Here is a 57,671-nt window from a genome sequence, read left to right on the forward strand (position 1 = left end):
AAGTGAGCGGACGTCCATCGGGACTAAACACAGTGCAAGCGACGCCTCGTCGTGGGAAAGTGCGAACTCCGGCATGTTGTGACTCCCACAATTTGATTGTTCCATCGCTACCAGCCGAAGCAATCTTTCCGCTGTCTGGGCTGAAGGCGACACAATTTACTGAATCTGTATGTCCCTTGAGAGTGCGCAGTGATGCACCGCTGTTCGCATCCCAGATCGTGATCGTTTTATCGTAGGAGGCGGACGCGAGACTATGCCCATCTGGACTGAAAGCAACACACCAGACCCCATCTGCATGCCCACGAAGTGTCTGCAATTCAGCGCCAGTATTTGCATCCCATAACTTAAGCGTCTCGTCATCGCTGGCGGACGCAAGACGTTGTCCGTCCGGGCTGAAGACGACACTATTGACGGCATCTGTGTGCCCCCGGAGTGTATGCAATTCAGCGCCAGTGTATGCATCCCAGATTTTGAGCGTCTCGTCGTAGGCGGCGGACGCAAGACGTTGGCCGTCTGGGCTGAAGACGACACACCAGACTTCATTTGCGTGTCTTCGAAGTGCGTGCAGTTCAGTGCCAGTATTTGCATCCCATATTCTGAGCGTGTCGTCGTCGCTCGCAGATGCGAGACGTTGTCCGTCTGGGCTGAAGACAACACTGTTAACACATTTTGTGTGGCCCCGGAGTGTAAGCAATTCAGCGCCAGTATTTGCATCCCATACTTTGAGCGTATCGTCTTCGCAAGCGGACGCGAGACGTTGTCCGTTTGGGCTGAAGACGACACACCAGACTGTTTTCATATGCCCCCGCAGTGTATGCAATTCAGCGCCGGTGTCCGCATCCCAGATCTTGATCGTCTTGTCTTGGCTGCCAGATGCGAGACGTCGTCCGTCCGGACTGAACGCCACACACCTGACTCTATTCGTATGCCCCCGGAACGTGCGAAGATCATCCTCACAAAGCCGACGCTGGTAATGCCATTCCCAACCACGTAAATCGCGCTCGCCGTCCTGCGGTATTTGCGCTTCGAGCAGTTGGTGAACCCGATCGATGCGATTTGCCTCCCACGCCAATTGGGCAGCGTTCGTAGTCGCGGCATACGCAAGCCGTCGCACCGCCTCCTTTTCGGCGAGTACTTCCTGCGCTTTCTCGTCCGCGCGTATCCGCTCGGCGTTCGCTTCTTGGGCGTTCTGTTCAGCTCTCGCGCGCTCGGCATTCGCTTCTCTCTCGCGTGATTCGGCCTCTTCCGCCTTGGCATCGGCGCGACGTCGTTCTTGCTGCGCTTTCAGTTCGCTCGATTGAGCGATCGTGGCCTGTTTTTCCGCCTGGCGTTCTGCCCTTTTGGCTCGTATCGCTTGCCAACTGCTGAAGAACGTGGCGAGCACGAGGATGCCCGCGAGCGTTACGGTCGTTGTCAGGAGCGAACGGTTCCGGCGGGCGAACTTTCGCACGCGATAGACGGTCGAGGGAGGCCCTGCTTCGACGGGCTGATCCGCGAGAAAACGCGCAATATCGGCCGCAAAGGCGTTGGCGGTCTCGTACCGTCGCGTGCGGTCCTTTTCCAGCGACTTCATCACGATCCAGTCCAGCTCACCTCGCACGAGTTGGCTCAGCCGGACGGCGTTCAACTGACGCTGCATCGCCACAGTCGTGCGCGTCTCGCCCAGCGTGCTGATGCGCGCGCTGGGGCGTGGTGGTTCTTGTTCGCGAATGATGCGCCGCACTTCGTCGTAGGCCGCTTTGCGCAGCGTCTCTCGATCGAACGGCGTCGTGCCGGTGAGCAGCTCGTACAGCAAGACCCCCAGCGAGTAGATGTCGCTGCGTGTGTCGACATCCAGCCCACTCATTTCGGCCTGCTCGGGGCTCATGTAGAGGGGGGTGCCTACCATCTGCGCGAAGTGCGTGAAGAGGGTCTTCTCCGTCAGTTGCTGATTGGTCGCCTTGGCCACGCCGAAGTCGATCACCTTCGGCACCGGCACGCCGTCGTGCAACGTGACCAGCACGTTCGACGGCTTGATGTCGCGATGGATGATCCCCTTCTGATGCGCGTGCTGCACGGCATGGCAGACCTGGCCGAACAGCTCCAACCGCGCGGGCACTGTGAGCTGGTTCGTGTCGCAGTAGTCGGTGATCGGCACGCCGCGCACCAACTCCATGACGAAGAAAGGACGCCCCGATGCGGTCGCGCCCGCGTCGATCACGCGCGCGATGTTCGGGTGGTCCATCATGGCCAGGGCCTGGCGTTCGGCTTCGAAGCGAGCCACCACCTGGCGCGTGTCGAGACCGGGCTTGACCACCTTGAGAGCGACGAGTCGCCGCAGCGGCGTCCTTTGCTCGGCCATGTAGACGACCCCCATCCCCCCTTCGCCGATCAATTCCAGCAGCTTGTAAGGCCCGATCGAGGTGCCGACCAGGCCGCGCGCCTCGCGATCGCTTTCGGCCGATGAGCGGTGGGACGCATGGTCGACGGTGGGGATGACCTCGGCCGCGGGCCGATCGAGGAATGCCCCTGCCACGGCGTCGGCCGCCAGCAGTCGCTCCAACTCGCGCCGCATCTCGGGCGAGTCGCCGCAGTTCTGCGCGAGAAAGGCGGCCCGATCCTCGGGCGTCTCGAGCTGGCGCGCGGCGTGGAATAGTTCCTCGAAGCGAGTCGATTCAGACATGCTGCCTGTCCCCCTGAGACGAGCGTCCGGCCGTTTATCCGGCCAGCGGAGAGTGGTCGCCGGCCGCCGCGTCGGCGTCTCGCAGTTCGGCATAGAGCCAACTGCGCGCGAAGGCCCAGTGGCGCTCGGCCGTGGCGATCGAGACGCCGAGCGTCTCGGCGCATTCCGGCATGGTAAGGCCCGCGAAGTAGCGGAGCTTTACCAGTTCTGCCTTGGCTGGCCATTTCGCCGCCAGCCGGTCGAGCGCCTCGTCCAAGATCAGCAGGTCGGCGGCGGCCTCGCGGCCGGCGACCGAAACGGCCAGGTCCAGGTCGACGCGCGTATGCCCACCACCGTGCTTGTGTGCCTGGTGGCGGCGAGCCCGGTCGACCAGGATGCGTCGCATCGCCTCGGCGGCGGCGGCGAAGAAATGGTTCCGCCCCTGCCATTGCCGCGGGTCGGCGCCCGAGGCCAGGCGGAGATAGGCCTCGTGAACCAGACCGGTGGCGTCGAGCGTTTGACCGGGCTTTTCGCGGGCCAGCTTGCTGGCGGCGAGCTGCCGCAGTTCGTCGTAAACGATCGGCAGAAGACTTTCGGCGGCGAGCCGGTCCCCCTGATCGATCCGCAGCAAGAGTTGCGTCAAATCAGCCATGCGTAATGCCGCCGCGGTTCCCTTTCGAGGCCCACTGTAACTGCTGCGCCAGCCGCGATCCAGCAGATGCCACGCAGCAACGTGAAGGGTGGCCGGCGACCGAGTGAACACGGTCCACCAAGAATAAAGGCGAGAAATCGTGGGAAACTCCCTCAGGAATTTTCGGATTTCTTCGGCGCGGCGCCTCGCGAACGGCGGGGTGCCAGTCGGCGCATAAAAAAAGCCCCCGGAAAGGCAGAGTCCCAGGGGGGCAAAGGACTCCAACCTTTTCCGGGAGCGATTGGACGATTGTGCCGCGGCCCGGACTGTGAACGGGCCTCGGTTTACCATCCGCTGTACGAAGCCGCCCCGCGAGCATCCTTGCCGGCGATTTGGCGGTTCGCGCGGCCAACGCTTCTTGCGAAGGAAAAGCCGCACCACGTGGCTCTCGTTGTCTCATGGCGAGCGGGAGGGCCGGGCCGTTGGGGGCGGCTCGCAGCTTCCCGCTCGCTTGTGTTTCGCGTGGCAATGTTTGCCACGTGAGGCGGGGAAAATACGGAATGACCGGCGAGGGGTCAAGGCCGCTTTCGAGTCTTCACGAATTACTTTTTCTAGTACGGCAAAAAAGCAAGACCCTGCTGGCAGAAGACGACTGCGGACTCTGATGGCGGCGTGCTAAACTCAACGGAGAGGCGGTTTTTGCCTCGATGGTCACACGCCGCGCCCCCGCCGCCGGCGCTGATAGCACCACCACGCACCCACCCTGCATCGCGAAAGTTTTTTCACCGCATGTGCGGCATCGCCGGAGCCATCTGGACTGCTGAGGCCGAGCCCGTCGATGCCGCAACCCTCGCGCGCATGACCGATTTGCTCGCGCATCGTGGGCCTGACGATGCGGGAGCCTATGCGTCGCGCGTCGCCCTCGCCGCCGCCGCCGGCATGTCGGTGGCGCTCGGACACCGGCGTTTGTCGATCATCGACCTTGCCGGCGGCCATCAACCCCTCGCGAACGAAGACGAGACCGTCTGGGTTACCTTCAACGGCGAGATCTACAACTTCGCCGAGCTGCGGCATCGGCTCGAAGGCGCGGGGCACAAGTTCCGCAGCGCCACCGATACCGAGGTCCTCGTGCATCTCTACGAGGACGAAGGGATCGACTTTCTGCGGCACCTGAACGGCATGTTCGCGCTCGCCCTCTGGGACGCGCGTCGCGGCGAATTGATCCTGGCCCGCGATCGCCTGGGCGAGAAACCGCTGTTCTATCGTCGCGAGCCGGGCCGGCTGACGTTTGCCAGCGAGTTGAAATCGTTGCTGGCCGTGCCCGGCGCTCCACGCCGTCTCGATCCGCACGCGCTCGATTGCTATCTCGCGCTGCACTATGTGCCCCATCCGCAGTCGATCTTCGAGGGCTACGCGAAGCTGCCACCGGGACATTGGGCGCGCTTCGGCCGCGAGCGCTTCGAGACCGGCAGCTATTGGCAGCCCGACTTTCAGCGCGAGGTGGTACGCCCCTGGGCCGACGACGTCGGCACGTTGCGCACCCTGCTCACCGAGGCGGTCGAAATGCGCCTGGTGAGCGACGTGCCGCTGGGTGCGTTTCTCTCCGGCGGCATCGACAGCTCGATCGTCGTGGCCCTGATGCAGCGGGCGCGCGGCGAGCCGATTCGCACCTTCTCGATCGGCTTTCCCGTGCCGGAGTACGACGAGACGCACCATGCGCGCGAGGTGGCCCGGCATCTGGGCACGCGGCACGAAGAATTCCACGTCACGCCCGATGCTGTGTCGATCCTGCCGAAGCTGGTCTGGCATTACGACGAGCCCTTCTCCGACAGTTCCGCGATTCCGACCTATTACGTCTCGCAACTGACACGCGCGCACGTGACGGTGGCGCTCACCGGCGATGGTGGCGATGAACTTTTTGCCGGCTATCCCCGCTATCGTGCGGTGGCGCTCGGCGCCATGTTCGATCGCTTGCCGGCTCCGCTGCGGAGCATCCTGGCGGCGGAATTCTGGCAGCGTTTGCCCGCGGGCACGTCGCAGAAATCGAGGCTGCGCCGCTTCAAGCGACTCACCGGCGCGCTCGCGCAGTCACCGGGCCGGCGCTATTTCGATTGGCTCTCGGTGTTCAACGAACAGGCGCGGGCCGAACTCTACACCGACGAGTATCTCGCCACGCTGCCCGATGCCGATCCCTACGATTTCATTGCCGAGGCGCTCGCTCGCAGTTCGCGTCGCGATCCCATCACGGCAGCCAGCCTGGCCGACGCCCTGACCTATCTGCCGTGCGACTTGATGATGAAGGTCGACATCGCGTCGATGGCCAACAGTCTCGAGTGCCGCGCGCCGTTTCTCGATCACCGGTTGGTGGAGTTCGCCGCGGCGCTGCCGATCGGGCGCAAGTACCGGCGTGGCCGGGGCAAGCGGATCCTGCTCGAGGCGTTCGGCGATCTGCTGCCGCCGTCGATTTTGCGGCGCGGCAAGATGGGTTTCGGGGTGCCACTGGATCACTGGTTCCGTCACGAACTGCGCGACTATGCCCGCGAGGTGCTGCTCGATCCGTCGACACTCGGCCGCGGCTACTTTCGACCCGAGGTCGTCACGCGCCTGGTCGAAGATCACCAGGCTGGCCGCTTCGACCATAGCTATCGTCTCTGGTCGCTCTTGTTCTTCGAGCTCTGGCAGCGCGAATGGGTGGATGACACCGTGGCTGGGTGAGGGCAGTTCGAAATTCTGCTGCCTACGTCATCCCAAGCGCGAAGCGTGAGCGAGGGGCTTCTTGGAACGACGCTGATCCCAAGAAGCCCCTCGCTCACGCTTCGGGTTACGATTGTTTGGCGCGTATCCTGAAAACGGAGCGATTGAATTCGGAACTGCGTTGTGCCGTCGTGGTAGCAATTGGACCACGACGGCCCGACGAAGTCGGGACCGCCGGTGCGGCCTCGAAATGCGGGTGCCAGACTCGCGAGCCCCGCCTGTTCGTCGGGGCGTGGTGGTTTAGAATGGCTCGTTTCCGCCGGTCTCGCAGCACTCCGCCATGCCCATTCGCGTCTCCAATATCCGTCTTGGTATCGACGAGCCCGAGTTGGCCCTGCCGGCGCGTGTGGCGGGGGCGCTCGATGTGCGTCCGGCGGAGATCTCCCGCTGGCGAATCCTGCGCAAGAGCCTCGATGCCCGCGACAAGAGTGCGTTGGCGTTCGTCTACTCGGTTGAAGTCGCCTTGCCTGCGGATGAGCAGCAACTGGTCGCCCGCGCCGCGCGGAAGAGATCCACGCTCGAGGTGGGGCTTTATTCGGAGCCGACGTTCGACGAGCCGCGGCCGGGAAGCGAACCGCTCGAACAGCAGCCGGTGGTGGTCGGCGCCGGTCCGGCCGGACTCTTTGCCGCCTTCTTTCTGGCGCAGTATGGCTATCGCCCGATCGTGCTCGAGCGTGGGCGTTCGGTGCGCGAGCGCGTGCGCGACGTACAGGCTTTCGATGAAGGGGGCCCGCACGATCCCGAGAGCAACTACCTGTTTGGCGAAGGGGGCGCCGGCACGTTCAGCGATGGCAAGCTCACCTGCCGAGCCAGCGGACCCGACGTACGCCGCGTGCTCGAGATCCTGGCCGAGTCGAAAGGCAAGCCGTCGATCGTCTACGATCATCGGCCCCATCTGGGCAGCAACCGGCTGCCCGCCGTGGTGAAGGCCCTGCGGCAGCGCATCGAACAGATGGGGGGCGAGTTCCGCTTCTCGTGCCGCGTGGAAGACCTGGATCTCGCCGACGGGCAGGTGCGCGGTCTGGCGACCTCCTCTGGGCACATGCCCACCTCGGTGGTCGTGCTCGCCATCGGTCACAGCGCGCGCGACACGTACGAGATGCTCGTGGCGCGCGGCGTGCCCCTCGAGCAGAAGCCGTTTCAGCTTGGCCTGCGCATCGAGCAGCCGCAGGAACACGTGAACCGCGCGCAGTACGGCGCTGCGCGGCTGGAAGAACGCCTCGGAGCCGCCGATTACTCGCTGGTGGCGCGCGGCGAGCACAACGTGTTCACCTTCTGCATGTGTGCCGGGGGCTATGTCATGCCGGCGGTCTCCGAGCCGGGCTGCTTCGCCACGAACGGCATGAGCCTCTCGAAGCGCAACTCGCGCTTTGCCAACAGTGGGCTCATGGTCACGCTCGAACCGGCGTTCTTCGGCTCGTCACACGTGTTGGCTGGGGTGCATTTGCAGCGGGTCTTCGAGCAGCGGGCTTACGAACTGGGGCGCGGCGAGTATCTCTGCCCGATCCAGCGAGTGGACGATTTTCTCGGCCGACGTCCGACCAAAGATCGTCCCGCGTCGAGTTATCTCCGCGGACTGATCCCCGGCGACGTTTCGCCACTGATGCCCGAGCTGGTGGCCCGCGCGATGTATCACGCGCTGCCGATTCTCGACCGGCGGTGGCGCGGGCGCTTCCTGGCCGAGGCGACGCTCGTGGGGCCCGAGTCTCGCGGCAGCTCGCCCGTCCGTTTTCCGCGCGATGCCGCGACCTATGAAAGCACGGGCGCTGCGGGGCTTTACCCGATCGGCGAGGGGGCCGGTTATGCCGGGGGGATCGTGAGCGCCGCGCTCGATGGCCTGCGGGCGGCCCGGGCCATTATCAATCGCTTTGCACCCATCGAGCCCTCTCGTGCGTAGTAATGTCAAGACCGCGTCCGGGCGCGTAGAATTGCCGCAAATAGAGGGAGAATCGTGCAGCGGCCGGCTGGATTTTTGTGCCTGCCCCGCCCCCAGGATTTTTTGAGCTATGTTTCTTTTGGCGGCCATTCCGTAGTGTGAGTGGTCGCTGGGCCGAAAGGCCTGGTATGTGGGTGTACGGCTCGGATCCGCGTTCGCGGTCATCCTTTCCAAAGCCGGCCGGCGCCATGCCATACCAGGCGACTGCGACCCAGGCTGCGGCGCGACCGCCGCCGCAGGTCTCGACCGAACGTTGATTCACATCTTCTGATTTCTGCACCCGTTTCGGAATCCACACGATGATCTGCCAGGATTTGGCTGCGCGCATCGAGCGCTTTCAGCCCGAGGCCGTCCCTCGCGATGTGGCACGACTGTGCCTGTTGTTGGCCAACCACGTCGACAATCTGTCGGAATTGGACGACGACGAGCGGCTGGCCCGCGCCTGGCAAGAGATGGGCATTCGCTTGCAAGCGGCCACCGATCAGCACGCCGCCATGACCGAAGAGCTGGAGCAACTGGCCGGCTCTAGTCCCGACAGCTTCACGATCGACCAGATCTGGGTACTGATTCGCGCCATCAAGGTGCAGAGCCAGGTGCTGCAGCTCTACGTGGGGCACCCCCACGTGCAGGCCTGAGTTGCGAGTGCCCCCATCCCCGGCGCCACGGCATGCGATGCCATGCCGCGTAGCCGGCTTGTCAGGCCGGCGCCTTCTGTGGTGAAATGCCCCTAGCGGCATTCGATTCTGCCCACGGAGGGAGGCACTCGTGATCGTCGGAACCCCTAAGGAGATCAAACGCGACGAGTACCGCGTGGCGCTCTTGCCCGTCGGCGTCGAAGAGCTCGTCCGCGCGGGACATCATGTGCTGATCGAACGTGGCGCGGGGCTCGGATCCGGCATTACCGACGAGAATTATCTCGAGCATGGCGCCGAGTTGGTCGACACGGCCGAGGAGCTTTACGGCCGCGCCGAGATGGTGGTCAAGGTCAAAGAGCCGCTCGAGCCGGAGTTCGCACTGCTGCGACCGCAGCAGGTCCTCTTCGCCTACTTTCATTTCGCTGCCGACCGCAAGTTGACCGAGGCCCTGCTCGCCAGCCGAGCCACGGCCGTCGCTTACGAGACCCTGCGCGACGAGCAGGGGCGGCTCCCCTTGCTCACGCCGATGAGCGAAGTCGCCGGGCGCATGAGCATCCAGGAGGGGGCCAAGTATCTCGAACGCCCGCAGATGGGGCGCGGCATTCTGCTCGGCGGCGTGCCGGGCGTGGCCCCGGCCAACATCACGATCATCGGCGCCGGCGTGGTCGGTGCGAATGCCGCCAAGGTGGCCGCCGGCTTCGGCGCGAATATCGGCTTGCTCGACGTGAACCTCGACCGCATGCGCTATCTCGACGACGTCATGCCGGCCAATGTCGACGTGCTGTTCAGCGACCGTCATACGATTCGCGAGCAACTTTCTCGCGCGGATCTGGTGATCGGCGCCGTGCTGATTCCCGGCGCCAAGGCGCCGCAGTTGATCGTGCGTAGCGACCTGCAGGTGATGAAGCCGGGCGCCGTGATTATCGACGTGGCCATCGACCAGGGAGGCTGCGTCGAGACGAGCCGCCCCACGACCCACAGCGAGCCGACCTACGTCGTTGACGGCGTGGTCCACTACTGCGTGACGAATATGCCCGGCGCCGTCGGCCGCACGAGCACCTACGCCTTGTGCAATGTGACGTTGCCCTGGGCACTGCGTATCGCGTCACGCGGCATCCTGGCGGCGGCGACCGAATCCGCGCCGATTGCCCGGGCGATCAACATCATGGATGGCGAAGTCACGAACCGACCCGTCGCCGATACGTTCAAGCTGCGCTACAACTCGCGCTTCGAGCGGTGAGGCGACATCGAGCAACATATGTTTCTCACGTGGACGTGGAGTCGCGGAGAGGGTTTGGGGGGGAAGTTATTCGCAGATGCACGCAGATAGAGTTGTTTAGCAATCCACATCTGCGTGCATCTGCGGATAGCTACTGACTGGCAAGAAGATGAATCGATCTACGGAAGGAAGCGCTGATGCCCGTCGATGAGAAGACGCAGTTTCGCACGTTGCATTGGGAGGGGGATGTCGACGGGCATCTGGTGATGATCGATCAGACGCGGCTGCCGGTCGAGCTGGTCGAGATCGATTGCCGCGACGTCGACGCCGTGTGGGAGGCGATTCGTGCGCTGCGTGTGCGGGGCGCCCCGGCCATCGGAATTGCCGCGGCGTACGGTGTGTGCGTCGGTGTGCAGGCGGCGGCCGATGCCGACGAGGTGGGCTTCTTCGCGCGGCTCGACGAAGCGGCCACGTTCCTGGCCAGCAGCCGGCCCACGGCGGTGAATCTCTTCTGGGCGCTCAACCGCATGCAGCGCGTAGCAAAGGCCGCCCGCGGCACCATGACCGTGAGCGAGCTGCGCGCGCGGCTGCTCGACGAAGCCCACACGATCTGCGATGAAGATCGCGACATGTGCCGCGCCATTGGACGTCACGGCGCCGCGTTGCTCGCCGATGGGCAAGGCGTGCTCACGCATTGCAACGCTGGCGGATTGGCTACTGCCGATTATGGCACGGCGCTGGCCCTCTTCTTCGCCGCACACGAGGCAGGCAAGCGCATTCACGTTTACGCCGACGAGACGCGGCCGCTCTTGCAAGGCGCGCGACTCACCGCTTGGGAGCTGCAACAACGCGGCATTCCGGTGACGCTGTTGTGCGATTCGATGGCGGCTCAGGTGATGCGCGAGGGGAAAGTGTCGGCCGTCGTAACGGGCGCCGATCGCATTGCGGCCAACGGTGACACGGCGAATAAGATCGGCACGTACGGTGTGGCCGTGCTCGCCGCGGCACACAACATTCCGTTCTACGTGGCCGCGCCGACGAGCACGTTCGATCTGACGCTGGCTGACGGCAGCGCCATCCCGATCGAAGAACGCGACGCCAGTGAAATCACGCACGGCTTCGGCCGCCAAACCGCCCCGGCGGGGATCAACGTCTACAACCCGGCGTTCGATGTGACGCCCGCGCGGCTCATCAAGGCGATCATCTGCGAGCGCGGGGTGATCGAGCCGGTGACGACGGAGCGGATTGCGCAGATGGTTACCTGACAAGAGAGACTAATGTGGGTGTCATGCCCTCACCGGTACCCCGGGGTGGGCATGCGATCGATGTTTGTTGACAGGGGCAGAGTCTTCGATGGACGAAAACCCTTACAGTGCGCCGATACCCGCATCCAAAGCGGACGGGCCTGTGGTCGATCGTCCCGTCGTCGGACTGCGAAGCGGAAAGGCGGGCGATCTCCTACGCGTGCTAAGACTGCAAAGATATGCAGCGGTCATGCTCAGCCTCTGGATCCCGGCAGGCATTCTCAACGTGCTCGGAATATTGATCGACCGCAATCAAAAGATCGTTTCTGAATTCGTGATATCTGTCCCGGAATACTTGGAAATTACTTTCGGCGTTTTGGTCATCGCTGGCTTTTTGTTCTATGCAATCGTTTGGTTCGCGACAGTCTTGTTGAACTCATTCCTCACCGCGCGTTTCTATCATCCGCTGGTCGCTTTGCTTGCTGGATTGATCTCCGCGTATCCTGGGGCTGGCTTTGTAGTAACGCTGCTGCTCAACTTCAAGGCCCGCCGCGTGATGCGAGCGAATGGGATTCCACTCGGTCCGCTTTGGGCCAAGCGCACCGCATCCTGACTTTCTCAGGTTAAACCATTCCTGATTTGCATGAACCACATGTCCGGCAGTTCTATTCCCGGCATCACGAAGACATCCGGTGTCTGTGGGTGGTGATGCTTGCGTAGCTGGCACTCGGATCGCGGTCTGGACGCTGGAGGCGATGCGACGCCTGGGGGTGAGTGACGCAGCAATTCTCGCTAACTATCCTGGCCTGAGCGCGAATGACTTGGCCCACGTCTGGAGCTATGTCGCACAGCACACGCAAGAGATCGAAGAACAAATCGTGGAAAATGAAAACGCGTGAGAATCCCTAACGTGCGATCCATCATGATTTCAACAACAATGACGGCACGCCTTCTGCTGGCACTCGCCTTCATCGTTCTTAGCTCGCTACTGACAATACCGGCGGCCGCCTCCGAGCCGCCCAACTTCATCGTCCTCATGGCCGATGATCTCGGCGCGAAGGAACTCGGCTGCTATGGCCACCAGACGCATCGCACGCCGCAGCTCGATCGGCTCGCGGACGAGGGGATGCGCTTTCGCACTTGCTATGCCACGCCCCTCTGTTCGCCCACGCGCGTCCTGCTGATGACGGGGCGCTATGCGTTTCGCACCGGCTGGTTCGATTTGATCGGCCGCCCCTTCGCACCCACGCCCGACGATCCCCTTTTCGATCTCGGCTCCGCGCAGGTCACCTTTGCCGACGTGCTCAAGGAGCGCGGCTACGCCACGGCGCTCGCCGGCAAGTGGCAGCTCTCGGGCGAGGGGGAAAAGCTCGTCCACGATTGCGGCTTCGACGAGTACCTGATCTGGGCTTACAAGCACAACCTGCCCCCCGGCGTCACGCACACGGGCGCTTGGGAAAATGAACGCAATCAGAAGACCGCCCGTTATTGGAACCCCTGCCTATTGGAGAACGGCAAGTACGTGCCGACCACGCCCCAGGACTACGGGCCCGACCGCTTCTGCGATTTTCTGATCGACTTCATGCGCAAGAATCGCGAGCGCCCCTTCCTGGTCTACTATCCCATGTGCCTCGTCCACAGGCCGTGGGATCCCACGCCCGACTTGAAACGTCCCGGCCAGAAGACAAAAGGAGGACTCGCTACCAACGTCGAGTATATGGATCACGAAGTGGGCCGTTTCATGGCGGCGATCGAGGATCTCGGCCTGGGCGAACGGACCTATCTCTTTTTCGTCGGCGACAACGGCACCGCCAAAGATGGCAAGGGAACGGTGACCGAGCGCGGCGTGCGCGTGCCACTGATCGTGCGTGGGCCGGACGTGACGAAGGGTGCGGTGAGTGATGAGCTGGCGAGTGTCGCCGATATCTTTCCGACGCTGACCGAACTGGCAGGAGCCAGGCTGCCCAGCGACCGCGAGATCGACGGGGTGAGCCTGGTGCCGACGTTGCACGATCCGGCGGCGCCGCACCGAGAGTGGATCTTCAGCTACCTGACCGATCGCCGCATGCTGCGCGACAAACGCTGGCTGTTGGAAGGCAACGGCCGCTTCTACGACTGCGGCGACCATCGCGACCACCAGGGGTATCGAGAAGTGACCGACTCGCAGGATCCAGAGGTCGTGGCGGCGCGCGAGCGATTGGAGAAGCTGCTCGAGGAGTTGCCCGGGCCAGAAATCGACGGTGATCGTACACGTCGGGTAGAGGAACGCCGACGGGCGAAGAACAAGAACAACGAATAGCACCAACGCAGGTTATTGCGACGGCCACATCTGGCCAAACGTGTAGACCGTCACATGCTCGCGTGGACTGCCCGGTTCGGCGGCCAGCTTCTTGAGCTCTTCCCACTCGCCGCGGATCGTGCCGTCGAAGAACGCGCGAACCCAGGCTCGCATATCGGCGACCGTCTGCAAGTTGCCGGGGCGCTTCTCGTCGGTCATCCGGCCATCCCAGAAGGGCTCGTCGGAGAAATCGATGTGCTCGATGCCGGGCCGATCGAGGTAGACGCGGAGCGCGCCCCCTTCGATGGCGCCGAGCTTCTTGTCCCACACGCCCAGGATGCGCGCGATCTCGGCCTCGTATTCGGCTCTCGTGCGACCGATGCGTTGCAGTTGCTCCTCGGTGGGGGGCGGTGGAAGCGATTTCTGAATCCACAGAAACGGCGCCCGTCCGCTCTCCTCTTCTCCCTTCACCGGTTGAAAGCCATACACTTCGGCCACGCCGTCGATGTTCACCCCGCCGCGGATGCGCTCGTCGAGAATGCGCACCGTACCGGCGGCCTGACCGCCGCGCGAGTGGCCGACCGCCCCTACTCCCCGCGCCAGATCGAGCCGTCCGGCGAAGCGGCTGTCATTCTTGTTGAGTACCGTAAGCTGATCGATCACGAAGCTCATGTCGCGCGACCAATGCTCGATGCGCTCCCGGTAAAAGCGGCGAAACTCTTCGGGACTTTTCGGTTCGGGCCACCCACGTTCTTCCGGTGTGAGCTTGCCCAGCACGCGGCCGTCGGGCAGACGCACCCCTCGAGCGTTGTAGGGAGGATCGATGGCCGCCACGATCCAGCCGTGGCTGGCGAGATCTTCGACGAGCGTGTTATAGGTCGTCCCCTTCATGCCGCCGCCGGGCGCGAAGATCACCACCGGGTACTTCTCGTTGCCTGTCGGTAGTGCTGCGTTCTCAAGACTGTGCGCGCGCATCGATTTGATGCGTTCGATCTGATCGGGCTTCCAGGGCCCTTGCATCTCGTCAGCGTCGGGGACATAAGGGGCACGTTCGCCGGTCGCCGCGGGATCGGCCGGATAGTAAAGATGCACCATCAGCTCGCGCTTATCGAGCGGTGCGGCCGTCTCTAGCTCGTCGCGTGCGTCATCCTGCCAGTGAAAGCTCGTGCGGCCTGGCTTGTGCGGGCCGGTGGGCGCAGGCAGAAGTTCGTCCGCGACGGCAGCAGCCTGCAAAAGAACCAGGCCGAGCAAGGCCAGGCGAATTGGCGGCATGAAAGAATCTCCGGAGAGCGAAGGGATGCGGCATCCTGAAACGCGTCCGGATTATAGGCCACGCGTTACCATGTGGTATCGTGATCGCGTGATGTTCGCTGGGTGTCACCGGCGGAGCCAGAGTTTACGCCCCAGGCGGACTTGGAGAACTCGCGCCACACGAAATTAAAAAAGGCACGAGCCCGATGGGATCGTGCCTCGATCGCGGAAACGGTTGCGCAATTTCGCGGGCAGGATTGGTTCCAGGCCGTTGCTATTCGGCGGCGGCGTTCTTCGAGTCGAGCTCGACGATGCGGAACGTGATCACCGAGTCGTCGCGGTGGCTGCCGGCGGCGATCTTGCCGTCGTCGTTGCGGAAGATGTCGTCTCCCGACGTGCCGCGTTGGCAGTTGCAGTTGTGCAGATAGACGACGTGGCCATCCTCGAACAGCACGTTCTGGCCATCGCCGCCGTGGTTCGAGCTTTGATGTTCGCCCCGCATCTGGCAGGGGGCATCGGAGACGATGGCGAACGTCTCGCGATGGAAGTTGCGCGGGCTGTGGTAGCCCGACTTGTCGGTGTAGCCGGCCGTCGCACAGTAGTTGCCCGCGATGCTGCGGCAAACACTACGCAGGTGGTCGAGTCCGTACTCGTCGATCTCCTCGGGCGTGGGCAAGCGCATGCAGCGTTGCTCGGCGGTGGCCGACGAGGGGCAGACGAACGGTTGCGAGCCTTCGACAAACCCGGTGCGGGACAGAAGCGAGGCGAAGGCGGCGGGCACGGCACGGCCGTTGCGTGCCGCGACTGCGGGGAAGTAGGAGCCGTGCGCCTGACTGTAGTTGGTCACGCCGGCGCCGATCATGCGCAGGTTGTTCTGGCACATGGCCAATTGCGCCTGGAAGCGGCTATGGCTGACGGCGGGGAAGAAGAGCATCGAGGCGGCGATCATGATGCCGGCGGCGACCATGAAGTCTTGCACGCTCCACCCCATGCGCGTGCTGACCGTTTCGACACGGGATTCGACCGTGACGCGGGCATGGATCTGGATCTGCTCGCAGGTGCGCAGCGCCAGCCCCGGCGGGGGCTCGTGGTGGTCTTCTTCTTCCGACAGCGGTGCGAGCGCTTCGCTCAGCACCTCGAGTTCGCGTTGGAGCTGCGGGTTGCGCCGCAGCTCCTCTTCTAGTCGTTCGACTTCGTCCGGCTCTAGCGACCCAAGCAGGTAGCCAAGTAGCTCGTCGCGCATGGCACCAATTCCCTTAATTTATTCTGGCGGGGCAGAAGCTCGCCCCGTCGGCAGGAGGCCGCGATCGTCGCGCGCCTCGTACGTGGCCATTACGGGTGGAATTCTCCCGAGGGCTGCGTGTTGTGCCAGGCCTCGTTGAGCTTCAAGATGGCGGTGTGCAACCGGCTCTTGACGGTCCCGACGGGCACGGCCAGCACTTCGGCCGCCTCGCGATACTTCATGCCTTGGTAGTAGATCAGGGTGATGGCCGCCCGCAAAGGCTCGGGCAGCGTGGCGATGGTCTGACGGACCCAATTGCGGCGCTCGGCCCCCTCGAGCTGCGCCACGGGTCCCGGCTCGCCACCGACCAACAGTTCGAGCAATGCCCCTACGTCGTCGTCCTTGCCTTGCCCGTTGCGGCGATCCAAGCTCACCATGCGGTGACGCTTGTTGCGCCGTTGGGCGTCGATAGCTTGATTCGTTGCGATCGTATAGAGCCACGGCCGGAACTTCCGATCGGTTTCGTACTTATCGCACTTCAGGTGGAGTTGCAGGAACGTGGATTGGAACACGTCTTCGGCCATCTCCGCGTCGTCCAGATAGCGACGCAGGTAGCTGTACAGCTCGCGTTCGTACCGGTGGACCAACTCGTCGAAGGCCGCGCGATCGCCGGTGTCCCGATAGCGCACGATCAGCGCTTCGTCGGTCTCATCCGCGAACGATCGTCGCCCAGGGGCGACTTGATTCGGTTTCGACATAGGCTTGATGGTCTTGTTCATGGTTCTTACGTGTCCGACCGGCTGATGGTTCGTGCGGCAAAGGATTCGATGAGATGTGAACCGCAAGTTCCCCCCGGCGGTCGTGACGTGTCGCCTCTCTACGACAAGAAGATGATGACGTGAAGGGTAGACAAACCGTTGTCTGAGTGGCCTCGGCTGGGCCGTTTGTTCCGTCTTTCCGTGCCAATTTGACAGTCTGACTCGATAGCTCGTAGACTCTGGACGGCATAATCCGCAACTCGCGTGCCAGAAGTCAGGAATCCGCTGTTGAACCGCTACCGCTGGGCCACTGCTGGCGACGTTAACGCCTTTTTTGGCTTGATGTTAGATAATACCGCGGCGCTGCTGCTCATGGTCGGGCTGCTGGGTGGCGCATTCGGATTCCCTGAAAGTTTTGCTCTTCGTTACATGATCCCGGGAACCGCGCTAGGCGTCCTCGTCGGCGACCTGCTCTTCACCTGGATGGCCTTCCGGCTGGCACGCCGCTCTGGTCGTAACGACATAACCGCCATGCCTTTAGGTATCGATACGCCAAGCACCTTTGGCATGGTGTTCTTCGTTCTCGGGCCTGCCTATCTTGCCGGAAAAGCCACCGGACTTGCCGAACAAGACGCTGCCATCTACGCCTGGCGAATCGGCATGTGCGCGATTATTACCAGCGGGGTCTTCAAACTGGCCTGCTCGCTAGCGGCCCATTGGATGCGGCAAGTCGTTCCCAGGGCAGGACTTCTGGGTTCGCTGGCCGCTATCGCCCTGGTGCTGATCAGCTTTTTACCGCTACTCGAGGTGGCCCGGGTTCCCGTGGTGGGATTCCTGTCGCTTGCCCTGATTTTGGCCACGCTGGTAAGTCGCTTGTCACTGCCCGGCCGGATACCCGGGGCCTTGGGGGCGGTTCTGGTGGGCACGACGGTCTACTACCTGATGACCTGGACCGGCACGCTGGGGGCCGCCTCCATCGATCAGACCATTCAGACCCAGATCGGGTTCGTGCTCCCCCTACCCACGCTCGAATGGTGGGAGGTGTTCCGCGATTCGCTGGTCTACCTGCCGATCGTGATCCCCTTTGCCCTGGCCACGGTTGTGGGAGGCATCGACTGCACGGAGAGCGCCGCCGCCGTGGGTGACGAGTACAACACGGGGCACGTCGTGGCGGTTGAGGCGGTGGCCACCCTGGTGGCCGGACTATGTGGCGGCGTGATTCAGACGACCCCCTACATCGGGCATCCGGCGTACAAGGCGATGGGGGGGCGCGCCGCCTATACGCTGGCCACCGCGCTCTTCATTGGCGGTGCGGGAATCTTTGGCTACTTCGCTTACCTGTACCTCTTTATCCCCAAGGCGGCGATTCTGCCGATCCTGGTCTTCATCGGGCTCGAAATCTCCTCGCAGAGCTTTCATGCCACGCCGACGCGCCACTATCCGGCGGTCGTCTTCGGCTGCGTGCCCGCCCTGGCTTACCTGGTGATGATCTACGCCGATCGGCTGCTCGGTATTCTCGCGCAGTCGGGGACGACGCTCGATACCCTCGAAGCGGGACTGGCCAGCGAGCTGCAAACGATGCGCATGCTCTCGGCCGGCTTCATCGTGACGAGCCTGCTCTGGGCCTCGACGCTGGTGGCGATGATCGATCGCCGTTTGAAACAGGCCGCGGCCTATCTGGCCGTCGCCGCCGTGGCAAGCCTGTTCGGCGTCATTCATTCGCCCCTGCCGGGTGGCTCGATGGTGCTACCCTGGGCGCTGCCCGAGTTGCCCAAAGCGGCCGCGGGGCAGACGCCGTTCTATCTGGCCGCGGCCTACGCGCTGACGGCGGCGATGCTCTTCGGCTGGGGCATGTGGCGACCCGAAGACGCCAACGGCAATGGCGATTCCGCCGATGAAGGACATCATCACGCCCCCCGTGCGGAGTCATCTGCGTGAATCTGCGTCCGTCTGCGGATCGAGTGCTGCGGCATTCGAGTTGATCCGCAGAGACACGCAGATAAACGCAGATGGGTAAATCGTCTGAATAGCACTTCACGTTGTGTCGTCGTGGTCGATCTCAAATGGTTTGCAACTACGACGGCACGACGGATCTGATCGAACACAGGTGCTCCGCCTACCCCAAGTGCTGCCGAAGATGCGCGACGGCTTAGCGGTCCGCTTTCGGCTTCTCTTCCACGGGGGGCGGATCCTGTCGCGGGGGCGTGCGGTGCTGCAAAAAGGGGAGGTTGATGCCCAGCTTGGCAAGCGAGGCCAGCAGCACGCCCGTGAAGAAGACCTCGTCGAGGTTACCGACGAAGGGGAGATTGTCCGGGATCTCGAAGAAGCCCATCGAGATGTTCGACAGGTAGACGAGCGAGACGATCACACCAAAAACGGCCAGGCCAATCGAACCGCAACCACGCTCTTCGGCCATCCAAGAGACTCCGACTGGGGATGTAACGATCCAATTGCTATTCGCAATTATACGACCGTTCTTGGTGCCGTAGGGGAGGAAGTCTCTCGACTGCATGGCACCGGTGAGCTTCATCGCACCCAGCCGGCTCGTTCCTTGGGCCACACGATCAGCCAGGCGCGGCCGATGATCCGCTCCGCCGGCACCGGGCCATTAAAGCGGCTGTCCTCCGAGTCTTTCAGGTCGTCTCCCAGCACGTAGTACCCGTCGCCACACGGCACCGGCTTGCCGTAGCGCAGGTACTTCTGATCGATCACGGGGGGCACTTCCACACGCTGGCCGTCGATCAAGAGTTCGCGGTCGGCCAGCATCTGCACCGACTCGCCCGGCAGCCCGACGACTCGCTTCATCCGCCGCTCGCCCGACTTGTCGCGAAAGGTGATCACCTCCCAGCGCCGTGGCGTGCAGAACCAGCCACTCAGCTTTTCGGTGAGGACGCGATCGCCGTCGTCGAGGCTCGTCCCTTCGAGCGTGGGGGACATCGACGGCGAGACGATCGCCGAGTAGTCGAACGACAACCAACTGACGAGCACGATGCCGCCAAAGGTGGCCAGCACGTGCTCGCACCAGCGCAGCGCGCAAAGGAACCAACGCGGGTCGCGCGCCGGCTGATGCGCATGGATGGAGTGTTCGCTCGCACGACGCAACATGGCTACGTTATTCGTGCGTGCGATCGGCGACTGCGGCTTCAGCGGCCGCGTCGATTTCGAGCAGACGTGCCTGCCGCTCGAGTTGCGCGGAGTGCGTCGCACCGTTCGTCGGACGACTGTTCGCCAAGAGCAGGAATGCCGCGCCGCCGGCCACGACACAACTCAAGGCCAGCAGCCCAAAATCACCCAGCCGCGATGGGCGCCGCTCGTCAAGCCGCAGTTGGGCCGGATCGACGGGCAGATCTTGCGAATCGTCGCGTGGTACTTCGGGAAGTTCATACTTGGCCATGCCTCGACCCTCTTTCTCTGAAAAAGTTCCGGACGGAGGTGCGTCTAGCCAGCGCGGATGTGTTCCGACACCGCGCAAGCACGGCAAGCGAAAGAATCGAACAGATAGTGACAGGTGCGCGAACGGCGAAGGGAGATGTGACGACTTCGATTATCCGCCGCGTGTGAAACCGCCGCAAGCTTTTGTTCCCGCGAATATTCGTTTGGTTGCAAACGATCTGTCGCGCCGCCACACTGCGGCGTCGATGGCCGCGCTACGCACGAACACGTTCTACGTTTGATGGACAGGTCGCTTCATGCTTGTTGCCCTCTCGCGCCCGCGCGTGCTGATCGTCGCCCTGCTGATGGCGTTCACCTTCTCGGGGCACTTCAATCGCGTGAGCATGTCGGTGGCGGGCACCGAGCGGCTGATGGACGAGTATCGGCTGAGTGAGACCCAGATGGGATCGGTCTACTCGGCCTATCTCGTGCTCTACACGCTGGCGATGATTCCCGGCGGATGGCTGATCGACCGTATCGGCGCCAAGCGGGCGTTGGGGGGCATGGCGGTCGCCTCGGCCCTGTTGATCGTGCTGACGGGCAGCATCGGCTGGTTGTCGCTCGGGGCGATGGTTCTGCCGGTGTTGTGGGTCGTGCGCGGCACGATGGGGCTGGTGAGCGCGCCGCTGCATCCCGGTTGCGCGCGGGCCGTGTCGCTGTGGATGCCACCGGAAAGCCGCGCGACGGCCAACGGTCTCGTCACGGCGGCGGCGCTCGTCGGCATCGCGGCGACCTACTACGTCTTCGGATCGATGATGGACGTGCTCGACTGGCCGGCGGCCTTCGTCGTGTGTGGCGTTTTGACGGGCGTGCTGGGTGTGGTGTGGCTGATGGTGGCCTCCGATGGTCCGTCCGCGCGCGAGGAAGCGCCATCGGTTGATACGTTGTCGGCCGCGGCACAGACGATCGCCGTGCCGCCGCTCGAGCCCTCGCCCGCCTGGTACGCGCTATTGCGCAACCGCAGCCTGCTCTTGCTCACCGGCAGTTACGCGGCGCTGGGATACTTTCAATATCTGTTCTTCTATTGGATGCAGTACTACTTCAAAGAGGTGCTGCACTACGACTCGCAAGAGAGCCGTCTCTACGCCACGATTCCGAACCTGGCGATGGCCGCGGCGATGTTCGTTGGAGGCGGACTGTCGGATCGGCTCTTGCCGCGCTTCGGGGTGCGCGTGTCGCGCGCCGCGGTGCCTGGCATGGGGCTGCTGGCGAGCGCCCTCCTGCTACTGTTGGGCACCGCGGCCGAGAGCTCGTTCTGGATCGTCACGTTCTTCGCCCTGGCGATGGGGGCAGCCGGACTGGGCGAAGGGGTTTTTTGGACCACGGCCATCGAACTCGGCGGCCGACGCGGCGGGACTTCGGCCGCCATCTTCAACACGGGAGGCAACGTCGGCGGATTGCTGGCGCCGGTGGTGACGCCGTGGTTCGCCTCGTACTTCGGTTGGCAGTGGGGACTGGCGCTGGCGAGTGCGATTTGTCTGATCGGCGCCACGCTGTGGATTTGGATCGATCCGCGGGAGCGCGGTTAGTTCTGCTCGGCGGCTCGGCGCTGGTTTTCGAGCATCTCTTCCATCGCAGCGGTGGCGCGGGCTTCGCCATCTTCCTGCCCCTGCTGCATGTACGCCTGCATTTCGCGGGCATTGGTGAGGGCCTTTTCGGCCGCGGCACAGACCTCGTCGAAGCGGGCCTTCACATGCGGGCGAATCGCCCACTGAGTGAGCTGCTTGTATTCGAGAATCCTGGTGTTCAGGATCGACTGCTCGGTGTCGTAGTTCAAACTGCCCGACTGCGCCTGACCATAATAGCTGTGCGAGCTGCTATCGATCGAATCGAGAATCCGCTCCGCGGCAGCCGTGTTCTTGTTGTAGATGGAGTTCAAGCCCACGTAGAGCACGACGAGCAACACGACCAATCCGGCACCGGCGATGAGCAGCTTCTTGAGCATGGCGATTTTCTCCTTGGTTGCAGATAGGATGCGTTTTGCCGGACAAAAGTTCCACCGACTGCCCGACTCGTTTCGACAATAATCCCGTCGCTCGACTCACCTCGTGCTACGACTCGGCACGCTTCCGCTTGGGCTTCCTGTTTTGCCGCGGCTCTTCGAGCTGTGCCACTCGCCCGCGCAGGTCCATGAGGAAGGCTCGCACGCGCAGCTTGATGTCGCGCTCTTTGGCCCAGGCGAGGATTTCTCGACGGAGTTGGTTGGCATATTTGCGATGACAGGCGAATTCTGCTTTCTCCTGCCCCTCGTCGAAGTCGCCGGCCTCTTGCAGGAAATCGCGATAGGCGCCGCAGTCGCGATGCTCGAGGATGTAGACGTCGTGGATGTGGTGCAGCTTGTAGGCTTTGTCGAGATGATCGAAGAAGGTGCATTTCCAGTGCTCATACTCGGGCAGGTTCGCGCCAAGCGCCCCCAGCGCCGCCCCCGCCATGATGACGTGGTCATAGCGGTTCACGAGCCCGTCGTGGTCCATGAAGGCCACGATCTCGTCGAGTAGCCGCAGGTCCATGCAGGTGAGCAGCAGCACCGGCCCACGCGCGGGGGGGTAAGAAGAATCGTGGGGCGGATGACGATGTCCTGGTGGCATGTTGAGTGGCCCCTGTTTCGTGGATCGTGCTAGAAGAGGGCATGTTATTGCTCGTGTACTCGAGATCGGCCTCGGCCCGTTCGAGGTAGGAGAGAAAGACAATCCAGAGGCCATCGGCCAGCGGCACCTCGCTCAGATAGCGATCGGCCTCTTGCCGGCTCATTTTCATGAGGTGCAGGTGCGTGTTGCCCGCTATATACCAACTCTTGAGCGCATCATGAAAGCTGGTTAGCGGAATTTCGAGCGTGGCTTCCGTCTTACCGGTCAGATCAAGGTGCTGGTGCGCCGCGCGTTCCGTCTCCAGCCCCGAGAACGCGTCGACCGAGATCTCCTTCGCCGGCACCGTGAGCACGGTTGGTCCCGCAAGCACCCACCAGTTGTGAATCGGCCCGATCTGTTCGATGCCCTGGCCGCGGTTCAACAGGTTCGGTAGCTCGACGAGTTTGTCGTCGTGATCGAGGACCTGCACGACGCCGGGCAGCGGCTCCCCCGATTTCGCGTCGATGAGCGAAAGCTTGAGCTGGCACGTCGGGCCGTCAGCCGTGCGCCGCGCGATGGTGTGCGTCGTAGAGGTCGGCTTGGGAGGCGGGTCGTGGGCATACAGCAACGTCGAAGAGTGCCACGCGCAGAACACCGCGGTTACCAATGTTCGCATTGCCTAAGGTCGTCGCATGGCACCAACTCGTCGTGTAACTTCGAGGCGATCTGCGGCCAGTTTACGCTCACTTGAGCGTCACTGCTATTTCGCCGCCACTCCAGGATCCCGATTCAACAGCAAGTGCGGTGCCCCAAATCCACTGAGCCGGGTAAGATATCGAGCGAAGAAGGGCTCATCTTGCAGCAAGGCAGCTTTCGGAGCGCACTCGATGATTCTGGCCGGTGATATCGGTGGCACGAAGACCAACCTGGGCTACTTTCGTGCCGAGGGAAAAAAACTCACTTCCGTCGTCGAGCAGAAGTATCCCAGCCGCGATCACGCCGGACTGGCCGAAATCGTGCTCGACTTCCTCAAGAACCACTGCCCCGGCGAAGAGGTGATAGTGGGCTGCTTCGGCATCGCCGGGCCCGTGCGCAACGGCCGTTGCGAGGCGACGAACCTCCCCTGGATCATCGATGCCAAGGAACTGGCGGCCAAGGCCAAACTGCCCACGGCGATCCTGATTAACGATCTCGAGGCGAACGCCTACGGCATCGCCTGTCTCGACGAGACGCAGCTTGCCACGCTCCATGCGGGCGCGCCCAACGCAAGCGGCAATGCGGCCATCATCGCGGCGGGCACGGGTTTGGGCGAGGCGGGGCTCTATTGGGATACGCACACGCATCGCCCCTTCGCTTGTGAAGGGGGCCACGGCGACTTCGCCCCGCTCAACGAATTGCAAGCCGAGCTATGGCACTACCTGCGCGGGCGCTGGGAACACGTCGCTTACGAACGTGTCCTCTCGGGGCCGGGCCTGGTAAACTTGTACGAGTTCCTCCGCGACACGAAGCGCGGCGAAGAACCCGCCTGGCTGGCGGAAGAATTGAAGGCCGGTGATCCGGCCGCCGCCATTTCAATCGCGGCGATGGCGGGCAAGTCGCCGCTGGCCGAGGCGGCACTCGATCTCTTCGTGCAAATCTACGGCGCCGAGGCGGGCAATCTCGCCCTCAAGATCATGTCGACCGGCGGGCTGTACATCGGAGGGGGGATCGCGCCGAAGATCCTCGACAAGCTCCGGTCGGGCTCGTTCGTCGAGAGCTTTCTGGCCAAGGGACGCATGCGCGATCTGCTCGCCGCGATGCCCGTGCAGGTGATCCTCGAGCCGAAGACGGCGCTTCTCGGTGCGGCACGCTGCGGGGCACTAGCGGCGCAGTTAATCTAGGCAGCGCGGTCGCTCGCGGAATCGCGCTGAAGCGTGAATTTTAAAGTTGTGCTGATCGAACAGCACCAAGAAACACGCCGCGGATAAGTAGTCGGGTAGCACCGATCACCTTGCGGAAAAAGCTCTCCCTTGGAAGCGAACCCGAGTCGCCAGATGGTCGGTGTCGCGCAGCGACCAGAGGAACTGCACGACGTGTGCGCCGCGAACGAGGGAGAGAAATGGACGGGCCCTCATCCTCTTGTCGCTGCGCGACACGGACGATTTTCCGACTCCGATTCATCCCGTTCCGCAGGCCACTCTGGAAAATCATCCGTGCCACCCGATCCATGCGCAACTTCAAAACTCACGTTTCGGGTTAAGTTCTGTCAGCCTCGTGGCGCCCGACCTACGCGCGGTGTTGCATTGCTTGCTTTTCTTCGGCGGCGCTCAGACGCAGATAGAGCGGCACGAGTTGGATGGGATCGTCGCGCTGGCCGGCGAGATACTTCTGCCACGCCACACGCGCCACGGCTGCGGCCGTCGGTGCGCGGTGGGCCGAATCGATCGGTGCCACGCCGGGCGGTAGTGGTGAGCCGAGCTTGTCGAGCAGCGGTCCGGTGACGGTGTCGCCGGGCTGCAGCGCCGCCAGCCATGCGGCCATGTCGACGATGTGCGACGGCACGACGGTCGTCGATGCCGCCGCGATACCCCGCGAGAACTGAGCCGCGAAGGCCTGGCTCCGTCCTGCGTCGAGAATGACGTGCAGTCGCCGATACTCGCCCGGTGCCTGCGAGGCGATGACTTCGAGCGTATCGACGGCCACGAGTTCGGCCCCCACCGCGTAGGCGAACGTCTTGGCCGTCGTCACGCCAATGCGCAGACCGGTGAAGGAGCCCGGCCCCGCCGTGACGGCGACCAATTGCACGTCGCGAGGCTGCCAGCCTTGCGCCGTCAACAGGTCGCGGAGCGCCGGGGCCAGCGACTGGGCACTGCGCTGTTTGCTCGTCAATTCCTGTGCGGCCAGAATGTGCTCGCCGTCGAAGGCGGCCACGCTGCCACGCAGTCCACTCGTTTCCAGGGCAATGCCACGCACGCGTTCTTGTCCCCCTCGTTGTCGATGCCCTGTGTTCCGGCCTGCCAGACCCCTGGTGGCGACGCGATGTCGTTCGACCGTCAGTCGTTGCGAGCGACGAACTCGAAATCACCTAGGACCAGCTTCGCCAACTGCTGGGCGAGTCTGGCTGGCACAGGCGTCGGGCGCACGTTGATCAGCACGACCACAGCCAGTTTTTCGTCGGGACAACGCAGAAACTGCGTGGTGGCGCCGGTGGCCCCTCCGGAGTGCCCCACCCAGCGGCGGCCTTGATCGTCGCGACGAATCTGCCAGCCCAGTCCATACATGCTCTCGCTGCCGTCGGCGAGTTTGGTCGGCGCGTACATCGCTTCCATCGTCTCGGGCTCGAGCAGCTTGCCCTCGCGCAGCGCGATATCGAAACGAGCCAGGTCTTCGGCCGAGGAAATCAAACCGCCCCCTGCCCATTTGATGCTCAGGTCGACGTAGGGCACGTTGCGCAAGGTATCGCCGGTAGCTCGTTCGTAATGGCGTGCGCGATGCGGGACGATCTCTTCCGCCCGTTCGCAGAATGTGGCCGTCATGCCGGCCGGCTCAAAAATGTGCTCCTGCAGGTAAGCATCGTAGGGCTGGCCCGCCGCCGACTCGACCACGCCAGCCAACAGGTTGTAGCCGTAGCTCGAGTAGCTGTACTTTTCGCCCGGCTTGAAGAGCAGCGGGTCGTCTTGGAAGATCTTGATGGCGTCGGCCAGCGTCTCGAAGCGATCGCGGGAATCGAACTCCCCCTCTTTGTAGTGACGCACGCCAGCCGTGTGCGTGAGCAGGTGCCGCACGGTCACGGTCCCCTGTTCTTTTTCAGGAAACGAGGGGACGTATTTCTGAATGGGATCGTCCAGCGAGACCTTGCCTTGCTCGACCAGTTGCATGACGGCCACCGCGGCCACCGGTTTCGAGATCGAGCCGATGCGATAGACCGACGTCGCGCGAGCGGGCACCTCGTTCTCGACATCGGCAAACCCCGCGCCACCGGACGTGGCGATCGTGTCTCCCCGTACAATCGCCACCGAGACACCGGGCAGCTTGTTGCGGCTCTGGGCACGCTCGACGGCGTGGGCCACCCCCTCGGCATCGACGGCAGGTTTTTCGAGGGTTGCCGGGGCGCTCGGTTCCGCGGCGCCAACGGCGGCCGGCGACGCGCCGTTGGCGACGAGCAAGACCAGGGCCAGCCAGAGGTGGTTCGCCACAGATGCCGATCGGTAGAGTCGTCGAAGCACGAGCATCGGAGCTCCTGGCACGAGATAAGGGTGAGCGCACGAGGAGGCTCGATAATAGCGCCACCCGCCGCGCTCGGCAAGGCGGCACGTGCCATGAGCACGAGATGCTCGTCGAGGGTAGGCAAGCAGACCATGCCCTGGCCATAATGGAGCCCCTCGCCCCTTCGAAGGGATGTCAAACGCTTGAAGTACGACCTGATTACCACCGACGAGCAACTGGTCGACTTCTGCGACGACATTGCCGGCGCCCCACGCATTGCGTTCGACACCGAGTTCGTCTCCGAACGGACGTATCGCCCGCAATTGTGCCTGGTGCAGGTGGCGGTCGGCGAGCGGCTGGCGGTCATCGATACGATCGAGGTGCGGAACCTCGTCCCCTTCTGGAAGTTGCTCGCCACGGGCGAGCACGAGACGATCGTCCACGCCGGTCGCGAAGAGGTCTGCTTCTGTCTCGAGGCTGTCGGCAAGCCACCGGCCGGGCTGTTCGACGTCCAGATTGCGGCGGGGCTCATCGGCCACGAGTACCCGGCCGGCTATGGCAACCTGCTGTCGAAGCTGCTCGGCATCAAGGCGGCGAAGAAGGAAACTCGCACCGACTGGAGCAAACGCCCCCTGTCCGACCGGCAGATGGAATACGCGCTCGACGACGTGCGCGACCTCGAGCGGTTGCGCGACAAGCTGCACGGGCGTCTCTCGCGGCACGAGCGTCTCTCGTGGCTCGATGCCGAGATGACCGCCTGGATCGAGCAGTTGATCGCCTCGCGCGAAGAGGAGCGTTGGCGCCGCGTATCAGGCATCGCCGGATTGGGCTCGCGGGAACTGGCCATCGTGCGCGAACTGTGGCGCTGGCGCGAGGGGGAGGCCCGGCGTCGAGATTGGCCACCGCGCCGTCTGCTGCGCGACGATCTCATTGTCGAAATGGCCAAGCGACATAGCGACGATCCGAAGCAGATCGGGGCCGTGCGCGGCATGGAACGTGGCGACCTGCAACGTCAGATCGGCGCTCTCTCGGCGGCAATTCGCAAGGCGCTCGAAATGCCGGACGAAGATCATCCGCCGATGGTCCGCGGAGAATCGGCCGTGGCGCTCTCGATGGTAACACAGTTTCTCGCTTCGGCCGTCTCGAGTATCTGCCGTGCGGCACACGTGGCACCCAGTATCGTGGGGACGGCCAGCGACGTGCGCGATCTGATCGCCTACCGCCTGGGAGGAAACTCGCGCGGTCGCGAACAGGAACTGCCGATGCTGATGCGAGGCTGGCGGGCCGAGGTCGTGGGCAACGTGCTCGACGATCTGCTGACCGGCCGTCTTTCGATCCGCATCGCGGAACCGACCTCCGATCATCCGCTACAGTTCTTGCCGGTGGACGGCGAAGTCTCCAAGAAGCGCCGCCACCGCACGTAGCGCGGCGCCCGCCAACGAGTGCCGCGCTAGCGCAGGATCGGTTGGCCGGGCGGAGGCAAGGCGCGATTCGGAAATTGCACGGGATTGCCGGGCGTGGGAGGCGGCACCGAGGGCAAACGGGTCACTTGGGCGGGGCTGTTGGCGTTACTCATCGTGGCGCTGGCCGGTACCGTTGCTGCCGGCGCGGCTGCGACGGGCGCCGCGGGCGATGGCATGGCGGGGACCGCATTGGCCGGCGGGGGGGGCGCTGCCGCGGGCGCGGTGGCCGAGGCGGTCGTCGCGGCCCCTTCGCCCGGTGCATCGTTCGATGCCTGGTCGCGGTGGACCTCTTTTTCGGCCAGAATCGGCACGCTTTCGGGGAAGATCGCTTCGGCCGTGACCGGAATATTCTCGTGCGTCGGTCCTTGTTGATCGGGGCCGGTGACGAGCGGAATGTCGAGCTGACCGCCGGCGAACTTCGTGCCGTCGTAAATGGTTCCCTTCTGGAACGGGCCGGCGCCGAGCACCCACTTCGCGTTCGCGTCGCTGCGAGCGCTGGCCACGCCCGACTGCCACACCGGCATGCCGGTGACCCGGTTGTAGGCGAACACCGCGACCTTGGAGACCGCCTTCTGATTCGTGTCCTTGGCGAGTGCGATTTCGGGCAAGGCCGAAGGCGTGCCGACCGGCATGCCGGGGAAGGCCGTCATCGGCAAATTAACGGCCGGGACACCGAACAGTAGCGAGTGACGATCGGTGCCGTTGGCGCCGACGCGCGCCTCGACGATGTACATCGCTTCCTCTTTCTTATCCTTGAGCACCACGCCGCTTGCCATGAGGTGTTGCCGCAGCGAACTCACGAGATAGTTCTCGTCGGTAGTGCCCTTGAGGTAGGTAGGATCGAAGAAGACTTCTTTGCCGGCCAGGATCTCGAAGTCGATCTGGCTGATGGCGCGGTCCATCGCGTCGGTGATGAGCAACTGTTCGGTCGCCGTGCGCGCCGTGTCGCTCCAGTTCGTGGTGCCGCATCCGCAGGCGAGCGCCAACATCGCGAGCAACAACGCACCGATGCCGCTGCGCGCGCAGACGGGGGGCGCAGGTCCACGACAGGGCGCGGACCCGCTTGGGGGGCGGCAGCGGCAACGGTCACAATCCGGCATGCGATCGAGGTCTGTTCCAGGTTCGTGACGAGTGGCGCGCCGCTACGCGCGCCTGCGCCGATGGCCAGACCGGACCACCGGCTCGAAGGGGGCGGGATTATAGGTCATCCCCCAGCAGGGCGCAAGGCGGATTCGCCGCGCCGCTAGCGTCGCTCGCTAGCAAAGAACCTGGAAGCCGGGCAACTTACGGCTGCGACGGAACTTCTGTCGCCAACGGAGCGGCGGGCGTCGGCTCGTCGCTGCTGGCATGCTGCTGCTCGTCGGCCGTTGTTGGCTCGGAGGCCGAGACCGATTCGGACATCGTCGCTTCGCCGGACGACTCGGCGGCCTGTTCGACCGCGGCCGATTCGTCGGCCGGCGTGACGGCCGCGGCCTGGCCGTGGCGGCGGTCGTAGAAGTGCGTCGATTCTTCCGCGGCGAGGTTCGTTTCCAACTCGGGGCAATGCAACTCGACGCGGAAGCCACGATTTCCGCTCACGCTCGCTGCGGCAAAAATCGTCAGCACGAGCTCCTGTCCGGCGTCGAGCTTGGCAATCTTGTCGAACAGCACCTGCCCCTCGGCGAGTCGATGCTCGGCGCCGGTGGCTTTGACCGGTTCGACGCCGGAGGCAAAGAAGGCCGCCACGTCGATATCGTGTGCGGCGCTCGTGCCGCGATTCTTAATGCGGACTTCGTAACGCGCCTCGCTCCCCACGGGCACGGGCCCGCGCGGATCGCGAATCTCGAGGCTGAGATCGGCCAGCGCCTCGACCTTGGTCTCCACGCCGTGCGAGGCGGTGAGATCATCGGCCGCCGTGCAGACCACCTGCGGGCGGAGTGAACCCGGTTCCATCAGCTTGCAGGTCAGTTCGAACTCGCGCTCTTCGCCCGCCGCCAGGCTGGCTAGTCCCCAGACGACGCGACCGCTGGCCAGCTCGACGCGCGAGGTCTCGGTGCTCTCGACGTGCTGGGCACCGGCCGGCAACAACGTGCGCACTTCGACGTTGCGTGCCGGGGCATTGCCCGTGTTCGTCAGACGCACGCGATAGGTTCCCTCGGTGCCGGCATATTGGAAGGCGGGGCCTTCCATGGCGACTTCGAGCGCGGCGCGGCGGACGAGCACTTCGGCAGCGACGCTCGTGTGCAGGCCACCCTGTCCGTCGGCCTCGGCCTTGATCCAGAAGGTACCCGAGCGCAGCGCCGACAGTTCGAGATCGATGGTCTTGGTCTCGCCGGCGGCCACGGTGCCGATCATCTGCTCGGTTGCTTCCTCGTCGGCGTTGGCGGGCAGCAAACGCACGACGACCTGTTCGGCGTCGCCATTGCCCGGGTTGCCCACCTGCAGGGTGAAGCGTTCCAACTCGCCGTAGTTCACTTCATCGGGACCATCGAGACGCATCTCGAGCTTCGGCTCTTGTACGACGACGCGCGTCTGCGACTTGACCGGGGCCAGGCTCCAACGCACGTCGAGTTCCAGCGGTTCGCTACGACGCGCGGTGATTTCGAGAGTCAACTGTTGCCGACCGGCCGATTCGACGCGCCCCACGCGCCATTCGACTCCGCGCGTGGCGTCTTGCGCGGCGCGGGCGGTGCCGGTCGAGGCATTGGCGCCGACCACGTCGGCCCACTCGGGCAACAAGACATGCACCGAGACCCCCTCCGCGGCCACCTTGCCCGCGTTCTCCACGACAACGCGGTAACGGGCGGGTATGCCGACCTTGATGTTGCGCGGGCCAATTGTTTCGACCGCCAGCACGGGGCTTTGCTTGGTCAAGAGAACGCTGTCACCCGTCGAGGCTTGCTCGCTCGGCGCCGCCGGCTCTTTTGTCTGACGGGCGGGGGTTGGCTCCAACAAAGGTGATTCTGCCTTGGCCACTTGAGGTACATTCGGGCGGGCCGGGGTCGGCTCATTTCGGACAGGGGCCGCATTTGCCGCTTCGATCGCGACCGCAGGTGTCGGTTCCCGCATCGACTCGATCGCGGCAAAATCGGTTTCTGCTGCTTCGAACTCGGTTTCCTCGGGCAGAGCGGGCGTCGGTTCCTGCACCGGCGGCGCGGCCGATGGCGGTTGTGTCACCTTGCGCGGAATGCCCACGAGCGGCTGCGATGCCTCGTCCGCGGGGAGCGCTTCGTTCAGCATGTTGGAAGTAGCAGCAGCGGGCATGGCCGGGCTAGTAACGACCTCGGCGGCGATCTCCTGCGCCTCGGGGGTGGGGGCCATGGGAGCTGCCGGATTCGAAGCTCGAGCCGACATCTTGGTCGACGGATCGCGCAGCGGGTGCTTGGGGGCCGAGAAGCTACGTGCCGCGGCAAGACGCTCGGCCAGCGTGCGACCTTCGGCGCCAAGATCGGTGGCCACCGCGTCGGGCACCATTTCTTCTTGCGGCTCGTCGATCGTCGGCGCTTCGGCCGGTATCGCCGCCAGATCGTTCGTGTCGGCCGTCGTTTCTATCTCAACGGTCAAATCGAATTGTGGCGGAGTGGCGACGGGAGACGCCCTGCGTGCGGCGACATGTGCGTCCTCGTTCGCTTCCGTGGGCATTTCGGCGGGCGCCTGCGAGCGTGCCAGGCGAGGAGTGCGCGGTTCCTCCATCGCGGGACGCGAAGCGGCGACCGAACCGGCTCGCGGCTGCTCGACGTGGCGGTTGCGTACGATCTTGGGGCCAGAGCCCTCTTCGCTACCGAATTGCGCGCGGCCGGCAATCGATTCCTGCGCGAGCGTCGGTTCACCCGTGACGCGGGCCGGAGTCGGTTCGTGTACGGCGCGCGGCTCCTCGTGATCCATCATCGGCGAGCGCGACGGCGCCTGCCCGCGCGCCAGGTGAGGCGCGTAACCGCGTCCCTGGTAGGCGCGCTTCTGCGTGACCTTGGGAGAAGAGCTGGCCATCGGTTCGGGCCGAGCGGGGGCTTGGGCGTAGCCGGGCTGCGGCTGTTGCTCATCGACGTAGCGCGACGGCGACGGAGACTCGTAGGTCCGGCGGCGCGTCGTGACTTGCGACGGCGATGTCTCGTGGGGTTGCTGCTCCTCGGCGGCAGCAAAGTTCGAGCGAGAATCGCGGCGTGGGATCGAGGCCGTCGAGGGCGGTTCTGACGCGAGCGTGGGCTCATTGCCCGGCCGGCGACGGCTGCTGCCCGCCGTGTCAAAGGTCGCGGGCGTTTTTGCCGTGGGCAGACTGCGGCTGGCAGCAGGCTGCGGTTGTCGTGGGACGAGTTGCCCCTTGGGCGTGCTGGGAGCCATGCGCTCGGCGTTCGACGCGACCCGCTCGGGCGCCCGTCGTGCCGGCGTCGGCATGCGGCGCTCGTTGCTGGGAGGCGCGAAGGGGTCCGCATCGAACGAACCATCTTCGATCGGGCCGAAGAGCTCTCGGCCGAGATTCCCCAACCGCTCGCCCAGCGTGGGTGCTTGCTTCTGTCGGCCCGATTGGCCCCAGACAGCGGTGAGCGGTATGGCGATCACGAGGCTCGCGATCGTGGCGTACAAGGCATTGCGGAGCATGGCTTCGTCCTGATCGAAGTGCGTCGAATGACGTACCGTCGACCTCGGTTATCGGCCACACGACTACGCAGGATTAGTAGACTTTGCCTGTGGGTTTGATTTGATGGAATAAATAATTTGCGATAGATAAAAAGAGATTGCCGCTCATTCGCCTTGGAGTTGTTGCAATCGCCACCGTGATTGAGTTCACAACGGCCTCGTCGCGCGCAGCAGCGCGAGGAAGCGACCGATTCGGGTTGGAGATTGCGCGCTAGTCTGCTGCCACCGCGGAGCACCCCTGCCGCGCCGCCCGGAATGGTTCGTGAGCGGGCCCTAGTTGGTCGATTCGAGGGAACCGACCTGGTGCAGCTTGTTGTAGAGCGTCTTGAGGCTGATGCCGAGCTCTTCGGCCGCCTTGGGCTTGTTGCCGCCGTGACGCTCGAGCGACTGTTGAATGGCCAACAGCTCGATCTCGCGCATGGTCATGCCACCATTGAGCTTGAAGTGGGGTCCTTGCAACTTGCGTTGGGCGAAGCGGCTGGGGAGCTCATCGGCCGAGATCGGCCCGTTGTCGTTGAGAATGGCCGCGTGCTCGACGACATTGGCCAGTTCGCGTACGTTGCCCGGCCAGACGTGTGCCTGCAACGCCTTGATGGCATCGGGGGTGAAAGCTTCGTCTCCCGGACGCAGCGATCGCCGGCAGCGCGCCAGCAGGTGGCGCGCCAGCAGCGGAATATCATCGAGGCGTTCGCGGAGCGGGGGCAGGTGGATCTCGAACGTGTTGATGCGGAACATCAGGTCTTCGCGGAAATCGCCGGCCGCGACCATCTCTTCGAGATGCCGGTGCGTGGCGCAGACGACGCGGACATCAACGACGAACGATTCGTTCTCGCCCACGCGGCGAATCTCGCCGCTCTCCAAGAAGCGAAGGAGCTTGGCCTGCATGGCCTTGGGCAGTTCGCCGATCTCGTCGAGAAAGAGCGTGCCGCCGGCGGAGACCTCGAACAGGCCGACGCGATGCTCGTCGGCGCCGGTGAAGGCCCCTTTGCGATGTCCGAACAATTCGCTCTCGATCAGGCTCTCGGGCAGGGCGCCGCAGTTGATGGCCACGAACGGTTTATCGCAGCGCATGCTCTGATCGTGGACGGCCCGCGCGACGAGCTCCTTGCCGGTGCCGGTTTCGCCCAGCACGAGCACGGTGGAATCGGTGGGCGCCACCTTGGCGACCAGGCGGCGCACCTGCTCGATACGTGGAGATTCGCCGATGAGTTGCGAGGCGCCTTCGAGGCGTTCCAACTGTCGCTTGACCGCGCGGTACTTGTTGGTCAGCTCGCGCTTGGATGCCACGCGGCTGAGCAGGGCATCGAGTTCGGCCAGCTTGCAGGGCTTGGTCAGATAGTCGAACGCGCCGTGGCGGAGCGCGGCGATCGCCGTTTCGACCGAGGACTTGCCGGTGAGCACGATGGCGTCGGTGTCGGGCGAAAGCTGCCTGGCGCGCGCGATGACCTCGATGCCGTTGAGGCCCGGCATGTCGAGATCCACCAGCAGGCAGTCGTAGGTATTGCGTTCGAGCGCGGCGGCGGCGGTCGTGCCATCGGGGCAGACGGTGACCTCGTAGCCCAGGCGCGGCAGCTCGAGGCTCATCAGTTCCTGCAGCGAGCGTTCGTCGTCGGCGAACAGCAGCTTGAGTCGCTTAAGCGGCTTGGTGGCGATGGGAGTACTCCTTGTGTTGCTCGACGAGCGGCAGCGTCACGCGGAACCGCGAACCTTGCCCTGGTCCCGCGCTCTCGGCCTCGATGTGTCCGTCGTGGTCGGCGATGATGCGATAGGTGATCGATAGTCCCAGGCCGGTCCCCTGACCCCCGCGGCGACGGGTGAAAAAAGGTTCGAACAGATGCCGGCGTACTTCGTCAGTCATGCCGCAACCGTTGTCGCTGACGATCAGCTCGGCGACGCCGTCGCCACGATGCAGCTCGACTGTGACTCGGCCGCCGGGATCGAGGCTATCGAGCCCGTTGGTGAGCAGATTCAGCACGACCTGTTTCATTTCCTGCGCATTGATGGCGGCGAAGACGGGATCGCCCGGCAGTAGCATGAGGTGCTTATCCTGGTAACGGCCGAGGTGCGAGATCATCTCGATCACGCCTTCGACCAGCTCGCGGAGATCGGTGTTCGTGTGCTGCACCTCTCCCAAGCGGGAGAAATCGAGCAGCTTCTCGGTGATCTCCTTGCAGCGGAACGCCTCGCTCTGGATCATGCGCAGATAGTTGCGCACGACGGCATGTTCGTCGTGCCCCTCCTGCAGCAGATCGCCCAAACGTCCCTCGAGCGATTCGGAGCACATGGCGATCGAGGCCAAGGGGTTGTTGATCTCGTGCGCCACGCCGGCCGCCAGAAAGCCGACGCTGGCCAGTTGCTCGCTGCGTACGACCTGTTTCGTGCGTTCCTGCACCTGGCGATCGAGATCGTCGCGAATGTCCTGAAAACGGGCCGTCATGGCATTCATCGCCTCGGCCAGCTCCGACATCTCGTCCTGCGTATCGAGGTGAATGCGGTAGTTGAATTGTCCGGCGGCCACTTTGCGCGAACCCATTACCAGGATGCGCAGGGGCCGGAAGAGCCACACGTAGCACAACCGCACGAACACGGCAAAAAGGACCGCGGCCAGCAGGCTCGCGCACCAGGTGAGTACGATCAAGGTGCGGTACTGCGTACGCACCCCTTCGCGGAGATCGCGGAGATCCTGGAAGAGATAAACGGGCAGCGCCCCGGCCAGCCCTTGCAGCTTGCCGATTTCGTGCTCGAGTTGGTCGATACGAGTAGTGTTCGTCACCCAGACCGGATTCTCGCTGAGCACGGCGATCTTGTTCAGCGTGCTTTCGAGCTGCTGGATCGTCTCGTGTTCGCGCTCGCTCACGCTGAGCTGCGACTCTTCATCGAGAGTGACCTCCAACTGGGAACGATACTTGAATACGGTTTGCCGTACGTCCTCCAGTCGCTTGTTGAAGTCCTGGCGTACGACGTCGGCCGAGATCAAGTGGCGGTTCCAGGAGTCCTCCATGAACTCGCTGTAAGGGCGCGCATCGTGCAGACAGGCGCCCAGACTGCTCACGTTGCGGATCAAGTCCATGGCCGGGGGAAGCTCGTTGGCGCGCGAGCTGAGCGTGCGCACGATGTCGCGAAACGTGTAGAAGCCGAACAGCCCGCTGCCGGCCAAGGTCGTGACGATGACGACCAGCAGCGCCAGTCCGAGCAGGAGCTTCGTGCGAATGGGCCAGTGATTGAGCAACGGCGACCTCCTGTCGCGCGCACAAAAGAGACGTGCGCCGAACGTTCCTCGCGCGGCACCGCGGTCAAGGTCGTTCGACGGGGGGCGGAGTGTACCATTGCCGCGCGACGCGGAGCAAGACAGGTGTCGGCGTGGTCGCCCGAACGGCGTTGCGCCGTAAATGGCGATGGAGCGAGCGTTTGCAAGCAAGTGGTTCGCGGCGCACCAGCCGACGCTGCGGTTGACCCATGCGCGGCACGCGCGCTATAGTCCCACCCCCCGAACCTGACGAGCTTCGCGCGACTGCCGCGTCGCTGCGATCACCCCACCTTCTGCGAGGCTTTCCACCTTGAGTCGTAAGAAGTCGACTGCCGCCAAGCTTCTCTCTGCCAGCACTGCTAGCACGCTCAACGTGGGCCGGCGTCGCACCACGTGGCGCATCGCATTGCGCGTCACGGCGGTGCTCGTGGTCGTGCTGATGATCGCCGGCTATTACGGGGCATGGCGGATGCATGCGAAGCGTTTGCTCGAGATCGAGCCCGGCGTGCTCTACCGGGTGGGGCAGCCGACCGAGTGGGGATTTCACTACCTGGTGGTCAAGCGTGGAGTGAAGACCGTCGTCAGCTTCCAGACGTGCGACGTGCAACTGCGGCACGGACCGATCGATCCGGGCAAACCGTCGGGCGCGGACGAACGCGAGTACGTGCAGGAGCTAGGAGCCGAGCATCTGCAATGGCCCTGGGGCGAAGAGGCCTATTGGCCCTGGCCCACTCCGTGGGTCTTCGAGGAATTCTTCCACCTGATGGACTCGCCCGAGCGGCAGCCAGTCGCTATTCATTGTGCCGGCGGCCGCCATCGCACGGGTTCGATGGCGGCCCTCTATCGCCTGGAGTACGACCGCTGGCCGATCGATCGCGTGCTGCGCGAGATGTATTCCTACGACTTCGGCCCACCCGTCCCGTTGCACGAACACAATCTGCGAACCTACACGCCACGTCCCCGTCCGAGCGATGCTCAAGGGGTCGAATTGATCGATGCCTTCGGTCAGCAACTGCCCCAGGGGCGTCTTGCCACGTATGAAGAGCTCGTCCGTGCCCTGCGCGAGGCGCGCCGTGGAGAGAATGAGAAACTCGAGCAGACACTCGAGCAGTACATGGCCGAGGGACGTGCATTCTCGCTGCCTCTGGCAGCCCGGCTGATCGATTCGCCGGCCGACTCGCTGGTCGATCCCGCGACCAGTAGAGCGGCTGCCATGCTCGGCCGTTCCGACGGCACAGCCGCTGACTGGTCGACGGCCGCCGCTTTGATTGCCGACTTCGGCAATTCCGAGCAACAGCTCACGCTCTTGAAGCTGTTGAGCGACGAACAACAGGGAACGAACCCTTCGGATCGCTACCGCGCCCTCGTGGCCGGGGTGACGAATCGCTACACGGCGAATCGCATTCCATATCTCGATCGTCTGCTCGACGACAAGCGACAGCGTGTCGAGCCCGAGGCGGCCGGTTACCGCTATTGCGATACGGCAGCGGCGCGTCTGGCGGTGATCGTCAACGCAGATTTCCTCTCGCACGCCACGTCGCTGGTCGATCCCTTCGGCTGGCAGTACGCCGTGCAGGAAGCCCGGCAGTGGATTGCCGATCACGCGGGGGAGGCACAACTCGGGCATCTCGTGCCGCCGGGTGGTCGCAACGAGGTACGCCACGTCGAAGCCAACGACGGCACCTTCGAACTGCGACGATAGCGCGAGACGTGGCGCGGGCAACGCGCTCGCCGAACGCGGCTTGTGACGCGACTGCGGCAGTTCGAGAGAAGGGGCCGCGGCCATCGAACGTGGTCACGGCACGCCGCAAGGGGCGCGACCGTCACCGCGCCGCCGCCGGCTCGGTCGCTATTGGGCGTTCGTCTCGCCAGGATGACGAGACGATTGTGCGCGTAATTCGCCCATGATGAAACTGACCGCCAGGCAATATTCTCGCACGGCCCGCTGGGCATCGCCGGCTGCGGCGGCGTTCTTGGCGATCTCGCAGCGCGACTCGAACGTGGCGCGATCGAGCTTCCAGTTTTCCTCGGTCGCGGCCTGGCGCAGTTGTTCGGCGAGCGTGGCCAGTTCCGAAACGAAGGTCGCGTCGGCCACGCAATGTCTGGTCGTGTAGGGGGCTGCTCCCTGCCGGGGCATCGGGGGGGGCGGTTCGCTCGCCCGGTGCTCGCCAGACCGCAAGCTGAGCGCCACGGCCGCGACGATCGCTGCCATGGCGCCCGACATGATGGCCGGGACCACTTGTGCGGCAGCGCCGAGCCCCAATGCCGCCAGGGCGAGCAAGCCCGCGGTGGCCCAGAGCCAGGTGGCCAAACTCCCGCGGCCTGACGAGCTTTTCGCCGAGGCATGGCGCGGAGCACCGCCGCCACCGTGGCCATGCTCGCCAGAGATCTTCGCCACGATCACCGTGATGTTGTCAGGTCCGCCGCGCAGATTGGCAAGATCGACGAGCGCCCGCACGGCCTCGGAGGGCGACAGACAGCTTAGGATGACGCCGAGTTCCTCGTCGCGCACCTGGCCGGTGAGTCCGTCGCTGCAGAGTAGATAGATGTCCCCCACTTCGATCGGCAAGGGGCCTTCGACGTCGACCTTCACCTCGGGACTCGGACCGAGCGAACGGGTGATGATGTTGCGCGGAATGTAGCTCGGCACCTCGCGTTCGCTGAGCTTGCCGCCGGCCATCATCTCCCACACGAGACTGTGATCGAACGACAGTTGATCGAGCACGTCGCCGCGCAGGCGATAGACCCGGCTGTCACCGACGTGCGCGACGATGGCTCCCTCGGGCGTCAGCAGCAGCGACGTATTCGTCGTGCCCATGCCGTGGAAGTCGACGTTGGCCTCGCCCCGGCTGTGAATCTTTTGATTGGCGTCCTCGACGGCGCGTCGCAGGGCCTCGGCGAGGGGCAGGTCGCGCAGCTTGTCGTAGGTCAGCGGAACGTTGTCGGCTGCTAGCTTGCTGGCAAGCTCGCCGGCAGCATGCGCTCCCATGCCATCGGCCACCAGCAAGAGGTGCCCCCGTTCGTGCCATTTCTGCTCGTTGGGGGCCGTGACGACGGCGTACGAGTCCTGGTTGTTCGTGCGACGCATGCCGATATCGCTCAGCACCGCCACTTCGACCGAATTATCCCAGGTAACCGCCTTCTGCATCGATCTGGCTCGGCACTTTTGCCCGCACGATCGGGCGAAGAAAAAGGTAAGGGGAGTAAGCCGCAAAAACTCGCGAACGTAGCAATTCTAGCTGGGGGGGAGGCGCCGGGATAGTCGATGAATTGCCGCCGCCGGGCCTGTTTCGACCTAGGCCCGGCACGGCTCAAGTCGCTATACTCGCCCCCCTTGTCGAAGCCAGGCGACCCCCCCCTCGGTCCGCGCGTCGCCGGCACATGGGCCGTTCGTGCCCATCGGAAGAACGCACCTGCATTTCTCGGCGAGCCCTCGCGTCATGCCGCATCGTTGCGCCGCGAACAAGTCGTGCCTGTCGGCCGCGCGCCGTGGTCTGCTGTTGTGGTGCGCGCTCGTCCTGTGCGGAAGCACCAGTGGCTGCGTTCAGCGGCGACTGACGGTGCGTACGAACCCGCCCGGGGCCGAAGTCTATATCGACAATTATCCGATCGGCACCTCGCCGGTCTCGACGAGCTTCCTGTACTACGGCACGCGCAAGTTCCGCATCGTCAAGGACGGCTACGAGACCCTGACGGTCGAACAGAAGATATCGCCCCCCTGGTATCAGTATTTCCCGCTGGATTTCGTGAGCGAGAATGTCTGGCCAGCAGAAATTCGGGACGAGCAGACGGTCGATTTCCAACTCACTCCGCAGCGGATCGTCCCCACCGAGTTGATTCTCGAGCGGGCAGAAAACCTGCGTGCGGCGAGCCACCCGGCCGTCATTGCCCCGCCGGGAACGGGCGAGATCTTCGCTCCGCCGCCGGCCGAAGCCGTGCCGACGGGACCGATCTTCGTACCCGGCACGCAGATCCCGATGGCACCAGGAAACCCCCAAGTGCTGCCCCCCCCCACGACAGGTCTACCGCCGGGGACTCCGCTGGGTCCTTATCCGTCGGTGCCCCCTCCGCCCCCCTTCAGCGGCACGCCTCGTGCTCCGGCACTCCAGACAGCGCCGGGGCTGCCCCCCGGTTACGTGCCGGCGCCGACGAGCGCCTTGCCGCCAGCCTTTCAGATGCCGCCTGCGACACAGCCGATGGTGGCGCCCCCGCCCGTGCTCGCTCCGTAGTAGCTGCCACGGTGGCGAGCTACTTCAAGCCCGAGTTGGGGTGAATCGCGCCGCGCACGCCAAGCGTTTCGGGATGCCGCGCGATCTTGTCGGTGAAGACGCGCAGATCGGACACCACGGGGCGCATCTCGCGCGTGAGGCAGTCGATATTCTCGGCCGCCTGGTTGATGTGGATGTAGAGATCGGGGCTGTTCAGCAGCCGACCCAGCGACCCATTCGGATTGTTGAGGGCCTTGGCCAGCTCGGCGAACTCGGCGAGCAGCACGTCCATCCGCTCGAACCCGTTGTCGACCTTGGCGATCAGCTCGTCGCCGCGCTCTCCCAGCGGTCGCGTGAAGCCTTCGAGATTCTGCAGATTGCGGTCCGCCGAGGCGATCGTCACCTTAAATCCGTCGACGGCCTGGTGCATGTCGTTGAGTAGCGTGGGCAGATCGTCGATCGCCTGCTTGAGCCGTTCCTTGCGCTGCGGATCGTCGACCAGCTCGTTCATACCGCCCACCAAGTGGTTGATCGTGTCGAGCGAGACCTCGGCCTTCGAGACGATGCGCGTGAATTGATCGCCATTGGCCTCGAGCAGCGCGTTGACCTGTGCGGCGAGACGCCCCACCTGATCGCTCGTGTCGGCGATCGAACGAATCGCTCCCGAGAGATCGCCTTCGAGATTCGAGATCACCGACAGGGGATCGGAAGCGGTCACTCCCGCCAGCAGCGTGCCGGGCTGGAGCGGCTTCTTCGACAGGCTGGGATCCTTGCTCTGCACGAATTGCAGCTCGGCGTCCCCCAGCAGCGAGGTGCTCAGCTTACAGACCTGGTTTTCGAAGAGCGTGATATCCTGGTTGATGCCGGCCGTGATGATGACCCCTTCGGTCCCCTCCTGATCGGCAAAGCGAATATTCTCGACGCGGCCGATGAGGATGCCGCTGGCGCGGATGGGCGTATCTTCGCCCACGCCCGTTGCGTCGGGAAAATGAATATAGATCGGATAGCGCCCTTTAAAATACGCGGGCAGCTCGCCAAAGAGCAGTACCAGAATCGCCGCGATGATGAGGGTGGTGAGCACCATCACCCCCACGCGGAATTGGTAGACCCGTTCGTCCATGCTGCGCCTTCACTCTCTCGCCGAGGTTCCGTCCGGCGACCTGATGTCCATCGAAGTGCGTTTGCGGGGCTGACTAATCCCATTCCGACATGTCGGCGAGTTGCGCCTCGCGCATCTCCATGATGCGTTCCCCCGCCTCGCCGTTGATGAATTGCGTCACGCGCGAATCGTGCGATCGATCGATATCCCGCGGGCTGCCGTCGAAGATGATTTGCGGTTCATCCTCTTCCAGGCGCGCGAGGGGATAAAGCATGACGATGCGATCGGCCACCTTGCGGGCCGAGTGCATGTCGTGCGTGACGATGATGCTCGTCACGGGGTTGTTCTCGCGCACGCGGATCATCAGTTCGTTGATGACGTCGCTCATGATCGGATCGAGTCCGGTCGTCGGCTCGTCGTACAGCATGATCTCGGGCGAGAGTGCGAGTGCCCGTGCCAGGCCCACACGCTTGCGCATGCCGCCCGACAACTCGGCTGGCTTCTTCGAGACGACGCTCGAGGGGAGGCCGACCTCGGCCAGCCGCGCCAGGACGATTTCGTGCAGCTCGTCGGCCGATTTCTTCGTGTGTTGGCGAAGCGGAAAGCCGATGTTCTGCTCGATGGTCATGCTGTCGAACAGGGCGGCCCCCTGGAACACGAAGCCGAAGCGGATCCGCTGCCGGGTGAGCTCTCGCTCGCTGAGTCGCGACAGGTCGCGGCCGTCGATCAGCACCTGTCCCCGCGTGGGGCGCACGAGCCCGATCAGCGTCTTCATGAGCACGGTTTTGCCGCAACCGCTTTCGCCGATCACGGCCAGCGTCTGCCCCTGAGGAATGGCCAGATCGACCTGGCGCAGCACCAATTGCCGGCCGAACTGGACCGACAGGTTCCGCGTTTCGAGAAAGGCTTCCTTCATGGTCGTAACTGCTGTGATCGGAGTGGCTGCCGCCGGCGACGCACGCCGGTCCCTACGTGGCTCAGGCTACAAGATATTTCCCGCGTTCGGCCAGAGTGTGTAGTAGATCGCGTCGAGGATGATGCCCAGGAACAGATCGATGGCGAGAATCGTGACGAACGAGTAGACGAACGCTCCGGTGGCGGCGCGGCCGACGCCTTCGGCCCCCGGATCGCAATAGAAGCCGCGATGGCAACTGATGATCGCGATGGCCGCCCCGAAGAAGAGACTTTTGAACACGCCGCTGAACAGGTCGAACGCGCCGACGAACTGCTGCGAGTTCTCCCAATAGAAGTGCGAATCGATCTTGAGGATCACGATCGAGTAGAACGCACCGCCGACCACCCCCATGAAGTCGGCCATGATCGTGAGCGTGGGAATCAACACCAGGCAACCCAGAAATCGCGGCACGACCAGGTAATGCACGGGATTGGCCCCCATGCTGGCCAGCGCGTCGATCTGCTCGGTGACGCGCATCGTCCCCAGTTCGGCGGCCATGGCACTGCCAACACGGCCGGCGAGCATCGTGGCGGCCAACACCGGCCCCAGTTCGCGGACCAACGACATATTGATGACTGCCCCCAGACGCGTCTCGAGGTGCAGGATGCGAAATTGCGAGTAGCTTTGCACGGCGAGTACCATGCCGATGAACGTGCCCGTCAGGGCCACCACCGGCAGGCTGAGCACGCCGATGCTGTAGAAGCTGGGGAGCAGCGTCTCGCGCCGCGGCAGCCGCGTCAGCAGCCAGGAGAAAGTGCGCAGCGCAAAGAGCGAGACATTGCCCAGCGCCCGCACGAGATCGATGGCGAGCGCTCCCAAGTCGGCGATCCAATCGAAGATCGCCATCAGGGGTTGCCAGCCACTGCGTGGCGCGGCGCCGTCCGAGTGTGTGTTGGCCACGATGTTCCTCCCGCCGAACCGAGTTCGGGCGGTGCCTGGGGATCCGGTCTCCGCCGAGGACGCCTCGGAGGCGCGCGAGCACGCGGCTCCCGACTGTCGGACCGTGTCCCCATAGTTCGGCGTTCTTACGCCAGCGGATGACGAAAGTTTGCTGATTGTGCAAACTTTGCGGAGAAGCGGCTTGGGATTGCTAGCAAAGTAGCCACCGCCACAACACTGCTAGCGGCGCAGGAGACTGGCGGCACTAATCGCCCAGGCGGGCTACAGGCTCGGCCGCTACGAGGCGCTGAACTTCTTGGATGACATCGACAACTCGGCGAAAAACCGCTTGCGACTGGATCTTGTCGTAGCTGCCGTGTGAAAGCGTGACGATGTATCCCTCCGCTTCGTCCCAGGCGATGTCGACCACAGCGTCATTGGCAAAGCGCAGTCGCGCTACGTCGGAGTCGAGCACGTCGCGGTCTTCCGGCACGCACAGGTAGGAATAGTCCACCTGCATGTCACTTCGCTGCAACAATCCGGACCAGTCAACGAGTGCCATGACGATACTTCTTGATCTTGGCGTCTAATTCGCGGCGAGTCATGGGATAGCCGTGGACACAACCGGGCTGAGACAGCTTGACCAACGCGATGTTCGTGTCCTCTCCCAAGCTCGCACCGAGAATCAGTTCGTCTATTCTCACGAAATGAATACGAACGACGCTGTGCGAAAAAATTTGCTCGGCGTGCGAGGTATAGACGCGCCCACCAATCGTAAGAACGTGGTCTCCCTCGAAAGCCATTTCGATGGTTTCGATGTCATCGAAGGTTAATGAACTATGGTACTTGGCAATCTTGCGGCCCAGCCCCGTCTGACGCCGGACATCTGCCAAATCCAGGTGCCGTGCCGGAGGCGCATGCTTGTCCGGAGGAACCCACCTGGGTAACAGCCATCCCTCGCCAAGCATATTTGCCCCCAACGCACCAAATGCCCTTCGCCATCCGGCATGCTACTCCGTCTCGGGGAGCCATGCCAGCAGCGCAGGGCATTTGGTCATTGAGTGCAGAGATCTACTTTTGCCGCCACACGTCGTGGTGCGGGGGGGCGGCCCTACGAGGCCGACGACTCGCTCGGTCCCTTTTCTTCGCCCCCCGTGGCGGCTGCCACCGGAGCGCCTTCCTCCGTGGTGACACCGTCGAAGACGAGCTGCTTCTTGTCTCCCACTTCCTTCACGTCGACGCGGATCAGATCCTTGCCCTGGAACTCGCCCTTGAGCAGTTCTTCGGACAGCGGATCCTCGATGTAGTTTTCCAACGCGCGACGCAGCGGACGGGCACCGAAATCGGTGTTCGAGCCCTTCTTGATCAGGAACTGCTTCGCGCCGTCGGTCAGCTCGAGCCGCAGGCCGCGCTCGCTCAGTCGCTCGCGGACCTTCGACAGCTCGATATCGATGACGTCCTTCAGGTCTTCGACCGTCAGGTGGCGGAAGACGATCACGTCGTCCACGCGGTTCAGGAACTCGGGCCGGAAGACCTTCTCGATCCGCTCGTGGACGCGTTCCTTCATGCTGTCGTACGAGGCGTCATCGTCCGGACGCTGGAAGCCGAACGACGATTCGTTCTTGATCGCCTCGGCGCCGGCGTTCGTGGTCATGATCAGCACGGTGTTGCGGAAGTCGACATTGCGACCGAAGCTGTCGGTCAGGCGGCCTTCTTCCATCACCTGCAAGAGCATGTTGAACACGTCGGGGTGCGCCTTCTCGATCTCGTCGAGCAGCACGACGGCGTACGGCCGGCGGCGGATCTTCTCCGTCAACTGGCCCCCTTCCTCGAAGCCGACGTAGCCCGGCGGGGCGCCGATCAAGCGGCTGACGTTGTGCTTCTCCATGTACTCGGACATGTCGATCTGGATCAGCGCGTCCTCGTCGCCGAACATGAACTCGGCCAGGGCCTTGGCGAGCAAGGTCTTACCGACGCCCGTCGGCCCGGCGAAGATGAAGCAGCCGGTCGGCCGCTTCGGATCCTTGAGGCCACTGCGGCTGCGTCGCACCGCCTTGGCGATCGAGACGATCGCCTCGTGCTGGCTGACCACCCGCTTGTGCAGATCCTTCTCCATCTCCATCAGTCGCATCGAATCTTCGGTCGTCATCCGCGTGAGCGGGATGCCGGTCATCTTCGACACGACCTCGGCGATGACTTCCTCGTCGACCATGCCGTCGGTCTCGCGCGACTTCTCGCGCCAGTCGCGGGTCAGGTTCTGCTTCTTCTTCTTCAGCTTGTCCGCCTGGTCACGCAGCGCGGCGGCCTTTTCGAAATCCTGGTTGGCGACCGCCTCTTCCTTTTCCTTGTTCAGGCGCTCGACTTCCTCGTCGATCTCCTTGAGGTCGGGCGGACGGGTCATCGTGCGCAGACGCACGCGGGCGCCCGCCTCGTCGATCACGTCGATCGCCTTGTCGGGCAGGCAGCGTCCGGTGATATACCGGCTCGACAACTCGACCGCTGATTCCAAGGCGTCGTCAGTGATCTGCACGCGGTGGTGCGTCTCGTACCGATCGCGAAGACCCTTCAAGATCTCCACCGTCTCGGGCTTGGTCGACGGCTCGACCATCACGATCTGGAAACGGCGATCCAAGGCGCTGTCCTTCTCGATGTACTTGCGGTACTCGTCGAGGGTCGTGGCGCCGATGCACTGGATTTCACCGCGAGCCAGGGCCGGCTTGAGCACGTTCGAAGCGTCGATCGCGCCTTCCGCGCCACCGGCGCCCACCAGGGTGTGCAACTCGTCGATGAACAGGATCGTGTTCTTCGCGCGGCGGACTTCGTTCATCACCGCCTTGATGCGCTCTTCGAACTGGCCGCGATACTTCGTACCGGCGACCATCATCGCCAGGTCGAGCACCACGATGCGCCGATCGGCCAGGAGTTCGGGCACATTGCCGTCGACGACGCGCTGGGCGAAGCCTTCGACGATGGCCGTCTTGCCGACGCCCGCCTCGCCCAACAGGACGGGGTTGTTCTTCGTGCGGCGGCAGAGAATCTGGATGGCGCGTTCGATTTCCTTCTCGCGGCCGATCACCGGATCGAGCTTGCTTTGACGAGCCAGCTCGGTGAGGTCGCGGCCGAAGCTGTCGAGCGCGGGGGTCTTCGACTTGCCGGACTTTTGCGTGTCGCCCGAGCCCGCCCCGGCGCCGGCCGGATTGCGTTCGCCCCCTTCGCTCCCTTCGATGCCGTGGCCGAGCAGGTTGAGCACCTCCTCGCGGACATCCTCGAGCTTGAGGCCCAGGTTCATCAGCACCTGGGCGGCCACGCCTTCCTGCTCGCGCAGCAGGCCGAGCAGGATGTGCTCGGTACCGACGTAGTTGTGGTTCAGATTGCGGGCTTCTTCCATCGAGTACTCGATGACCTTTTTGGCCCGCGGGGTTTGCGGCAGCTTGCCCATGGTGACCATGTCCGGTCCGCTCTGGACGAGCTTTTCGACTTCGAGGCGGATCTTGCGCAGATCGACATCGAGGTTCTTGAGCACGTTGGCGGCGACGCCGCTACCTTCCTTGATGAGACCTAGCAGCACGTGCTCGGTGCCAATGTATTCGTGGTTAAAGCGCTGCGCTTCCTGGTTCGCCAGTTGCATGACCTTGCGTGCGCGGTCGGTAAATCGCTCGTACATCTAGTGCTCTCCGTCACTCGCAGGGAAACCGCCGCCATCGAGGCGTTCTTGCCTGGTCGGCGATTCCACGGGAAAGGTCTGGCACGCCACGTCCAAAAGCGGTCGTGCCCGAGTGTTGATAGGTCTATTCGATTATTAGAGGGATGTGGTTTCGGTCGGTGTCGTTACGTCGTATTCGTTGCCCGTAGAGAAAGAGATAGGATTGTTCGGTTGGGTTCGCAGGGGCCCGGCGGGGCGGTTGGGTCGCGGGTGTTCTCAGGCAGCTTCGTGCAGGGAGATGTTTTCGTTTTCGTCCGCGACGGGCGTCTCGGCTTCGTTCTCTACGGCCATTCGTTCTTGCGCCAGGGCGAGCAGGGCTCGCTCGCGGCGGATTTCATCGATCCATTTCTCGCCGCCGTCCAGGCGCTCGAGTCGAGCCAAGACGCGTTGTGCTTCGTCGTGCCGCCGCGTGCGGCGGTAAAGCGAAGCCAGCAAGAGCCGCGCGTCGACATCTCGTGGATCGCGGGCGAGCAACTCGTGCAGCGTCGTTTCGGCGTCGAGCCAATGCCCGCGGAGATAGTCGTCGCGGGCCCGCTCAAACAAACCGGCTTCCCGAACTTCGAGCGAGGCGGCACTTTGCCGCCACCGCCATCGGCAGCCTGCCACGACCGACGCCAGATAGCAGGCGCCGAGCACGGTCCATGCCGTGGTACGCACGGCAGGACTCACGAGTTCGGTCCACGCATAACTGACGACGAGCGCGCCGTCGAGGAGGAGAGAGAAGCCGACCGCCAAGGCCAGACCGGACCAGGTGCCGCGCATCCAGAGCTGTGGAAGACCCGGCCAAAGACATGTCCACCAGGCCCCGCGCATCGGTCCAGCTCCATCCGCCTCAAGACGCCTGGCGATCCATTCGCCGCTGAATTCTAACTCTTAATATGACACCGATCAAGGCAACCGAAAGTCACGCTTCAAGTTAGGTTGATAGCACACTGGCGGCGCCAAGGCTACACCGATCTGAATCTCGCGAAGTTGAACCACCACGGCAACTTCCGCACTTTCCCCAGATCCGCGCCCTGCGACTTGGCGCAAAGTGGGGCAACGACGTCGACATGGCGTTTGCGATCGCCACCGGGGGGTGGCACACTGGAGGCTATGGGACATCTTCTTACCGCCGCCGCCGAACGAGCCCTCGAAGCCGCATGGCAGTGGTCCAGTTGTAGCGATTCGGACGCCCTGGGACTGCCCGAGCTGCTGATGGGGCTGTTGGCCGAAACCGAGTGCCGGGCTGCTTTGATGCTCGAGGCGCGTGGCGTCACGGTCGAGGACGTATGCCGGCAGTGGCCCGAGCTGTCGCCACGCACAGCCGCGGCGCCCCTGCCGCGGCGTCTGGCAGACGAGGTCGTGAACTCGTTCGCGGCGGCCGAGTCGCATCTGGCTGACTTTCCCCGGCCGCTGGCCCTGGCCACCGAGTTCATCCTGTTGGGGATCATCGCCGATGCTGGTCCGGCCGGTCGCTGGTTGACCCAGCAGGGGCTCGACCTCGCCTCGGTCGAACGTGAGATTCACACGTTTTACGACCACATCGCCGGACCCCTGGCCGTGGAACCGAGCGACGATCTGGAAGACGAGGCCGAAGCTTCCCTCCTCGGCGAGGTGCGTGAGCCTGCGGCCGCATCGCGTGCCCTCGATTCTGGGGCCAAAACTCCTGCCGTGCCGTCTCGGGGGAGCACGACCGCCGTGTGGCGGATTCTCGATGCCGAAGCCAATCGGGCCGGCGAAGCCCTGCGTGTCGTCGAAGACTACGTCCGCTTCGCGCTCGACGATCGACACCTGGCAACGTTGATGAAGGGCCTGCGGCACGATTTCGCGGCGACGGTCTCTGCCCTGCCCCTCGATCGCCGGCATGCCGCGCGCGACACCCAGGCCGACGTGGGTACCACCATTACCAGCCCCGCCGAGCGACGGCGCACCGACGAGACGGCGGTCGTCACGGCTAATCTGCGCCGCGCGGCCGAATCTTTGCGCAGCCTGGAGGAGTTCTCGAAAACGGTCGCGGCCGAGATCGCGTCGCGGTTCGAGACGCTGCGCTATCGCACCTACACGTTGGAACGGGCGATTGACATCACGCGCACCAGCGGCGAACGACTCGTCGGCGCGCAGCTCTACGTCCTCATCGATGGTGGCACGTCGGACGACGCCTTCGTCGCACTGGCCGCTCCACTCGTCGAGGCGGGCGTACACGTGCTCCAACTGCGCGATAAGCAGCTCGACGATCGCGAGCTACTCGCACGGGCACGATTGCTACGCTCCCTCACGCGCGACACCGACACCTTGTTTATCGTGAATGACCGGCCCGACATCGCGGCGCTCGCCGAGGCCGATGGCGTCCACGTCGGCCAGGAGGAACTGGCGGTAAAGGACGCACGCTCGATCGTCGGGCCCGATCGCTTGATCGGCGTCTCGACCCACTCGATCGAGCAAGCGCGGGCCGCGGTGCTCGACGGCGCGAACTACATCGGCGTCGGACCGACGTTCGCCTCGCATACCAAGCAGTTCGCGGAGTTTCCGGGAGTCTCCTTGTTGCGTGCCGTCGCGGCCGAGATCACGCTGCCAGTCTTCGCGATCGGTGGCATCGCGGCGCAGAATCTCGACGAGGTGTTGGCCACGGGCATCGAACGCGTCGCGGTCAGTTCGGCCGTCGTCGGGGCGTCCGATCCCGCGGCGGCGGCCGGCCGGTTGTTGGGGCGTCTGGCCTCGGTGCGTTCTCGGCTCGAGCTGGCCGATTAAGGCGGGGGCTCTTCCCCCTCGAGCGGAACCAGGTATTCCTGGCCGGTGATGGTGAGCTCGGGCATGCTCACCTGGTACGGCTCTGCCAGCAGCCGTGCGACGAACTCGTGCATTTCCTGCTCGTAACCGCGCTGGTAGCCGTTCCACACGCCGCGGATCTTGCCCGAGCGATCGAGAATGATGGTCGTGGGAAATCCCGGCACGCCCACGATGAGATCCGCCGCGGTCATCGTCTGATTGTCGACGTCGAGGTATACCGGCAACTTGAGGCCGGTCGCGTCGAGAAACTGGCGCGTTTCCGTGGCGAGCGTCCGCGGATCGACATCCTCGCCGAACGGATAGGAGACGGCCGCGACCGCGAAGTCTTCGTGCGTGGCGAACTCCTGCGCGAGGACCTGTAAGCGCGGGAGTTCCTCGCGGCAGGGAGGACACCACGTGCCCCAGAAGTTGAGCAGCGTGACCTTGCCGGCAAAATCGGTCAGGCCCACCAGCCGGCCGTCGTCGACCGACCGCAGGCTGACGAAGAACAGCGTTCGGCCTGCCGCGGGATGATGCTCGCCCCGTTCGCCTCCACCGGGCGGAGTGCGCCAGATGGAGTAGATCACGTAGGCCGTGCCGATTAAAACCAGCACGATCGCCAGCACCGTGCGGCCGTTTGAGCCACTGGCCGGCGACACCGTCGGCGTAGCGCCTTGCGCAGGGCGATCGTCGCTTGCACCCGTGGCTTCCGATGAAGTCAAACGCGCCTCCGGCCGGCAGCAGATTCATTCGCGCGCGAGAATTCAGTGGAGCGTGCGAACCGTTCCACGATAACATACGTCTTTCGCCGAGCGAAACTGGCACGGCTTATTTTCCGCCGGGGATTAAAATAGGATCCCAATCAGTTGAGTTAGAGCGGACACGGAATTGACAAACTTGTCATATCATACTAGGTTGTTCTCGTGGCGACGGTGTTGGTTGCTCCCGCGGCCCAAAAGCAATTCGACGCGCTGCCTGTGGTGATTCAAGCGTGCGTCGAAAAGGTCTATCACCGACTAGAGCGCTGGCCGCACGTGAGTGGAGCGAGGCCGTTGGCCGGCGAACTAGCAGGACGGTGGCGCATCCGCACCGGCGATTATCGCATCCAGTTTTCGGCGAGCGCCGACGTGGTGACTGTCGAAAAAATTGGACACCGCGATGGATTCTATGAGGAGTGGAGCATGAGCACGGCAGAGCAAGTGGTGACGCGGGGTGGGAAACGGTTTGTCCTGGTTGAAGAGGGGCGGTGGAAAAAACTCTGCCAGTTGGCGGCGCGAGGCGCTACGCCCGTGGACAACCTGTTGCCCGCCTACCCGCCGGCCGATGCCGATGGCAACCGGCCTGCCGTGGCACACGCTCGGGTGTCGATAGCCCGCAAGATTATCGCGTCTCGCCAGGCGGCGGGGCTGTCGCAAGAGCAACTGGCCAAGCTGGCGGGGATTCGGCAGGAAACCTTGTGTCGCCTGGAAACCGGCAAACATTCCCCCACCGTCCGCACGGTCGAGAAGATCGATCGCGCTCTACAGAGAGCCACCAAGTCAGCCCGCCGAAAGGGTTCGCCCGCGTGAAACAAACGATAGGCGATCTGGAGTCAACGACGCTACCTGTTTGTGGCGGATGCCAATCCCCACGACAACAGCCCAGCGGGCGGGTACGATTCTAGACAGGTTGCGTTGCATCGTGGCCACCACTTCCACGCTGCACAACGGCCGAGTGGCGGAATGGCAGACGCACGGGACTTAAAATCCTGTGAGGGGTAACCCTCGTGCGGGTTCGACTCCCGCCTCGGCCACTGAGTTTGCCGCGTAGTGGGTGGCGCGGCTGCGACGCTGGCAGCGATCATTCAACCAGCCTGTCGTTCGGTCGGACGGAAGAGCAGTTCGTCGAATTCGCTCCTCAATTCCGCCAGACGGGCCGGCGTCCACCAGGCACGGAACTGTTGCTCGCTTTGATCGCGGGCGGCGCCTTCGATGCGCATCAGTTCTTCGATCAGCGGCCGAGGCAGGTCGCTCTCGCCCGATTCGGACCAGGCGCGAAAGCGCTCGTACGCGCCGGCGTGGTCGTTCAGCGCGCCCAGCAGTTCCTGTAGTTTCTCGACCGTGGGATAGATATCTTCTCTCAGTGGCGAACCGAACGCGCCGACAAAGATCTCGATCGCATAGCGAAGCTGCTTGCCGAGAATGCGGAAGGCGTGCAGCGATGGTAGATCGGCGAGATCCCCTGCGCCTGCCGTGAAGAAACTTTCGACGATCGGATTCAAGCAGGCCCGGGCCGCCAGCGCGAAGCCGGGTTCGCCCCGTTCGGCCATCTCTCCGCGCGGCCGGGTACGTACGAGCAGTTCGTCGACTTGATCGGGGAAGTCCTGCTGGCGCTGCTTCTCGTAGATTTCTGCCAGTGGTCTCTGCGCGGTCTTGCGTCGGCGCTCGAGGGCCCCCAGCAGTTGCCGTCCGCCTTGATCGGCGCGTTCGCGCGCCCAGGCGCGATAACGGTCGATCAGCACATCGAGATCGCGCGCCTCGCCCGCGGCGCGGCGAATGTGTTGCAAGGAGCGTTTGATGCGCTTCGAGCGCTTGGGGGGCAGCACTGCCTCGAAGGCCGCCACCGTGGCCATGGCCCGGCGCGTGCAGACGCGTAGCTGGTGTACGTATTCCACGTCGCGATCGGCGTGTCGGGCCGACCGTTTGAGGTAGTACCACACGAGACGCAGGCGCGGCTCGAGCGCCGTCCGCGCCGCGCTCGAGAGCGGTGCGTCGGGAGCGATTCCCTCGATCCATTTGCTCTTGCGAATCATCGCTCGGGCAACCGACCATCGGGGCCGGCTGGCATCCTGGTTGATGGAGTGGCAGCGCTCAGCAGGGCCGTTCCCCACGCAAGCCGGCTCCACCCGCACTCGACACGCCCCTGAAGAAGAGCACACGTTTTGCAGTCAACGCTCCGCGAACGTGCCACCGGTCAGGAGATCGACCGGTTCGCGGCGTCTGGGGCCGCGACGTGTCCATTCACCCTGCATTGTGGCAGCCAGAACGCGCGACGTCCACAAGGGGCGAGCACAAAAGGGTCCGGCAAGACTTGGATCGTGCCCACTCGCCGCTGCTTCCAGCCTGGCACGCTCGATGCGAGAGGGGCAAAGGTCTCGCGCGCGACACCGACGCAACGGCGTCGGGGCGCAAGAAAAAGACCCCGGCACGCTGCGTCACGTGCCGGGGCCTGCTCGATGAACTACCGTCGTGGTCGGGAACGGTTGCGCTAGCGTCCCCGACCGCAGACGTACGTCCTACTTCGCGGCCGAGACTTTCGTCGGCTCTTCGCCGAACAGCTTTTCGAGCTGCTCGGTCAGGGCTTCACCGCGAGCGTCCAGCGAGATGACCTTGCCCTCGCGATCGATGAGGAAGGTCGCCGGGATGCTCATGATGCCGAACTGCGTGGCGAGGGGGTTCTCCCAGCCACTCGCCTTCTCGTCCGAGCTGTACAGGTTCGCCCAGGGGATTTGATTCTCGGCAAGGAAGCTCTCGAGACCGGCCTTGCCCTCGGGCGAGGCATCGTCGAGGCTGACGCCGACGACTTCAAAACCCTTGTCGTGGAAGCGATCGAAGTTGGCCTTCACGTTCGGCAACTCGGCACGGCAGGGACCGCACCAGGTGGCCCAGAAATCGACGAGCACGACCTTGCCGGCGTAGGCCTTCCAGTTGAACGGCTTGCCATTGACGAGCGTGCCGGTCAGTTCGATCGACTGCCCCAGCAGGCCGAGTCGACGAGCGCTCCCTTCGAGCTTCGACGCGTAGGCACGTAGCTCCGGATCGTCGCTGTGGGCGATCTGTTCGGCCAACGAGTTGAAGGCGCTGATCGCGAGCTCGGTCTTGTTGTTCATCTCGAGCATCTGCGCCAGACCATAGGCCAGCATGAACGACTGGCGATCGGCGTGCGAGGACTTGACCAGCTCGTTCACCTCGGCGAGCAGGCCTTTGATCTGCTCGTCGGTGCCGGTCACGGGGATCGTTTCGATCTTGGTTTGGAGTGCGATCAAACGACCCAACGTGGCCAGGTCGGGCGACTTGTCCTTGGTGAGCGAATCGGCGAACGTGAGCAATTCGGCCTTGGCTTCGTCGCTGCCCGTGCGGCTCAGGTTGACCAGCGCCAGCAATTTGTATTGAGTGGCCTTCTGACGAGTTTCTTCCTGTGGCTGACCGGCAAGAATCTTGTCGGCGGCGGCGATCACGGCCCGCTGCGTCTGGGTAAAGTTCTCGCGGGCGTCTTCGATCGTTTCGCCGGTCGGACGACGGCGCGCGGTCGTTTCCATGAACTCAACGAGCTGCGCTTCGTCGGCATCGGACGGTACTGTCAACGACGGCGCGGCCGCCGGCGAGGCATGTTCTTCGGCTGGCGCGACGGGCTGGCCGGTGGGCGGGGCAGTCTCGTCCTTGGCCAGGGCGCGCCATTGCGAGCCGCCCACGACGAGTGCCAGCGCACAGACTGGCACCATCAAACACCAGAGACTCAGTCTGACGAACTTCATGTCAGGCCTTTCGGAGAAATGGGAGGGAGGGGCCGGCCATGGTGGGAGGGATCAGGCCGGGCGGGGGCCGCTGTCGGCGAAACAAACGGCTCCACAACAGATACACCCTGGCACGTACCCGGGCAAGTTATTTTGCATGGATGTCGCGACATCGACGTCAAACACAAGGTTCAAGTTTTCTCAGTCGGAACGGCCGCGACGATCGCTCTATTTTCCAGCCTGCCAGCCGTAGCGGCACCACGTGCGTCGCCACCGATCAATCGCGACGCGCACGTCTGGGAAACATGCGGGTCGCGTGACAGGCTTAGCGCCTTTACCACTGCTACGCAGGCCGATTGCGGCTGGTTGTGCGAAAGCGCGAAAAACTGCCGTCTGGGGCGACTGTTTCGCGCACCGGCGCTGCTTGTGCCGGCCGCTCCCGCGATCGCATCTGCCGGCCGAGACAAGGGTTTGAACTGGGGGATAGCACCTCAGACGCCTGGCGCCTGGCGGCGGTGGAACTCGGTGATGATGTCCCAGGCGGCGGCGGGCGTCTCGGCGTACGAGATCAACTCGAGATCCTCGTCGGAGATCGTCCCTTCGTCGGCGAGAAATTGCAGGTTCAGCACCTGTTCCCAGTACTCGCGGCCGAACATGACGATCGGAATCGATTGCATGCGCATCGTCTGACGTAACGTGAGCGCGTCGAACAACTCGTCGAGCGTGCCGAACCCCCCGGGAAAGATCACCAGCGCCTTGGCCCGCAACAGGAAGTGGAGCTTGCGCAGGGCGAAGTAGCGAAAGCGAAAGCAAAGATCGGGCGTGATATAAGGGTTCGGCTGCTGCTCCTCTAGCAGTGTGATATTGAGCCCCACCGATTTGCCTCCTGCGTCGTGCGCGCCGCGATTGGCGGCTTCCATGATGCCGGGTCCTCCGCCGGTAACCACGACATAGTCGCAGTGCAGGCCCACCTGGCAGGTTGAGGTAACGAGCCGTGCGAAATCGCGCGCCCGCTCGTAGTACGAGCTCTTGGCCGCGACGCGCTCGGCGCGACTCGCCGCGCGCGCGAGCAGCGGATCGTCGGGCGCAGCCGCCAGCGCTGCGCGGGCCACGGCCAGGCGTTCGCGAGCCACGGCCGGTTCGGGGATCCGCGCGCTGCCGAACACGACGATGGTCGAGTTCACCTTGTGCTCGAGGAAGGCCAGTTCCGGCTTGGCCAACTCGAGCTGCATTCGCACGGCACGCATCTCGGGCCGCCGCAACAGCTCGGGATCGTCCTCGGCCAGACGATAGCTGCTCGAGCGCAGAATGGCGGCCAGGTTGTCGAAGGCTTCGCTCATGCGACGTTCTCCAGTTCGACGCTCTCTCCGAGTCGTGGCACGTGTGTGTTCCAGCCGCGCGTTTCGTGCAGCTCGGCGGCCAGAGCCTTCGCGCCGGCGAGTTCGCCGTGCGTGATGAAGGCGCGTCGGGGCGCGGCAAGCGGCGCTAGCCAGCGGAGCAATTCGTCGTGCCCGGCGTGGCCGCTCAGGCCCGACAGTTGCACCACGGCGGCGCGGACCGGCACGTCCAGGCCATGCATGCGAATCGATCGCGCGCCTTCCTGCAGGGCTCGCCCGCGGGTGCCTGCCGCCATGAAGCCGCCGAGCAGGATGGTGTTTCGCGAATCGGGAAGGCGGCGCTTCAAGTGGTGCAGGATGCGTCCGCCGATCATCATGCCGGACGAGGCGATGATCACCGCCGGTCCCTGCACTTCGTTGATCCGTTTCGATTCCTCGGCCGAGCGCGTCAAGTGTACCGTCATGCCACTCAGCACCGATTCGTCGTTCTTGAGCTGTGCTTCGCTCAAATCGTGATCGGCGGCGTGGTCGCGATAGATCTTCGAGGCATTGATCGCCATGGGGCTGTCGAGATAAATCGGCAACTCGGGCAAGCGCTTTTGGCGGAACAAGACCTCGAGCAGATAGATCAACTGTTGCGAACGTCCCACGGCGAATGACGGAACCACCACCACCCCGCCCCGTCGCAGGGCCTCCTCCATGACGCGGGCCAACTCGTCGACCACGTTACCACGCGGATGATCGCGGTTGCCGTAGGTGCTTTCGCAGATGAGGTAGTCGCACGCCGGCGGTGGCGAAGGATCGTGATAGAGGGGCGCTCCGTAGCGCCCGATGTCCCCCGAGAACAGCAGACGGAGCGGGCGTGGGCCTTGCCGCACCTCGACCTCGATCATCGCCGAGCCGAGCAAGTGCCCCGCGTCGTGGTAGCGGCACCAGAGGGGCTCGACGGGCGAGAACCATGCGTCGCGCGGTTGTGCGCGAAACTGGCGCAGCGTTTGCGCCACGTCGCGATCATCGTACAACGGCAAGGCCGGCTTATGCTTCGAGAACGACTTGCGATTGGCATACTCGGCGTCCGATTCCTGGTTCTTCGCCGCGTCGTAGAGCATCAACTCCGCCAGATCGCAGGTGGCCGGCGTCGCAAAGATGGGACCGCGATAGCCCTGGCTTACCAACCGGGGCAGCATGCCGAGGTGATCAATGTGGGCGTGTGTCAAGACGACCGCGTTGACCGCCGAGGGCGCGAAGGGAAACTTCGCCCAATTCAACAAACGTAGTTCCTTCAATCCCTGAAACATGCCGCAGTCGATGAGCACGCGGGCACGATCGGCCTCGAGCAGATACTTCGAGCCGGTCACGGTCTCGGCCGCGCCGTGAAATGTCAATCGCACCATCAATGCACCGCCTGCTGCAAAGTCACAAGCCAATTCCTAACGCCACGGCCAGCCACGTGGCCGCGCCGGCGTAGACGCTCCACGGCAATCGTCGTCGCGAGACCATCGCCGCCAACAAGAAAATCGTCGTCGCCTCGAATGCCACCACGCCGGCGCTGCTACCGCTCAAATAGATGCCGACGCTCACGAGCACGGCGCCTACTTCGATCGCCACGCCGGGGGACTTGTCCAACCAGCGGACGATGAGTCCGGCGAGCATCGCGGCTGTCAGTCCCACCGCGGCTCCCCACAGTAATGCGGTACCGATGTGCTCGCGGTCGTAACCCTTGACGTGCGGCCAGATCGCCGGAACGACGAGGCCCACCAGCAGGGCGAACAGCACGAGGGAGCGCGGCAGACGCTGCCCGTCGTAGCGCATGAGCGCCGTGACTTCGAGGCAACACAACAGCGTCACTAGATAGAAGAATCGTCCAAGCTCGGTACGCAGCACGAGCCAGTAGCGCTCGGCGTCGGACAGGTCGTCGGGCAGCGGCAGCACGACGTGCGTGATCGCCACGGTCAGAAAGACGAGTGCCGTCAGGGCCTCGACGGCGGGATAGCGCGGCGAGATCGGCGCCAGGCAATCGCGGCACTTGCCCCGCAGCAGAAACCAGCCCAGCACCGGCAGGTTGTCGTACCAGCGAATGGCGTGATGGCAGTGGGGGCATTGCGAGCCGGGGTAGAGCAGGCTTTTGCCCGCCGGCAGCCGGTAGACGACGACGTTGAGAAAACTGCCGATG

Annotated in this window: 47 protein-coding genes and 1 tRNA gene (1 of these 48 running past the window's edge); 17 read left to right on the forward strand and 31 right to left on the reverse strand. The window is 64.0% G+C overall.

Annotated elements, in window-relative coordinates:
• A partial coding sequence (locus KF708_21050; protein MBX3415186.1) for a protein kinase occupies nucleotides 1–2,662 on the reverse strand: 2,662 nt, incomplete at its 3' end.
• A 34-nt stretch (nucleotides 2,663–2,696) separates the two neighbouring features.
• Nucleotides 2,697–3,293: a sigma-70 family RNA polymerase sigma factor gene (locus KF708_21055; protein ID MBX3415187.1), complete on the reverse strand. Its 597-nt coding sequence runs from the start codon at nucleotides 3,291–3,293 to the stop codon at nucleotides 2,697–2,699.
• A 768-nt stretch (nucleotides 3,294–4,061) separates the two neighbouring features.
• Here KF708_21055 and asnB point away from each other — a divergent pair.
• From asnB to KF708_21095, 8 genes are all read left to right on the forward strand, one after another.
• Nucleotides 4,062–5,987, forward strand: a complete 1,926-nt coding sequence (asnB, locus tag KF708_21060; GenBank protein MBX3415188.1) for an asparagine synthase (glutamine-hydrolyzing) — start codon at nucleotides 4,062–4,064, stop codon at nucleotides 5,985–5,987.
• A gap of 319 nt (nucleotides 5,988–6,306) precedes the next feature.
• Nucleotides 6,307–7,923 (forward strand): NAD(P)-binding protein, encoded by a 1,617-nt coding sequence (locus KF708_21065; GenBank protein ID MBX3415189.1) that lies wholly within the window; start codon nucleotides 6,307–6,309, stop codon nucleotides 7,921–7,923.
• Between the two features lie 338 nt (nucleotides 7,924–8,261).
• Nucleotides 8,262–8,597, forward strand: coding sequence for a hypothetical protein (locus tag KF708_21070; protein ID MBX3415190.1), 336 nt, complete (start codon nucleotides 8,262–8,264; stop codon nucleotides 8,595–8,597).
• Between the two features lie 130 nt (nucleotides 8,598–8,727).
• Nucleotides 8,728–9,837 carry an alanine dehydrogenase gene (ald, locus tag KF708_21075; protein ID MBX3415191.1) on the forward strand — a complete coding sequence of 370 codons (1,110 nt, stop codon included), beginning with the start codon at nucleotides 8,728–8,730 and terminating at the stop codon, nucleotides 9,835–9,837.
• Nucleotides 9,838–10,013: 176 nt separating this feature from the next.
• On the forward strand, nucleotides 10,014–11,081 hold the full coding sequence (gene mtnA / locus KF708_21080; GenBank protein MBX3415192.1) for an S-methyl-5-thioribose-1-phosphate isomerase: 1,068 nt from the start codon (nucleotides 10,014–10,016) through the stop codon (nucleotides 11,079–11,081).
• Nucleotides 11,082–11,169: 88 nt separating this feature from the next.
• A complete protein-coding gene (locus KF708_21085) occupies nucleotides 11,170–11,673 on the forward strand; it encodes a hypothetical protein (protein ID MBX3415193.1) in 504 nt (167 codons plus the stop codon).
• Nucleotides 11,674–11,752: 79 nt separating this feature from the next.
• Nucleotides 11,753–11,959 carry a DUF433 domain-containing protein gene (locus KF708_21090; GenBank protein ID MBX3415194.1) on the forward strand — a complete coding sequence of 69 codons (207 nt, stop codon included), beginning with the start codon at nucleotides 11,753–11,755 and terminating at the stop codon, nucleotides 11,957–11,959.
• A gap of 23 nt (nucleotides 11,960–11,982) precedes the next feature.
• Nucleotides 11,983–13,359, forward strand: coding sequence for a sulfatase-like hydrolase/transferase (locus tag KF708_21095; protein ID MBX3415195.1), 1,377 nt, complete (start codon nucleotides 11,983–11,985; stop codon nucleotides 13,357–13,359).
• A 12-nt stretch (nucleotides 13,360–13,371) separates the two neighbouring features.
• On the opposite strand, the gene KF708_21100 is transcribed toward KF708_21095, so the two are convergent.
• From KF708_21100 to KF708_21110, 3 genes are all read right to left on the reverse strand, one after another.
• Nucleotides 13,372–14,610 (reverse strand): hypothetical protein, encoded by a 1,239-nt coding sequence (locus KF708_21100; GenBank protein ID MBX3415196.1) that lies wholly within the window; start codon nucleotides 14,608–14,610, stop codon nucleotides 13,372–13,374.
• A 253-nt stretch (nucleotides 14,611–14,863) separates the two neighbouring features.
• A complete protein-coding gene (locus tag KF708_21105) occupies nucleotides 14,864–15,832 on the reverse strand; it encodes a hypothetical protein (protein ID MBX3415197.1) in 969 nt (322 codons plus the stop codon).
• Between the two features lie 89 nt (nucleotides 15,833–15,921).
• Nucleotides 15,922–16,569, reverse strand: coding sequence for a sigma-70 family RNA polymerase sigma factor (locus tag KF708_21110; GenBank protein MBX3415198.1), 648 nt, complete (start codon nucleotides 16,567–16,569; stop codon nucleotides 15,922–15,924).
• 342 nt (nucleotides 16,570–16,911) lie between these two features.
• Between KF708_21110 and KF708_21115 the strand changes: the two genes are divergently transcribed.
• Complete coding sequence (locus KF708_21115; GenBank protein ID MBX3415199.1) at nucleotides 16,912–18,507, forward strand: permease; 1,596 nt, start codon at nucleotides 16,912–16,914, stop codon at nucleotides 18,505–18,507.
• Nucleotides 18,508–18,718: 211 nt separating this feature from the next.
• On the opposite strand, the gene KF708_21120 is transcribed toward KF708_21115, so the two are convergent.
• From KF708_21120 to KF708_21130, 3 genes are all read right to left on the reverse strand, one after another.
• Entirely contained in the window at nucleotides 18,719–18,985 is a 267-nt protein-coding gene (locus KF708_21120; protein ID MBX3415200.1) for a hypothetical protein, read from the reverse strand.
• A gap of 110 nt (nucleotides 18,986–19,095) precedes the next feature.
• Nucleotides 19,096–19,674 carry a signal peptidase I gene (gene lepB / locus KF708_21125; protein MBX3415201.1) on the reverse strand — a complete coding sequence of 193 codons (579 nt, stop codon included), beginning with the start codon at nucleotides 19,672–19,674 and terminating at the stop codon, nucleotides 19,096–19,098.
• A gap of 7 nt (nucleotides 19,675–19,681) precedes the next feature.
• Nucleotides 19,682–19,963, reverse strand: coding sequence for a hypothetical protein (locus KF708_21130; protein ID MBX3415202.1), 282 nt, complete (start codon nucleotides 19,961–19,963; stop codon nucleotides 19,682–19,684).
• 295 nt (nucleotides 19,964–20,258) lie between these two features.
• Between KF708_21130 and KF708_21135 the strand changes: the two genes are divergently transcribed.
• Complete coding sequence (locus KF708_21135; protein ID MBX3415203.1) at nucleotides 20,259–21,530, forward strand: MFS transporter; 1,272 nt, start codon at nucleotides 20,259–20,261, stop codon at nucleotides 21,528–21,530.
• Here KF708_21135 and KF708_21140 read toward each other — a convergent pair.
• The 3 genes from KF708_21140 to KF708_21150 form a co-directional block, all read right to left on the reverse strand.
• On the reverse strand, nucleotides 21,527–21,946 hold the full coding sequence (locus KF708_21140; protein ID MBX3415204.1) for a hypothetical protein: 420 nt from the start codon (nucleotides 21,944–21,946) through the stop codon (nucleotides 21,527–21,529). The genes KF708_21135 and KF708_21140 overlap by 4 nt on opposite strands.
• Before the next feature lie 106 nt (nucleotides 21,947–22,052).
• A complete protein-coding gene (locus tag KF708_21145) occupies nucleotides 22,053–22,457 on the reverse strand; it encodes a hypothetical protein (protein ID MBX3415205.1) in 405 nt (134 codons plus the stop codon).
• Nucleotides 22,444–23,244 (reverse strand): hypothetical protein, encoded by an 801-nt coding sequence (locus tag KF708_21150; protein ID MBX3415206.1) that lies wholly within the window; start codon nucleotides 23,242–23,244, stop codon nucleotides 22,444–22,446. The genes KF708_21145 and KF708_21150 overlap by 14 nt, the downstream gene beginning before the upstream one ends.
• 211 nt (nucleotides 23,245–23,455) lie before the next feature.
• Between KF708_21150 and glk the strand changes: the two genes are divergently transcribed.
• Complete coding sequence (glk, locus tag KF708_21155; GenBank protein MBX3415207.1) at nucleotides 23,456–24,448, forward strand: glucokinase; 993 nt, start codon at nucleotides 23,456–23,458, stop codon at nucleotides 24,446–24,448.
• A 385-nt stretch (nucleotides 24,449–24,833) separates the two neighbouring features.
• On the opposite strand, the gene tsaB is transcribed toward glk, so the two are convergent.
• Complete coding sequence (gene tsaB / locus KF708_21160; GenBank protein MBX3415208.1) at nucleotides 24,834–25,520, reverse strand: tRNA (adenosine(37)-N6)-threonylcarbamoyltransferase complex dimerization subunit type 1 TsaB; 687 nt, start codon at nucleotides 25,518–25,520, stop codon at nucleotides 24,834–24,836.
• A gap of 80 nt (nucleotides 25,521–25,600) precedes the next feature.
• Nucleotides 25,601–26,779, reverse strand: a complete 1,179-nt coding sequence (locus KF708_21165) for a beta-lactamase family protein (GenBank protein ID MBX3415209.1) — start codon at nucleotides 26,777–26,779, stop codon at nucleotides 25,601–25,603.
• 177 nt (nucleotides 26,780–26,956) lie between these two features.
• Here KF708_21165 and KF708_21170 point away from each other — a divergent pair, with 177 nt between their 5' ends.
• A complete protein-coding gene (locus tag KF708_21170; protein ID MBX3415210.1) occupies nucleotides 26,957–28,177 on the forward strand; it encodes a ribonuclease D in 1,221 nt (406 codons plus the stop codon).
• A 26-nt stretch (nucleotides 28,178–28,203) separates the two neighbouring features.
• Here the strand turns inward: KF708_21170 and KF708_21175 are convergent, their stop codons facing one another.
• The 4 genes from KF708_21175 to KF708_21190 form a co-directional block, all read right to left on the reverse strand.
• Nucleotides 28,204–29,214 (reverse strand): hypothetical protein, encoded by a 1,011-nt coding sequence (locus tag KF708_21175; protein MBX3415211.1) that lies wholly within the window; start codon nucleotides 29,212–29,214, stop codon nucleotides 28,204–28,206.
• Between the two features lie 286 nt (nucleotides 29,215–29,500).
• Entirely contained in the window at nucleotides 29,501–32,791 is a 3,291-nt protein-coding gene (locus tag KF708_21180) for a DUF11 domain-containing protein (GenBank protein ID MBX3415212.1), read from the reverse strand.
• A gap of 312 nt (nucleotides 32,792–33,103) precedes the next feature.
• A complete protein-coding gene (locus KF708_21185; protein ID MBX3415213.1) occupies nucleotides 33,104–34,414 on the reverse strand; it encodes a sigma-54-dependent Fis family transcriptional regulator in 1,311 nt (436 codons plus the stop codon).
• Nucleotides 34,415–34,463: 49 nt separating this feature from the next.
• Nucleotides 34,464–36,059, reverse strand: a complete 1,596-nt coding sequence (locus tag KF708_21190; GenBank protein MBX3415214.1) for a HAMP domain-containing histidine kinase — start codon at nucleotides 36,057–36,059, stop codon at nucleotides 34,464–34,466.
• 328 nt (nucleotides 36,060–36,387) lie between these two features.
• Here KF708_21190 and KF708_21195 point away from each other — a divergent pair, with 328 nt between their 5' ends.
• Nucleotides 36,388–37,779: a hypothetical protein gene (locus KF708_21195; GenBank protein ID MBX3415215.1), complete on the forward strand. Its 1,392-nt coding sequence runs from the start codon at nucleotides 36,388–36,390 to the stop codon at nucleotides 37,777–37,779.
• A gap of 147 nt (nucleotides 37,780–37,926) precedes the next feature.
• On the opposite strand, the gene KF708_21200 is transcribed toward KF708_21195, so the two are convergent.
• Nucleotides 37,927–39,225 carry a serine/threonine-protein phosphatase gene (locus KF708_21200; GenBank protein MBX3415216.1) on the reverse strand — a complete coding sequence of 433 codons (1,299 nt, stop codon included), beginning with the start codon at nucleotides 39,223–39,225 and terminating at the stop codon, nucleotides 37,927–37,929.
• 292 nt (nucleotides 39,226–39,517) lie between these two features.
• On the opposite strand from KF708_21200, the gene KF708_21205 reads away from it, so the two are divergent.
• A complete protein-coding gene (locus KF708_21205) occupies nucleotides 39,518–40,306 on the forward strand; it encodes a PEGA domain-containing protein (protein ID MBX3415217.1) in 789 nt (262 codons plus the stop codon).
• Nucleotides 40,307–40,325: 19 nt separating this feature from the next.
• On the opposite strand, the gene KF708_21210 is transcribed toward KF708_21205, so the two are convergent.
• The 7 genes from KF708_21210 to KF708_21240 all read right to left on the reverse strand — a co-directional run bounded on the left by KF708_21210 (nucleotide 40,326) and on the right by KF708_21240 (nucleotide 47,683).
• Entirely contained in the window at nucleotides 40,326–41,405 is a 1,080-nt protein-coding gene (locus KF708_21210; GenBank protein ID MBX3415218.1) for an MCE family protein, read from the reverse strand.
• A 73-nt stretch (nucleotides 41,406–41,478) separates the two neighbouring features.
• Nucleotides 41,479–42,300: an ABC transporter ATP-binding protein gene (locus tag KF708_21215; protein ID MBX3415219.1), complete on the reverse strand. Its 822-nt coding sequence runs from the start codon at nucleotides 42,298–42,300 to the stop codon at nucleotides 41,479–41,481.
• Between the two features lie 66 nt (nucleotides 42,301–42,366).
• Complete coding sequence (locus KF708_21220) at nucleotides 42,367–43,185, reverse strand: ABC transporter permease (GenBank protein ID MBX3415220.1); 819 nt, start codon at nucleotides 43,183–43,185, stop codon at nucleotides 42,367–42,369.
• A 298-nt stretch (nucleotides 43,186–43,483) separates the two neighbouring features.
• Complete coding sequence (locus KF708_21225; GenBank protein ID MBX3415221.1) at nucleotides 43,484–43,780, reverse strand: hypothetical protein; 297 nt, start codon at nucleotides 43,778–43,780, stop codon at nucleotides 43,484–43,486.
• Complete coding sequence (locus tag KF708_21230) at nucleotides 43,767–44,111, reverse strand: hypothetical protein (GenBank protein MBX3415222.1); 345 nt, start codon at nucleotides 44,109–44,111, stop codon at nucleotides 43,767–43,769. Before KF708_21230 ends, KF708_21225 begins: the two co-directional genes overlap by 14 nt.
• 218 nt (nucleotides 44,112–44,329) lie before the next feature.
• The gene (locus tag KF708_21235; protein ID MBX3415223.1) at nucleotides 44,330–46,882 is read right to left on the reverse strand and encodes an ATP-dependent Clp protease ATP-binding subunit; all 2,553 of its coding nucleotides are present in this window, start codon (nucleotides 46,880–46,882) and stop codon (nucleotides 44,330–44,332) included.
• Between the two features lie 255 nt (nucleotides 46,883–47,137).
• On the reverse strand, nucleotides 47,138–47,683 hold the full coding sequence (locus KF708_21240; GenBank protein ID MBX3415224.1) for a tetratricopeptide repeat protein: 546 nt from the start codon (nucleotides 47,681–47,683) through the stop codon (nucleotides 47,138–47,140).
• Between the two features lie 333 nt (nucleotides 47,684–48,016).
• Between KF708_21240 and KF708_21245 the strand changes: the two genes are divergently transcribed.
• Nucleotides 48,017–49,651: a thiamine phosphate synthase gene (locus tag KF708_21245; GenBank protein ID MBX3415225.1), complete on the forward strand. Its 1,635-nt coding sequence runs from the start codon at nucleotides 48,017–48,019 to the stop codon at nucleotides 49,649–49,651.
• Here KF708_21245 and KF708_21250 read toward each other — a convergent pair.
• Nucleotides 49,648–50,328 carry a TlpA family protein disulfide reductase gene (locus KF708_21250; GenBank protein ID MBX3415226.1) on the reverse strand — a complete coding sequence of 227 codons (681 nt, stop codon included), beginning with the start codon at nucleotides 50,326–50,328 and terminating at the stop codon, nucleotides 49,648–49,650. The genes KF708_21245 and KF708_21250 overlap by 4 nt on opposite strands.
• A gap of 264 nt (nucleotides 50,329–50,592) precedes the next feature.
• Here KF708_21250 and KF708_21255 point away from each other — a divergent pair, with 264 nt between their 5' ends.
• A complete protein-coding gene (locus KF708_21255) occupies nucleotides 50,593–51,237 on the forward strand; it encodes a helix-turn-helix domain-containing protein (GenBank protein ID MBX3415227.1) in 645 nt (214 codons plus the stop codon).
• Between the two features lie 139 nt (nucleotides 51,238–51,376).
• Nucleotides 51,377–51,461 (forward strand) — tRNA-Leu (locus tag KF708_21260).
• A 51-nt stretch (nucleotides 51,462–51,512) separates the two neighbouring features.
• Here KF708_21260 and KF708_21265 read toward each other — a convergent pair.
• The 5 genes from KF708_21265 to KF708_21285 all read right to left on the reverse strand — a co-directional run.
• Entirely contained in the window at nucleotides 51,513–52,460 is a 948-nt protein-coding gene (locus KF708_21265) for a CHAD domain-containing protein (protein ID MBX3415228.1), read from the reverse strand.
• A gap of 483 nt (nucleotides 52,461–52,943) precedes the next feature.
• A complete protein-coding gene (locus KF708_21270; protein ID MBX3415229.1) occupies nucleotides 52,944–54,182 on the reverse strand; it encodes a redoxin domain-containing protein in 1,239 nt (412 codons plus the stop codon).
• A gap of 470 nt (nucleotides 54,183–54,652) precedes the next feature.
• The gene (locus tag KF708_21275) at nucleotides 54,653–55,501 is read right to left on the reverse strand and encodes a TIGR00730 family Rossman fold protein (GenBank protein MBX3415230.1); all 849 of its coding nucleotides are present in this window, start codon (nucleotides 55,499–55,501) and stop codon (nucleotides 54,653–54,655) included.
• Nucleotides 55,498–56,892 carry an MBL fold metallo-hydrolase gene (locus tag KF708_21280; GenBank protein ID MBX3415231.1) on the reverse strand — a complete coding sequence of 465 codons (1,395 nt, stop codon included), beginning with the start codon at nucleotides 56,890–56,892 and terminating at the stop codon, nucleotides 55,498–55,500. Before KF708_21280 ends, KF708_21275 begins: the two co-directional genes overlap by 4 nt.
• A 22-nt stretch (nucleotides 56,893–56,914) precedes the next feature.
• Nucleotides 56,915–57,671, reverse strand: the 3' portion of a protein-coding gene (locus KF708_21285; GenBank protein MBX3415232.1) for a prepilin peptidase. 80 nt of this gene lie beyond the right edge of the window; the window shows 757 of its 837 coding nt (coding positions 81–837); its start codon lies off the right edge, out of view — the gene reads right to left on this strand; it ends in the stop codon at nucleotides 56,915–56,917.

This window comes from Pirellulales bacterium, from assembly GCA_019636335.1.
Taxonomy (GTDB): Bacteria; Planctomycetota; Planctomycetia; order Pirellulales; family JAEUIK01; genus JAHBXR01.

Excerpts from the sequence above, each read along its gene's own strand:
- KF708_21055 (MBX3415187.1), bottom strand. The coding sequence starts at position 3,293 with ATGGCTGATTTGACGCAACTCTTGCTGCGGATCGATCAGGGGGACCGG.
- asnB (MBX3415188.1), top strand. The coding sequence starts at position 4,062 with ATGTGCGGCATCGCCGGAGCCATCTGGACTGCTGAGGCCGAGCCCGTC.
- KF708_21065 (MBX3415189.1), top strand. The coding sequence starts at position 6,307 with ATGCCCATTCGCGTCTCCAATATCCGTCTTGGTATCGACGAGCCCGAG.
- KF708_21070 (MBX3415190.1), top strand. The coding sequence starts at position 8,262 with ATGATCTGCCAGGATTTGGCTGCGCGCATCGAGCGCTTTCAGCCCGAG.
- mtnA (MBX3415192.1), top strand. The coding sequence starts at position 10,014 with ATGCCCGTCGATGAGAAGACGCAGTTTCGCACGTTGCATTGGGAGGGG.
- KF708_21085 (MBX3415193.1), top strand. The coding sequence starts at position 11,170 with ATGGACGAAAACCCTTACAGTGCGCCGATACCCGCATCCAAAGCGGAC.
- KF708_21095 (MBX3415195.1), top strand. The coding sequence starts at position 11,983 with ATGATTTCAACAACAATGACGGCACGCCTTCTGCTGGCACTCGCCTTC.
- KF708_21100 (MBX3415196.1), bottom strand. The coding sequence starts at position 14,610 with ATGCCGCCAATTCGCCTGGCCTTGCTCGGCCTGGTTCTTTTGCAGGCT.
- KF708_21105 (MBX3415197.1), bottom strand. The coding sequence starts at position 15,832 with ATGCGCGACGAGCTACTTGGCTACCTGCTTGGGTCGCTAGAGCCGGAC.
- KF708_21110 (MBX3415198.1), bottom strand. The coding sequence starts at position 16,569 with ATGTCGAAACCGAATCAAGTCGCCCCTGGGCGACGATCGTTCGCGGAT.
- KF708_21115 (MBX3415199.1), top strand. The coding sequence starts at position 16,912 with ATGTTAGATAATACCGCGGCGCTGCTGCTCATGGTCGGGCTGCTGGGT.
- KF708_21120 (MBX3415200.1), bottom strand. The coding sequence starts at position 18,985 with ATGGCCGAAGAGCGTGGTTGCGGTTCGATTGGCCTGGCCGTTTTTGGT.
- lepB (MBX3415201.1), bottom strand. The coding sequence starts at position 19,674 with ATGTTGCGTCGTGCGAGCGAACACTCCATCCATGCGCATCAGCCGGCG.
- KF708_21130 (MBX3415202.1), bottom strand. The coding sequence starts at position 19,963 with ATGGCCAAGTATGAACTTCCCGAAGTACCACGCGACGATTCGCAAGAT.
- KF708_21135 (MBX3415203.1), top strand. The coding sequence starts at position 20,259 with ATGCTTGTTGCCCTCTCGCGCCCGCGCGTGCTGATCGTCGCCCTGCTG.
- KF708_21140 (MBX3415204.1), bottom strand. The coding sequence starts at position 21,946 with ATGCTCAAGAAGCTGCTCATCGCCGGTGCCGGATTGGTCGTGTTGCTC.
- KF708_21150 (MBX3415206.1), bottom strand. The coding sequence starts at position 23,244 with ATGCGAACATTGGTAACCGCGGTGTTCTGCGCGTGGCACTCTTCGACG.
- glk (MBX3415207.1), top strand. The coding sequence starts at position 23,456 with ATGATTCTGGCCGGTGATATCGGTGGCACGAAGACCAACCTGGGCTAC.
- KF708_21165 (MBX3415209.1), bottom strand. The coding sequence starts at position 26,779 with ATGCTCGTGCTTCGACGACTCTACCGATCGGCATCTGTGGCGAACCAC.
- KF708_21180 (MBX3415212.1), bottom strand. The coding sequence starts at position 32,791 with ATGCTCCGCAATGCCTTGTACGCCACGATCGCGAGCCTCGTGATCGCC.
- KF708_21185 (MBX3415213.1), bottom strand. The coding sequence starts at position 34,414 with ATGAGCCTCGAGCTGCCGCGCCTGGGCTACGAGGTCACCGTCTGCCCC.
- KF708_21200 (MBX3415216.1), bottom strand. The coding sequence starts at position 39,225 with ATGCAGAAGGCGGTTACCTGGGATAATTCGGTCGAAGTGGCGGTGCTG.
- KF708_21205 (MBX3415217.1), top strand. The coding sequence starts at position 39,518 with ATGCCGCATCGTTGCGCCGCGAACAAGTCGTGCCTGTCGGCCGCGCGC.
- KF708_21210 (MBX3415218.1), bottom strand. The coding sequence starts at position 41,405 with ATGGACGAACGGGTCTACCAATTCCGCGTGGGGGTGATGGTGCTCACC.
- KF708_21215 (MBX3415219.1), bottom strand. The coding sequence starts at position 42,300 with ATGAAGGAAGCCTTTCTCGAAACGCGGAACCTGTCGGTCCAGTTCGGC.
- KF708_21220 (MBX3415220.1), bottom strand. The coding sequence starts at position 43,185 with ATGGCGATCTTCGATTGGATCGCCGACTTGGGAGCGCTCGCCATCGAT.
- KF708_21225 (MBX3415221.1), bottom strand. The coding sequence starts at position 43,780 with ATGGCACTCGTTGACTGGTCCGGATTGTTGCAGCGAAGTGACATGCAG.
- KF708_21235 (MBX3415223.1), bottom strand. The coding sequence starts at position 46,882 with ATGTACGAGCGATTTACCGACCGCGCACGCAAGGTCATGCAACTGGCG.
- KF708_21240 (MBX3415224.1), bottom strand. The coding sequence starts at position 47,683 with ATGCGCGGCACCTGGTCCGGTCTGGCCTTGGCGGTCGGCTTCTCTCTC.
- KF708_21245 (MBX3415225.1), top strand. The coding sequence starts at position 48,017 with ATGGGACATCTTCTTACCGCCGCCGCCGAACGAGCCCTCGAAGCCGCA.
- KF708_21265 (MBX3415228.1), bottom strand. The coding sequence starts at position 52,460 with ATGATTCGCAAGAGCAAATGGATCGAGGGAATCGCTCCCGACGCACCG.
- KF708_21270 (MBX3415229.1), bottom strand. The coding sequence starts at position 54,182 with ATGAAGTTCGTCAGACTGAGTCTCTGGTGTTTGATGGTGCCAGTCTGT.
- KF708_21275 (MBX3415230.1), bottom strand. The coding sequence starts at position 55,501 with ATGAGCGAAGCCTTCGACAACCTGGCCGCCATTCTGCGCTCGAGCAGC.
- KF708_21280 (MBX3415231.1), bottom strand. The coding sequence starts at position 56,892 with ATGGTGCGATTGACATTTCACGGCGCGGCCGAGACCGTGACCGGCTCG.